Source organism: Xanthomonas sp. NCPPB 2250 (genome assembly GCF_056725265.1).
In genome coordinates, this window is the sequence record NZ_CM161520.1 from 292206 (window position 1) to 347977 (window position 55772).

Annotated in this window: 50 protein-coding genes and 1 pseudogene (2 of these 51 cut by a window edge); 33 read left to right on the top strand and 18 right to left on the bottom strand. The window is 69.2% G+C overall.

Going from position 1 to position 55772, the window contains the following annotated elements; translation table 11 throughout:
* Together arfB and AC1PMG_RS01275 are read left to right on the top strand one after the other, a co-directional pair.
* Positions 1-33: the 3' end of an alternative ribosome rescue aminoacyl-tRNA hydrolase ArfB gene (arfB, locus tag AC1PMG_RS01270; RefSeq protein WP_017907723.1), read on the top strand. The gene continues 399 nt to the left of window position 1, outside the view; 33 of the gene's 432 nt are visible here — the last part of the coding sequence; its start codon lies off the left edge, out of view; it ends in the stop codon at positions 31-33.
* A 51-nt stretch (positions 34-84) separates the two neighbouring features.
* Complete coding sequence (locus AC1PMG_RS01275) at positions 85-639, top strand: lysophospholipid acyltransferase family protein (protein ID WP_481111588.1); 555 nt, start codon at positions 85-87, stop codon at positions 637-639.
* A 474-nt stretch (positions 640-1113) separates the two neighbouring features.
* Here AC1PMG_RS01275 and AC1PMG_RS01280 read toward each other — a convergent pair whose 3' ends face one another.
* The 3 genes from AC1PMG_RS01280 to AC1PMG_RS01290 form a co-directional block, all read right to left on the bottom strand.
* Positions 1114-4149 carry a TonB-dependent receptor domain-containing protein gene (locus AC1PMG_RS01280; protein WP_481110363.1) on the bottom strand — a complete coding sequence of 1012 codons (3036 nt, stop codon included), beginning with the start codon at positions 4147-4149 and terminating at the stop codon, positions 1114-1116.
* 114 nt (positions 4150-4263) lie between these two features.
* Positions 4264-5322: a FecR family protein gene (locus AC1PMG_RS01285; RefSeq protein ID WP_481110364.1), complete on the bottom strand. Its 1059-nt coding sequence runs from the start codon at positions 5320-5322 to the stop codon at positions 4264-4266.
* Entirely contained in the window at positions 5303-5875 is a 573-nt protein-coding gene (locus AC1PMG_RS01290; protein WP_481110365.1) for an RNA polymerase sigma factor, read from the bottom strand. The genes AC1PMG_RS01285 and AC1PMG_RS01290 overlap by 20 nt, the downstream gene beginning before the upstream one ends.
* Positions 5876-6226: 351 nt before the next feature.
* On the opposite strand from AC1PMG_RS01290, the pseudogene AC1PMG_RS01295 reads away from it, so the two are divergent.
* The 5 genes and pseudogenes from AC1PMG_RS01295 to lepB form a co-directional block, all read left to right on the top strand.
* Positions 6227-6751, top strand: a pseudogene (locus AC1PMG_RS01295) (cyanophycinase); the annotation flags it as partial.
* Positions 6752-7012: 261 nt separating this feature from the next.
* Positions 7013-7978: an isoaspartyl peptidase/L-asparaginase family protein gene (locus AC1PMG_RS01300; RefSeq protein WP_232764268.1), complete on the top strand. Its 966-nt coding sequence runs from the start codon at positions 7013-7015 to the stop codon at positions 7976-7978.
* A gap of 215 nt (positions 7979-8193) precedes the next feature.
* Positions 8194-10353 (top strand): peptidyl-dipeptidase Dcp, encoded by a 2160-nt coding sequence (dcp, locus tag AC1PMG_RS01305; protein WP_481110366.1) that lies wholly within the window; start codon positions 8194-8196, stop codon positions 10351-10353.
* Between the two features lie 188 nt (positions 10354-10541).
* Complete coding sequence (locus AC1PMG_RS01310; protein ID WP_481110367.1) at positions 10542-12062, top strand: right-handed parallel beta-helix repeat-containing protein; 1521 nt, start codon at positions 10542-10544, stop codon at positions 12060-12062.
* 398 nt (positions 12063-12460) lie between these two features.
* A complete protein-coding gene (gene lepB, locus AC1PMG_RS01315) occupies positions 12461-13090 on the top strand; it encodes a signal peptidase I (RefSeq protein ID WP_481110368.1) in 630 nt (209 codons plus the stop codon).
* A 125-nt stretch (positions 13091-13215) separates the two neighbouring features.
* Here the strand turns inward: lepB and AC1PMG_RS01320 are convergent, their stop codons facing one another.
* Together AC1PMG_RS01320 and AC1PMG_RS01325 are read right to left on the bottom strand one after the other, a co-directional pair.
* Entirely contained in the window at positions 13216-14145 is a 930-nt protein-coding gene (locus AC1PMG_RS01320; RefSeq protein WP_481110369.1) for an oxidoreductase, read from the bottom strand.
* On the bottom strand, positions 14142-15194 hold the full coding sequence (locus tag AC1PMG_RS01325) for an MBL fold metallo-hydrolase (RefSeq protein ID WP_481110370.1): 1053 nt from the start codon (positions 15192-15194) through the stop codon (positions 14142-14144). Before AC1PMG_RS01325 ends, AC1PMG_RS01320 begins: the two co-directional genes overlap by 4 nt.
* Before the next feature lie 95 nt (positions 15195-15289).
* Here AC1PMG_RS01325 and AC1PMG_RS01330 point away from each other — a divergent pair, with 95 nt between their 5' ends.
* A complete protein-coding gene (locus tag AC1PMG_RS01330; RefSeq protein WP_481110371.1) occupies positions 15290-15922 on the top strand; it encodes a TetR/AcrR family transcriptional regulator in 633 nt (210 codons plus the stop codon).
* A 33-nt stretch (positions 15923-15955) separates the two neighbouring features.
* Here AC1PMG_RS01330 and AC1PMG_RS01335 read toward each other — a convergent pair whose 3' ends face one another.
* The 4 genes from AC1PMG_RS01335 to AC1PMG_RS01350 all read right to left on the bottom strand — a co-directional run bounded on the left by AC1PMG_RS01335 (position 15956) and on the right by AC1PMG_RS01350 (position 18969).
* On the bottom strand, positions 15956-16306 hold the full coding sequence (locus AC1PMG_RS01335; RefSeq protein WP_481110372.1) for a VOC family protein: 351 nt from the start codon (positions 16304-16306) through the stop codon (positions 15956-15958).
* Positions 16307-16687: 381 nt separating this feature from the next.
* Positions 16688-16912 (bottom strand): hypothetical protein, encoded by a 225-nt coding sequence (locus tag AC1PMG_RS01340; protein ID WP_481110373.1) that lies wholly within the window; start codon positions 16910-16912, stop codon positions 16688-16690.
* Between the two features lie 310 nt (positions 16913-17222).
* Complete coding sequence (locus AC1PMG_RS01345; protein ID WP_481110374.1) at positions 17223-17945, bottom strand: DUF6597 domain-containing transcriptional factor; 723 nt, start codon at positions 17943-17945, stop codon at positions 17223-17225.
* A 55-nt stretch (positions 17946-18000) separates the two neighbouring features.
* Positions 18001-18969, bottom strand: a complete 969-nt coding sequence (locus AC1PMG_RS01350) for a LysR family transcriptional regulator (RefSeq protein WP_481110375.1) — start codon at positions 18967-18969, stop codon at positions 18001-18003.
* A 108-nt stretch (positions 18970-19077) separates the two neighbouring features.
* Here AC1PMG_RS01350 and aceB point away from each other — a divergent pair, with 108 nt between their 5' ends.
* From aceB to AC1PMG_RS01370, 4 genes are all read left to right on the top strand, one after another.
* Complete coding sequence (gene aceB, locus AC1PMG_RS01355; protein WP_481110376.1) at positions 19078-20721, top strand: malate synthase A; 1644 nt, start codon at positions 19078-19080, stop codon at positions 20719-20721.
* 145 nt (positions 20722-20866) lie between these two features.
* Complete coding sequence (gene aceA / locus AC1PMG_RS01360) at positions 20867-22162, top strand: isocitrate lyase (RefSeq protein WP_481110377.1); 1296 nt, start codon at positions 20867-20869, stop codon at positions 22160-22162.
* 246 nt (positions 22163-22408) lie between these two features.
* Positions 22409-23452, top strand: a complete 1044-nt coding sequence (locus AC1PMG_RS01365; RefSeq protein WP_017908068.1) for a GGDEF domain-containing protein — start codon at positions 22409-22411, stop codon at positions 23450-23452.
* Positions 23453-23480: 28 nt separating this feature from the next.
* On the top strand, positions 23481-25991 hold the full coding sequence (locus AC1PMG_RS01370; protein WP_481110378.1) for a putative peptide modification system cyclase: 2511 nt from the start codon (positions 23481-23483) through the stop codon (positions 25989-25991).
* A gap of 9 nt (positions 25992-26000) precedes the next feature.
* Here the strand turns inward: AC1PMG_RS01370 and AC1PMG_RS01375 are convergent, their stop codons facing one another.
* Positions 26001-26306: an NHLP-related RiPP peptide gene (locus AC1PMG_RS01375; protein ID WP_153751633.1), complete on the bottom strand. Its 306-nt coding sequence runs from the start codon at positions 26304-26306 to the stop codon at positions 26001-26003.
* 218 nt (positions 26307-26524) lie between these two features.
* On the opposite strand from AC1PMG_RS01375, the gene AC1PMG_RS01380 reads away from it, so the two are divergent.
* Positions 26525-27697 carry a putative peptide maturation dehydrogenase gene (locus AC1PMG_RS01380; RefSeq protein ID WP_481110379.1) on the top strand — a complete coding sequence of 391 codons (1173 nt, stop codon included), beginning with the start codon at positions 26525-26527 and terminating at the stop codon, positions 27695-27697.
* A gap of 23 nt (positions 27698-27720) precedes the next feature.
* Here AC1PMG_RS01380 and AC1PMG_RS01385 read toward each other — a convergent pair whose 3' ends face one another.
* Both AC1PMG_RS01385 and AC1PMG_RS01390 read right to left on the bottom strand, forming a co-directional pair.
* Positions 27721-28227, bottom strand: a complete 507-nt coding sequence (locus AC1PMG_RS01385; RefSeq protein WP_481110380.1) for a cupin — start codon at positions 28225-28227, stop codon at positions 27721-27723.
* A 166-nt stretch (positions 28228-28393) separates the two neighbouring features.
* Positions 28394-30016, bottom strand: coding sequence for a SulP family inorganic anion transporter (locus tag AC1PMG_RS01390; RefSeq protein WP_481110381.1), 1623 nt, complete (start codon positions 30014-30016; stop codon positions 28394-28396).
* Positions 30017-30315: 299 nt separating this feature from the next.
* Here AC1PMG_RS01390 and AC1PMG_RS01395 point away from each other — a divergent pair, with 299 nt between their 5' ends.
* The 4 genes from AC1PMG_RS01395 (at position 30316) to AC1PMG_RS01410 (ending at position 33223) form a co-directional block, all read left to right on the top strand.
* Entirely contained in the window at positions 30316-30747 is a 432-nt protein-coding gene (locus AC1PMG_RS01395; protein WP_342073216.1) for a hypothetical protein, read from the top strand.
* A gap of 304 nt (positions 30748-31051) precedes the next feature.
* Positions 31052-31192 carry a hypothetical protein gene (locus AC1PMG_RS01400; protein ID WP_481110382.1) on the top strand — a complete coding sequence of 47 codons (141 nt, stop codon included), beginning with the start codon at positions 31052-31054 and terminating at the stop codon, positions 31190-31192.
* Between the two features lie 37 nt (positions 31193-31229).
* Entirely contained in the window at positions 31230-32330 is a 1101-nt protein-coding gene (locus AC1PMG_RS01405) for a DUF3182 family protein (protein WP_481110383.1), read from the top strand.
* Between the two features lie 2 nt (positions 32331-32332).
* Entirely contained in the window at positions 32333-33223 is an 891-nt protein-coding gene (locus AC1PMG_RS01410) for an alpha/beta hydrolase family protein (RefSeq protein ID WP_342073219.1), read from the top strand.
* Positions 33224-33480: 257 nt separating this feature from the next.
* Here the strand turns inward: AC1PMG_RS01410 and AC1PMG_RS01415 are convergent, their stop codons facing one another.
* Positions 33481-33798 carry a hypothetical protein gene (locus AC1PMG_RS01415; RefSeq protein ID WP_481110384.1) on the bottom strand — a complete coding sequence of 106 codons (318 nt, stop codon included), beginning with the start codon at positions 33796-33798 and terminating at the stop codon, positions 33481-33483.
* A 325-nt stretch (positions 33799-34123) separates the two neighbouring features.
* On the opposite strand from AC1PMG_RS01415, the gene AC1PMG_RS01420 reads away from it, so the two are divergent.
* The 8 genes from AC1PMG_RS01420 (at position 34124) to AC1PMG_RS01455 (ending at position 43839) form a co-directional block, all read left to right on the top strand.
* Positions 34124-34954 (top strand): p-hydroxycinnamoyl CoA hydratase/lyase, encoded by an 831-nt coding sequence (locus tag AC1PMG_RS01420; protein WP_481110385.1) that lies wholly within the window; start codon positions 34124-34126, stop codon positions 34952-34954.
* Positions 34955-35036: 82 nt separating this feature from the next.
* On the top strand, positions 35037-36902 hold the full coding sequence (locus tag AC1PMG_RS01425) for a feruloyl-CoA synthase (RefSeq protein WP_481110386.1): 1866 nt from the start codon (positions 35037-35039) through the stop codon (positions 36900-36902).
* A gap of 79 nt (positions 36903-36981) precedes the next feature.
* Positions 36982-38388 (top strand): alginate export family protein, encoded by a 1407-nt coding sequence (locus AC1PMG_RS01430; RefSeq protein ID WP_481110387.1) that lies wholly within the window; start codon positions 36982-36984, stop codon positions 38386-38388.
* 14 nt (positions 38389-38402) lie between these two features.
* On the top strand, positions 38403-39725 hold the full coding sequence (locus AC1PMG_RS01435) for a spinster family MFS transporter (protein WP_481110388.1): 1323 nt from the start codon (positions 38403-38405) through the stop codon (positions 39723-39725).
* A gap of 138 nt (positions 39726-39863) precedes the next feature.
* Positions 39864-40340, top strand: a complete 477-nt coding sequence (locus AC1PMG_RS01440) for a MarR family winged helix-turn-helix transcriptional regulator (RefSeq protein ID WP_342073294.1) — start codon at positions 39864-39866, stop codon at positions 40338-40340.
* 183 nt (positions 40341-40523) lie between these two features.
* Positions 40524-41537 (top strand): SphA family protein, encoded by a 1014-nt coding sequence (locus AC1PMG_RS01445; RefSeq protein WP_481110389.1) that lies wholly within the window; start codon positions 40524-40526, stop codon positions 41535-41537.
* Positions 41538-41564: 27 nt separating this feature from the next.
* Positions 41565-42332: a coniferyl-alcohol dehydrogenase gene (locus AC1PMG_RS01450; protein ID WP_481110390.1), complete on the top strand. Its 768-nt coding sequence runs from the start codon at positions 41565-41567 to the stop codon at positions 42330-42332.
* A 37-nt stretch (positions 42333-42369) separates the two neighbouring features.
* Positions 42370-43839: a benzaldehyde dehydrogenase gene (locus AC1PMG_RS01455; RefSeq protein ID WP_481110391.1), complete on the top strand. Its 1470-nt coding sequence runs from the start codon at positions 42370-42372 to the stop codon at positions 43837-43839.
* Positions 43840-44209: 370 nt separating this feature from the next.
* Here AC1PMG_RS01455 and AC1PMG_RS01460 read toward each other — a convergent pair whose 3' ends face one another.
* Positions 44210-45109, bottom strand: coding sequence for a helix-turn-helix domain-containing protein (locus tag AC1PMG_RS01460; protein WP_481110392.1), 900 nt, complete (start codon positions 45107-45109; stop codon positions 44210-44212).
* A 93-nt stretch (positions 45110-45202) separates the two neighbouring features.
* Between AC1PMG_RS01460 and pobA the strand changes: the two genes are divergently transcribed.
* Positions 45203-46381 carry a 4-hydroxybenzoate 3-monooxygenase gene (gene pobA, locus AC1PMG_RS01465; protein ID WP_481110393.1) on the top strand — a complete coding sequence of 393 codons (1179 nt, stop codon included), beginning with the start codon at positions 45203-45205 and terminating at the stop codon, positions 46379-46381.
* Between the two features lie 117 nt (positions 46382-46498).
* Here pobA and AC1PMG_RS01470 read toward each other — a convergent pair whose 3' ends face one another.
* Positions 46499-46825 (bottom strand): hypothetical protein, encoded by a 327-nt coding sequence (locus tag AC1PMG_RS01470; RefSeq protein WP_481110394.1) that lies wholly within the window; start codon positions 46823-46825, stop codon positions 46499-46501.
* A 29-nt stretch (positions 46826-46854) separates the two neighbouring features.
* Between AC1PMG_RS01470 and AC1PMG_RS01475 the strand changes: the two genes are divergently transcribed.
* Positions 46855-47343, top strand: coding sequence for a nuclear transport factor 2 family protein (locus AC1PMG_RS01475; protein WP_017911713.1), 489 nt, complete (start codon positions 46855-46857; stop codon positions 47341-47343).
* A 90-nt stretch (positions 47344-47433) separates the two neighbouring features.
* On the opposite strand, the gene AC1PMG_RS01480 is transcribed toward AC1PMG_RS01475, so the two are convergent.
* Genes AC1PMG_RS01480 through AC1PMG_RS01490 form a run of 3 tightly spaced genes read right to left on the bottom strand, consistent with a single transcriptional unit; the run spans position 47434 to position 50320 of the window.
* The gene (locus tag AC1PMG_RS01480; RefSeq protein WP_317844363.1) at positions 47434-48417 is read right to left on the bottom strand and encodes a PDR/VanB family oxidoreductase; all 984 of its coding nucleotides are present in this window, start codon (positions 48415-48417) and stop codon (positions 47434-47436) included.
* Between the two features lie 49 nt (positions 48418-48466).
* Positions 48467-49216, bottom strand: a complete 750-nt coding sequence (locus tag AC1PMG_RS01485; protein ID WP_481110395.1) for a GntR family transcriptional regulator — start codon at positions 49214-49216, stop codon at positions 48467-48469.
* A gap of 27 nt (positions 49217-49243) precedes the next feature.
* The gene (locus AC1PMG_RS01490) at positions 49244-50320 is read right to left on the bottom strand and encodes an aromatic ring-hydroxylating dioxygenase subunit alpha (RefSeq protein WP_017916012.1); all 1077 of its coding nucleotides are present in this window, start codon (positions 50318-50320) and stop codon (positions 49244-49246) included.
* Positions 50321-50646: 326 nt separating this feature from the next.
* Between AC1PMG_RS01490 and AC1PMG_RS01495 the strand changes: the two genes are divergently transcribed.
* The 6 genes from AC1PMG_RS01495 to AC1PMG_RS01520 all read left to right on the top strand — a co-directional run.
* Complete coding sequence (locus tag AC1PMG_RS01495; protein ID WP_017908144.1) at positions 50647-51336, top strand: 3-oxoacid CoA-transferase subunit A; 690 nt, start codon at positions 50647-50649, stop codon at positions 51334-51336.
* Positions 51324-51995, top strand: coding sequence for a 3-oxoacid CoA-transferase subunit B (locus tag AC1PMG_RS01500; protein ID WP_043094161.1), 672 nt, complete (start codon positions 51324-51326; stop codon positions 51993-51995). Before AC1PMG_RS01495 ends, AC1PMG_RS01500 begins: the two co-directional genes overlap by 13 nt.
* Positions 51992-53200 (top strand): 3-oxoadipyl-CoA thiolase, encoded by a 1209-nt coding sequence (gene pcaF / locus AC1PMG_RS01505; protein WP_481110396.1) that lies wholly within the window; start codon positions 51992-51994, stop codon positions 53198-53200. Before AC1PMG_RS01500 ends, pcaF begins: the two co-directional genes overlap by 4 nt.
* Before the next feature lie 86 nt (positions 53201-53286).
* A complete protein-coding gene (gene pcaH / locus AC1PMG_RS01510) occupies positions 53287-54006 on the top strand; it encodes a protocatechuate 3,4-dioxygenase subunit beta (RefSeq protein WP_481110397.1) in 720 nt (239 codons plus the stop codon).
* A gap of 4 nt (positions 54007-54010) precedes the next feature.
* Positions 54011-54568 (top strand): protocatechuate 3,4-dioxygenase subunit alpha, encoded by a 558-nt coding sequence (gene pcaG / locus AC1PMG_RS01515; protein WP_481110398.1) that lies wholly within the window; start codon positions 54011-54013, stop codon positions 54566-54568.
* A 67-nt stretch (positions 54569-54635) separates the two neighbouring features.
* Positions 54636-55772, top strand: partial view of a 3-carboxy-cis,cis-muconate cycloisomerase gene (locus AC1PMG_RS01520; RefSeq protein ID WP_481110399.1) — the 5' portion only. 216 nt of this gene lie beyond the right edge of the window; only the first 1137 of its 1353 coding nucleotides appear in the window; the start codon lies at positions 54636-54638; the stop codon falls past the right edge of the window.

Here is a 55772-nt window from a genome sequence, read left to right on the forward strand (position 1 = left end):
AAACGCGGCCGCTCGCCCGGCCGCTGGGAGTGACTTTTGACCGAACGCGATTACCGCCTGCCCGCAGCGCCCCCGAACATCCCGATGGTCAAGCCCAGCCGCTTCATGCGCTGGCTCGGCCGCACCGCCTTGCGGCTGACCGGCTGGCGGGTCGTGGGCGAGTTTCCCAACGTGCCCAAGCTGGTGATGATCGTGGCCCCGCATTCGTCCAACTGGGACGGGTTCCTGGGCTTCGCGGTCAAGTTCGCGGTCGGCTTCGAGGTGCGCGTGCTGGGCAAGACCCAGTTGTTCTGGTGGCCGCTGGGACCGCTGCTGCGCAGGCTCGGCGGCATCCCGCTGGACCGCAACTCGCCGCGCGGCGTGGTCGAACAGGCGGTGGCGCTGATCCGCGGCGCCGAACGCATGTGGTACGTGATTACCCCAGAGGGCACGCGCAAGCGCGTGGAGAAGTGGAAGACCGGGTTCTGGAAGATCGCCCACGGCGCCCAGGTGCCGATTTTCCCGGTGTACTTCGACTACCCCAGCCGCACCGTCGGCCTCGGCGAGGTGGTGTGGACCAGCGAGGACATGCAGGCGGACATCGCCGCGATCCGCGAATGGTACCGGCCGTGGCGCGGCAAGCATCGCGATACGTTGTGATGGGCTGCGGCGGCTGACGGCGCCGCCCATCCGCCGTTTTATCCAACGGCACAAACCGATGCCGTAGGAGCGGCGTCAGCCGCGACCGGACCATCGGGAAAGCGCCTGTCGCGGCTCAAGCCGCTCCTACGGTGCATGGGTCGGATGTTGTTGTGGGAGGGACTTCAGTCCCGACGCAGGAACGTACCAGCTGGCTTTGGGCTTCACTCGTCGCGGCTGAAGCCGCTCCCACAAGTGTGGCGCCAGGATCGCCGAAAGATTGCACTGTGTGAGGGACTCAGTCCGACGCAGGAAGGTGCCGGGTGGCTTTGAGCTTCTCTCGTCGCGGCTGAAGCCGCTCCCACAAATGCGGCGCCCGCATCGTCGGAGGGCTGCACTGTGGGAGGGACTTCAGTCCCGACGACGGACGGCATCAGCCGACCTTTCGCTCGTCGCGGCTGACGCCGCTCCCACATGCAGGCCTTGCCCCCCGCCCTACAGCGCGCTGCCGCCGAACTTCTGCGTGTACTGCAGGTACACGCTGCGGCCCACGGTGTCGAACCAGGACACGTCGTAGTACGGGTACGACGTATAGGTGCGGTCGTGCGGCGGCATCTTGTCGAACAGGTTGGTCACCGTCAGCGACAGCTGCGCGTGGTCGGTGAAGCGATACTGCAGCGAGGCGTTGTAGCGGTAGGTGGCGCCGATCCAGGGGCTGTCGCCGCTCTCCGGGTCGTAGACCTGGTCGTAGGAATCGGAGGTCGGCAGGCGGCCCAGGCGTTCGCCGTGCAGCGTCGCGGTCCAGGCGTTGCGCTCCCAGGACACACTGGCGCTGGCCTTGGTGCGCGGGATGTCGTAGCCGCTGTTGACCGCGAACTCGTCCACCATCGCTTCGCTGGCGTACACCTGGATGTCGTGGCGGCGCACCCAGGTGTAGTTGCCGCTCAGGCGGAAGGTGCCGATGCCGGTGTCGAGGCGGTACTGCGCACTCAGGTCGATGCCGTTGGTGCGTTCGCGGGCGATGTTGATCGGGTTGACGTAGACCCCGTACAGGCGCCCGTCGGCGCTGCGGGTGACCCGTGCCAGCGCCTGCTGGCAGGTGGTGGAGGTGGCCTGCAGCACGCCGAGGCGGCAGTCGGCTTCGTCGCGCAGCACCTGGTCCACGCGCAGGTCCTGCACCTGGTCGCGCATGTCGATGTTGAAGTAGTCCACCGACAGGTCCAGGTCGGCCATTGGCGACCACACCAGGCCGGCGGTCCACGAGGTGCTGTTCTCCGGGTTCAGCGCGCGGTTGCCGCTGCGGCCGCGGATCACCGCCTCTTCGTTGTAGCTGCAGTCCTGGATCGCCACGCCCGGTTCCTCGCTGGCGCAGCGGTAGTAGTCCACGCCGGTGGTCTCGTCGTTGCCGGGGCCGGCATACACGTAGTGCAGGTCCGGGGCGCGGAACGCGGTGCCGTAGGAGGCGCGCACCAGCAGCGTGTCCACCGGCCGCCACTCCAGCCCGCCGCTGTAGGTGAACTTGCCCAGCGAGCGCCCGGCGAAGCGGTACTGGTCGTAGCGCCCGGCCAGGCTCAGCGACACCGTCGACAGCACCGGCAAACGCAGCTCGCTGGCCAGCGCCCAGCGGTTGCGGCTGCCGTGGCCGTCGGAGTCCTTCCAGCTGTAGTAGTAGTACTGCGTGGCCAGCGGGTCCGGGCGCAGGTTGTAGCTCTGGTTGCCGAATTCGGCGGTCGCGGCCATGCCGGCATCGCCGCCGGGCAGCGAGAACAGCGCGGTGTTGGTGGCGGTGAAGGCGAGGGTGTCGGTGCGCGAGCGCGGCTGGTACACCGTGCGCTGGGCGATGCTGTCGTACTCGGCACGGCTCAGCGGCGTGTACAGGCGCTGCGGGTCGGCGTTGAAGATCGGCAGCCCCGAGTCTTCGTCCACGCCCAGCTGCGGGCCGAGGAACAACGCGTTGGCGCGCGCGGCGACGATCTGCGGCCAGCTGATCGTGGCCTGGTATTGCGAGTGGCTGAGGCTGGCTTCGTAGTCCCAGTCCGCGCCGAGGTGGCCCTTGAAACCGGTGGTGACGCTGAAGGTCTTCTGCCGGGTGCGGATGGTGCCGGCGTTGAGGCCGCCCATTTCCTCCGGGCTGAACTGGCGCCCCCAGGCTTCCACCTGGTCGGTGGCCTGGTTGTAGAAATAGCCCTGCTCGTTGCCGTCCGGGGCCATGTAGCCCCACTGGGTCACGTCGCGGAACAGCGACAGCTCGTGGTAGCCCATCTGCACGTCGGCGAACCATTCGCTGCCGTTGTCGAAGGCGTAGCGCAGCGAGGCGTAGCCGTTGAGGCCGCGGCGCTTGTTGGTGATGGTGCCGTAGCCGATCGAGGCGCTGCTGCCGCAGAACGCGCCGTAGCCGGGGCGGGTGGCGTAGCCGGTGCTGCCGCCGTTGAGGCCGGACACCGCCGCGCAGGTGTCCGCGCCCGGGTCCAGGTAGTCGTCGTTGCCGTCGGTGCGCAGGAAGGTGCGGCGCGGTACCTGCGAGCGTGCGGTGGGGCCGTCCAGGGTGCTGTCCTGACGGCTGCGCTCGTAGGCCCACAGCGGCGTCTGCGAGACCAGTTCGGCGCCGAACACCGCGTCGAAGTTGCCGCGCGACCAGCCGCTGCTGAGGCTGAGGTTGAAGCTCTCGCCGCCGCCGCGGGTGGTGTCGCCGAAACGGTAGTCCAGCGTGGTGCCGTCGGCGTGCTTCTTGAGGATGAAGTTGACCACGCCGGAGATCGCGTCCGAGCCGTAGATCGCCGAGGCGCTGCCGGTCAGGATCTCGATGCGGTCGATCATGCCCAGCGGGATGTTGGAGATGTCGGTGAAGTTGCTGCGGCCCTTGAACGGCATCGGGAAGTCGGCGATGCGGCGGCCGTTGACCAGCACCAGGGTGTGGTTGGGGCCGAGCCCGCGCAGGTCCACCTGCTGCGCGCCGGGCGAGAAGTCCGCGCCGCTGGCCGACTGCGGGCTCTGCGTCTCGCCGCCGTTCTGGGTCATCGCGCGCAGCACGTCCGGCACCGAGGTGAAGCCGTTGGCCTTGATCTGCTCGGCGCTGATCACGCTGATCGGCGCGGGGCCTTCCACCTGCGTGCGTGGGATGCGCGAGCCGGTCACGCGCAGGGTGTCCAGTTGCGCCACCGGCGCCTCGGCCGCTGCGGCCGGCGCCGGCGCGGTGGCACGGACCGGCTGCGCGCGGGCCGGGGTCGGCTCCTGGCGCCGCACCAGCCAGGCGCCGGAGGGGTCGCGCTGGGCGACGAAGCCGCTGCCGCGCAGCACCTGCTGCAGCGCCTGTGCGGTATCCAGTTGGCCGTGCGCGCCGCCGCTGCGGGCCTGGCCGAGTTGGTCGGCGCGGTAGATCAGTTGCGCGCCGGATTGCCGCGCCAAGGTGTCCAGCGCCGCGCGCAGCGGGCCGGCGGGGACGTCCACCGTGCCGGTGGCGGCAACGGCAGCGGGTTGCGCCTGCGCCGCACAGGCGCTCGCACAGGCCATGCTCAGCAGCAGGGCACGCATCGGATACCGCATCGAGTTTTCTCCCCAAACGGGCGCGGAGCGCGCCTCAGTAGCTCCAGGACGAACGAGACCGACAAATCCCCCCGCCGCCGCGCCGGCCCGGCGCGGGACGGCCTACCGGCTGTGCAACAGCACCGTGTCGCCGTGGCGCTCGGCGCGGATCGGGAACCCCTGTTCGAGCAGGCGCACGAAGGCGTCGACGTTGGACCAGCGCACGTTGCCGCCGACCCGCAGCGCCGCGGCACCGGCATCGGCGACCTGCAGCTTGACCGTGTTGTAGCGGTTGAACTCGGCCACCGCCGCCTGCAGCGGGGTGTCGTCGAAACTCAGGTAGCCGCTGCGCCAGTCCAGCACGCGCTCGGCCTCGGCCAGCGCGACCCGGCGTACCAGCACCCCGTGCGGCCCGGCCTGGGCGATGCTGCCGGCGTGCAGCAGCAGCGGCGGCGCCTGCGGCGCGCTCGCCGATTCCAGCCGCACCGTGCCTTCGGTGACCACCACGCGCAGCGCGTCGGCCTCGCGGCGTACCGCGAAGCGCGTGCCCACCGCCACCACCCGGCGCGCGCCGCTGTCGACCACGAACGGCCGGCCCGGGTCCTTGCTCACCGCGAAGAACGCCTCGCCGCGCTGCAGGTCGATGCGCCGCTGCGCGCGCGACAGCGCCACCGCGATGCGGCTGTCGCTGCTCAGCGTGGCCTGCGAGCCGTCGGCCAGGGCCACCGGGCGCAGCTGGCCGGTGACGCTGGCGTAGGCGGTCGGCACCGGTTCGATGGCATGCCGCCAGACCAGGGACAGCACCGCGGCACCGAGCAGCGCGGCCGCCAGTGCGGCCGGCCAGCGCCGTCGCCGCGGCGCACGCGGGCGCGGGGCGAAGCGCAGGCCGCGCAGGTCCGGCGCGGCGGTGGCGGCGCTGGCGGCCGGCGCCAGCGTGCTGCGGCCGCCCAGGCCCTGCCAGCGGCCGCGTTCGGGCACCTGCCCATCGCGCTGGCCGGCGCCGAGCGCCTGCAGGCGCCCACTCTCCTGCCAGGCGGCCTGCAGGCGCAGGAACGCCACCCGGTGCGCGGTGGCCGCGGCCAGCCAGGCGTCCAGGCGCGCCTGCCGTGCGTCGGACCAGTCGTCGCGGTCGCGCCGCGCCAGCCAGGCCGCCGCACGCGCCTCAATCCACCTGCTGTCCATCGCGTGCCCGCGCCTGCATCGGCTTCGCCGGCGCCGCCGCGCCCTCGTCGCCATGGAAATGATCGGCCAGCAGGCGCATGCCCCGGGCCACCTGCTTCTCCACGCTCTTCTCGCTGATTCCCAGGCGCACGGCCACCTCCTTCTGCGGCAGTTCCTCGACCCGCCGCAGCCAGACCACGCTGCGGCAGCGGTCCGGCAACCGGTCGAAGGCCGCCGCCAGCCGGCCCAGCACCTGCCGTCCGCCGCACCAGCGTTCCGGCGACAGCTCGTCTATCAGGACGTGCATCGACTCCAGATCCCCCACCGCCTCGATCGACACCACCCGGCTGCGGCGCAACCGGTCGGTCATCAGGTGCCGCGCGGTGGCGAACAGGAACGACTTGGGCAGGCTCGGCCGGGCCTTGCCGGCGGCCTCGTAGACGCGCACGTAGATCTCCTGGCGCAGGTCGTGCCACTCCTCGCGATGCGGCCAGCAGCGCCGCAGGTAGCCGCTGAGCGCCTGCTCGTGGACGAGGATTTCTTGGACGAACCAATCGTCGAGGGAAGCGGACATGGATCCCACATTAGCCGATCGCCGGTGCGTGCGGGCAAGTGCCGCGCGCGCCGACGTGGGAGGGTGAGGCGGCGGGGGGAAACCGTGCCGCCGTTCGTCCCCTCTCAGCAACGAGCCGCACGCTCGCCTGCCCGCCCCGTTCCCGAGGAGATCCGCATGACCCGTTCCGTCGGCATGTTCCGGCCCTGGATGTCGCTGCTGCTGGGCCTGTGCCTGGCCACGCCCGCCGTCGCGCGCGATTACCGCCAGTACCTGGTCGGCGATCCGGCCGCGCCCACACCCGGCCCGGTGTCGCCCGGCCTGCTGCTGATGGGTGGCGGCGACCGCAACTACGACGCGCTGCGCTGGTTCATGGCCAAGGCCGGGCACGGCCACGTGGTGGTGCTGCGCGCCTCGCAGGCCAACGAGGTGGGCGAGGAGTTCTACCGCAAGGTCGGGGGCGTGGCCTCGGTCGAGACGTTCGTGTTCAGCGGCCGCGGCGCCTCCAGCGATCCGGCGCTGCTGCGCGCGCTGGCCCGCGCCGACGGCATCTTCATCGCCGGCGGCGACCAGTCGCGCTACGTGCGCTACTGGAAGAACACGCCGGTGGCCGACGCGCTGGACGCGCACGTGCGCGCCGGCAAGCCGCTGGGCGGCACCAGCGCCGGCCTGGCGATGCTGGGCGAGTACCTGTACGGCTCGATGGATGGCGGCAGCATCACCAGCCCGGCGGCGCTGGCCGATCCGCTGGGGCCGGCGGTCACCATCGAGACCGACTTCCTGCACCTGGACCTGCTCAAGCGGGTCATCACCGACACCCACTTCCGCGAGCGCGACCGCCTCGGCCGCCTGTTCGCGTTCCGCGCCAAGGCCGCCACGCTGGCGCCGCAAGGCGAACCGCTGATCGGCCTGGGCGTGGACGAGAGCGCCGCGCTGGCGGTGGAAGGCGACGGCACCGCCCGCGTGTATGCCACCGATCCGCAGGCCGTGGCCACCGTGGTCGCCGGGCCGCTGCAACCGTCCACCCCGGCCGGGCAGCCGCTGCAGGCCGCCCGCATCGAGACCGTCGGGGTCGGCCCCGGTTCCACCCTGCACTTGCCCGACGGCCGCGTCGAGGCGCCGGTGTTCCACCGCTACTACGCGGTGCAGGACGGGCGCATGCGCGAGATTCCCGCCACCACCCTGGTGATCCATGGCGGCGCCGGCGTCGAGCGTGCCAGCAGCAGCCCGGCCGACCTGGCCGAGGCGCGTGCGGCCATGGAGAAGGCGCTGCGTACCGGGCAGGCGCTGCTGGCGCAGGGCAAGCCGGCGGTGGATGCGGTCGCCGCGGCGATCACCGTGCTGGAGGACTCGCCGCAGTTCAATGCCGGCAAGGGCGCGGTGTTCACCCACGACGGCCGAAACGAACTGGACGCGGCGATCATGGACGGGCGCACCGGCAAGGCCGGCGCGGTGGCCGGCGTGCACCGGGTCAAGAACCCGATCGAACTGGCGCGCGCGGTGATGGACCAGTCCGAGCACGTGATGCTGGTCGGCGATGGCGCCGAGGTCTTCGCAAAGCAGCACGGCATCACGCTGGTCGCGCCCTCCTACTTCCGCACCGAGAAGCGCTGGCAGCAACTGCAGCAGGCGCTCAAGGAAGAAGCCAACAAGCAGGCGCACGCCGACCTGGAAACCGCCAAGCACTTCGGCACGGTCGGTGCGCTGGCGCTGGACCTGCAGGGCAACCTGGCCGCCGGCACCTCCACCGGCGGCATGACCAACAAGCGCTATGGCCGCGTCGGCGACTCGCCGATCATCGGCGCCGGCACCTTCGCCGACAGCCGCTGCGCGGTGTCCGGCACCGGCTGGGGCGAGTTCTACATCCGCGCGGTGGCCGCCTACGACATCTGCGCGCGGGTGAAGTACGCCGGGCAGAGCCTGGCCCAGGCCGCCGACGCGGTGATCGACAAGCAGATCCCCAAGGCCGGCGGCGACGGCGGTGCGATCGCGCTGGGCGCCGACGGCAGCGTGGCCTTCCCGTTCAACACCGAGGGCATGTACCGCGGCTGGATCGGCGCCGATGGCGTGCCGCACGTGGCCATCTTCAAGGACGAGGCGTTGCCGCTGCCCGGCGGGCAGTGAGCCCGGCGCGCCGGCGCTCCCTGCGGGGCGCCGGCCGTGCAACGCGTCGGCGGCCGGCGCCGTGAGTGGGACGCCGGCGCCATGCCCGCGCCCGGCCATCTGTACGCCGGCTGGCTGCCGCGCCGGGCCGAGCCAATGGCACATGCCGCTGCCATGCAAACCCGGTAACGTGGGCGGCTGTCTTGGCCCCAAGGTCCTCCCAGGAGTTCCACCTCATGTCGCGTAACGTCGTTCTGGCCGCCGCCATCAGCCTGGCGCTGGCTGCCTGTTCCGGTAAGGAGTCCACCCCCGTGCCCGCCGCTCCCGCTGCTCCGGCCGCCGCGCAGCCCGCCGCCGCCGCCAACCCGCTGCTGACCCCCAGCACGCTGCCGTTCCAGGCGCCGCCGTTCGACAAGATCAAGGACAGCGACTACCTGCCTGCCTTCGAAGAGGGCATGAAGCAGCACCTGGCCGAGATCCGCAAGATCGCCGACAACCCGGAGCCGGCCACCTTCGCCAACACCCTGGAAGCGATGGAGCGCAGCGGCGAGACCCTGACCCGCGTGTCGCGCATCTTCTTCGGCCTGGTCCAGGCCGACACCAACGATGCCCGCCAGAAGATCCAGGAAGAGATCGCGCCCAAGCTGGCCGCGCACCAGGACGAGATCAGCCTGGACCCGAAGCTGTTCGCGCGCATCAAGAGCCTGTACGACCAGCGCGACACGCTGACCCTGGACCCGGAGCAGAAGCGCCTGGTCGAGTACGAATACCAGGAGTTCGTGCGTGCCGGCGCGCAGCTGTCCGACGCCGACAAGGCCACCCTGCGCAAGCTCAACGTCGAAGAGACCACCCTGGCCACGCAGTTCCACACCAAGCTGGTCGCGGCCACTGCCGCCGGTGCGGTGGTGGTGGACGACAAGGCCAAGCTCGACGGCCTGTCCGACGGCGACATCGCCTCGGCCGCGCAGGACGCCACCGCGCGCAAGCTCGACGGCAAGTACCTGCTGGCCCTGCAGAACACCACCCAGCAGCCGGTGCTGGCCTCGCTGAAGGACCGCGACCTGCGCCAGCAGGTGATGGCCGCCTCGCAGTCGCGCGCCGAGAAGGGCGACGCCAACGACACCCGCCAGACCGTGCAGCGCCTGGCGCAGCTGCGCGCGCAGAAGGCCAAGCTGCTCGGCTTCGACAGCTACGCCGCCTACAGCCTCAGCGACCAGATGGCCAAGACCCCGGACGCGGCGCTGAAGCTGCTCACCGACACCGTGCCCGCCGCCACCGCCAAGGCGCGCAGCGAGGCCGCGGAAATGCAGAAGGTGATCGACGCGCAGAAGGGCGGCTTCAAGCTCACCGCCGCCGATTGGGACTTCTACGCCGAGCAGGTGCGCAAGGCCAAGTACGACCTCGACGAGTCGCAGATCAAGCCGTACTTCGAACTGGACAACGTGCTGCAGAACGGCGTCTTCTACGCCGCCAACCAGCTGTACGGCCTCACCTTCAAGGAACGCACCGACATCCCCACCTACCACGACGGGATGAAGGTCTATGAAGTGTTCGACAAGGACGGCAAGTCGCTGGCGCTGTTCTACACCGACTACTTCAAGCGCGACAGCAAGTCCGGCGGCGCCTGGATGGACGAGTTCGTCGGCCAGAACGGCCTGACCGGCACCAAGCCCGTGGTCTACAACGTCTGCAACTTCACCAAGCCCGCTCCGGGCCAGCCGGCGCTGCTGAGCTTCGACGACGTCACCACCATGTTCCACGAGTTCGGCCATGCGCTGCACGGCATGTTCTCCAACGTGAAGTACCCGACCCTGGCCGGCACCGCCACCTCGCGCGACTTCGTCGAGTTCCCCTCGCAGTTCAACGAGCACTGGGCGTCGGATCCGAAGGTGTTCGCGCACTACGCCAAGCACTACCGGACCGGCGAAGCGATGCCGGCCGACCTGGTGGAGAAGATCAAGAAATCGCGCACCTTCAACCAGGGCTACGCCACCACCGAGTACCTGTCGGCGGCGCTGCTCGACCTGTCCTGGCACACCCTGCCGGCCGACGCGCCGCTGCAGGACGTGGACAAGTACGAGGCCGACTCGCTGAAGAAGTACAAGGTGGACCTGGCCGAAGTGCCGCCGCGCTACCGCACCACCTATTTCGACCATATCTGGGGCGGCGGCTACTCGGCCGGCTACTACGCCTACTTCTGGTCGGAAGTGCTCGACGACGACGCGTTCCAGTGGTTCAAGGAGCACGGCGGCCTGACCCGCGCCAACGGCGACATCTTCCGCGCCAAGATCCTCTCGCGCGGCAACACCGTCGACCTGGCCACCCTGTACCGCGACTTCCGCGGCAAGGACCCCAGCGTCGAGCCGCTGCTGGAAAATCGCGGTTTGAAGAACTGATCGGCGCTACGCCGACCGGGTGTGTCGAGAACGGGATGGCCTTGCGGCCATCCCGTTTTTTGGTACTGGGTGGCGCCTGTTTGCTGCGGAATCGGTGAGCCAACCCGCATAGCGACGAACGTGCCGAAGCATCGGACTTGGCGGGCGAAGAAGAACGCAATGTAACCCACGCGAGACGAGAAGCCGACATGAACCTTCCAGAACACGACCAAGCGAAAGCTGCGGAGCAAACGAATGCGCCTGCAGCGCAACAGGACCTGGCGGGTACCGCGAGTCTTCGCGACTTCTACGAACAAGGCGACGGGCAGGATTGGCTTCCCGCCTTCAATCGCGCCATCGCTTACTTCTCCGATCTTGGCGGCGGCAAGCTGTACGTGCCTAGCGGCGAGTACGACGTCAGCGGTCCCATCGACATCTCCGGTGTTGATAACCTCTGGATCGAGGGTTTCGGGCAGGACAACACGCTCGTGCGAACGACATCGGCTACGGCAGATCTGTTCTATTCGAATGCCGATCGCAAGTACAGGAAGTTCTCCAACTTCACGGTTGGTTCGACGGTGTCCAAGACCGCGGGAGCGATGTTCCGATTTTCGATGGAGCGCCGCTCGATCATCATGGATGTGAAAGTTGCGAACTGGTTCAATGGCGTGAACTTCCTGGGGTTCGAGGAAGTCGAACTGCAACGGGTCAAGATCGTGAACCCCTCCGGCGCTGGCGCCGCCCTGCTGCTTGGCACGAAGGGAACCTCCGGATCCGGCGCGAATATGCACGTGACCGGGTGTTTCCTCCGCGGCAACGACGACATCGCCCAGTCTGCTCCCGTCGCCCTGTGGGGCATACAGGCGCACGACATCGATGCGCTCTACATGCTGGACACCGATGTGGGTGGGTTCGTCAATGGCGACCTGCTGGCGGATGCCGAGGTGCGGGCGGCGAATTTCTACCTGACCAGTTGCTTTTTCGATGCAACGCGAAACTCCAATTGCGTCACGCTCACCGGCGCTGGCACGAAGCAGCAATGGAGCTTCGTGGGGTGTTGGTTCGCGTCGGCAGGAAAGCTGCAGGGCGGCAGCCAGGATGCGTGCGGCCTGTTCATGGACGACATGGGATCGTATTCGGGCATCCAGTTCACCGGTTGCCGATTCTTTTCCAATGCGGCCGCCGGTGTCTACCAGGCGCGCACCGGCAGCGTGCAGTTCGTGGGTTGCAGCTTCCAGAGCAACGGCGCGCCAACCGCAAACTACCGCTATGGCTACATGTACTCGCCTTCCGCCGCCGCATCTCCAGGCCCGCTGCTGACCGGCTGCCGCTTCGATGGCAATTCCCCCAAGGCAGTTTTTCTGGGTGGACTTGCACGCGAAGTGTCGATGAGCGGAAACGTGATCGACAACGGCATGGATTTCACTTCTGGCGCGCTGTCCTACGCACACGGATTCGATGCGACGTCGCATACCGTCGCATCGGCGACGACCATCACGGTCCAACCGTTTCACTGCTACGTAGTGGTGACCGGGACGAGCAATATCGGCGGCATCACCGCGACCTTCGCCGGGCATCAGCTGACACTGAAGTTCAACGACGTCCTTACCGTCATCGATAACAGTCAGAACCTCAGGCTGGCATCCAATTTCACCGTCGCGGCCAATTCTACGCTGACGCTAGTGTGCGACGGCGCGGAATGGCAGGAGGTTTCGCGCTCGAACAATTGACGATGCGGCCTACAGGGCAATTAAAGTACTGCGCAGTGTCAATGCACACTCCGATCATTTCTGAGCTACTTATACGGCATTGAATCGGGGTGCTGTTCGGCCTGCGGCTGCGCTGCGTTTCTGAGCCTCCGTGTTGGAAGCTCAGAAAAATGTGAGGGTTTCCTTTCCGCCGAGGCGTTCGTGCCTCACGCAACAATGTCTGGCTCAATGCAGTTGACCGCTTTTTCTCGGGTGGCATGACTCTCACCACTGGGTCTTCGCCTGCACATAGCCTCTCTCGGCGCGCGGCGCCCCCAGCGCACTATCGCCATGCCTTTCGTCACTGGTCTCCCGCGCCGCCGAGCGCGCACTGTCGCGATGGCACGACCCGTGCCGCCCTCGCTCGCCACAGGTGTCCCATGACCCACGCCGATCCGCATGCCACCCGCCTGCAGCGCGCCGCGCGCTGGAGCCGCAAGGAACTGCTGCCGATGGTGGTGATGCTGTTGCTGCTCACCGCGGCGCGGTCGTCCTTCGCCAATCATTACGTGGTGCCGTCCGGCTCGATGCAGCCGACGCTGCAGCCCGGCGATCGTGTCGCCGTGGACATGAGCGCCTACGGGCTGCGCGTGCCGTTCACCGAGTACCGCGTGTTCGAACGCGGCCGGCCGCAGCGCGGCGACGTGGCGGTGTTCGATTCGCCGCACGACGGCACCCGCCTGATCAAGCGCGTAGTGGCGGTTGCGGGCGATCGTGTCGATGTGCGCGCTGGCCATCTCTCCATCAATGGCCAGCCGCTGCAGGTGGACGCCGCAGGCGATGCTGAGCGGTTCGGCGCGCGCATCGCGCGGCTCGACCTGGACGCGGGTGGCGGCCCGGACCTGCACGGCGTGCGCGTGCCGCCCGGCAAGCTGCTGGTCATGGGCGACCATCGCGGCGACAGTTTCGACGGGCGTTATTTCGGCTTCGTCGATGCCGACAGCGTCTATGGCAAGGCGCTGGCGGTGTTCTATAGCCGTGGCGAGGGGTTGGAGTGGGCGCGGTTGTAAGGCACCTCTAGCGACGCGGGGACGTGCTCCGTAGGAGCGGCTTCAGCCGCGACGGGCGTTCCCGATAGAGCCCGTCGCGGCTGAAGCCGCTCCTACGGATGCAACGTGCTGCTGGCGCTATGCAATCAGAACGCCACACCAGCCAGCGTGCACGCCACCTCCCACAGCCGCGCGGCCACCTGCGGATCGCGCGCCTGCCGGGCGATCCTGGCCAGAGCTGGATCGCCTTTCAGCTCGAACAGGCCGTCGGGCCCGTAGTACGCGCCACCCCGCACCTGGGGCGAGGTCGCGGCATAGAGCGTGGGGAGTGCGCCGGCCGCAGCGGAATGGCTGATCAACGGGGCCAGCCATTTGGTCGCCGTGCCCACCACGCTGCGGCGGCCGTCTGCGTCCGGGCCATTGGCGACCAACGCGGTCTGCGCGATGCCGGGATGCGCGGCGACTGCGCACAGTCCCCACCCGTGCGCGTCGCTGCGCCGCTGCAGTTCCAGCGAGAACATCAGCATCGCCAGCTTGGATTGCCCATAGGCCTTCCAGGGGCGGTACGGGCGTTCGCTCTGCAGGTCGTCGAAGTCGATGCGGCCCTGGCGGTGCGCCAGGCTCGACAGGTTCACCACGCGTGCGCCCGGCGCGGCGCGCAGCAGCGGCAGCAACCGCGCAGTCAGCGCGAAGTGGCCGATGTAGTTGCTGCCGAACTGCAGTTCCAGGCCGTCGGCGGTGGTCTGCCGCTGCGGCGGCGCCATCACGCCGGCGTTGTTGATCAGCAGATCCAGCCGCGGGTAGCGCGCCGCGATGCGCTCGGCGAAGGCGGACACCGACGCGAGCTGCGCCAGGTCCAGGGCTTCCACGCGCACGTCGGCCGCCGGATGCGCGGCAAGGATCGCCTGCCGCGCGGTCTCGCCCTTGCCCGGGTTGCGTGCGGCCAGCACCACGCCGGCGCCCGCGCCGGCCAGCGCCAGCGCGGTTTCGTAACCGAGGCCGCCGGGGCTGGCACCGGTAACGATGGCGATCTTGTCGCGCTGCGACGGCAGGTCGGCCAGGGTCCAGCGGCTCATGGCGCCACCTCCTGCGCCAGCGCGCGCCACCAACGCGCGCCGGTTGCCGGCTGCATGAGGTCGACGTGCTCGCCCATCCGCGGGGTGGCCAGCGCCACGCCGGCGGCCTCTGCCAGTGCGGCGAGGCGTTCGAAGGGTTCGTGCCAGGCGTGCATGGCCAGGTCGAACGTGCCGTTGTGGATCGGCAGCAGCGTGCGTCCGCGGATGTCCAGATGCGCCTGCAGGGTCTGCTCCGGCTGCATGTGCACGTGCGGCCAGTCCACGTCGTAGGCGCCGTTCTCGATCAGGCTCACATCGAAGGGCCCCAGCCGCTCGCCGATCGCCTTGAAGCCATCGGAGTAGCCGCCGTCGCCGCTGAAGAACAGCTTCAGTTCGGGTGACTGGATCGCCCACGAACACCACAGGCGGCGCCCGCGATCGAACATGCCGCGCCCGGAGAAATGCTGAGCCGGGGTGGCGGTCAACGTCACCCCGTCCACCGTGGTCGATTGCCACCAGTCCAGTTGCCGCACCTTGTCCGCGGCCACGCCCCAGCGCAGCAGCAGGTCGCCCACGCCCAGCGGGGTCACGAAGGTCCCGACGCGCTCGGCCAGGCGGCGGATGCTGGCGCGGTCCAGGTGATCGTAGTGATCGTGCGACAGGATCACCCCGGCGATCGGCGGCAACGCGTCCAGCGCGATCGGCGGTGCGTGGAAGCGCCGCGGGCCGGCGAACGGAAACGGCGAGACGCGTTCGGAGAACACCGGGTCGGTCAGCCACAAGCGTTCGCGCAGCTTGAGCAGCACGGTGGAATGGCCCAGCCGGTACAGGCTGCGGTCGGGCGCGGCCAGCAGCTGTGCGGCGGTCAGCGGCAGCACCGGCAGCGGCTGCGCAGGCACCGCCTCGGGCGACTTGCGGGTCAGCAGATGCCACAGGATCCGCAGGGTCCCGGCAAGACCGGGCATGCCGCTGGTGCCTGGGGTGGCGTTGCGGAAGCGGCCGTGGCGGTACTGCGGCGAGGCCAGATGCGAGGGCGGGACAGGGGACAACAGGGAAGCGGATGCGGACATGGCAGCAATCCTTGGAGGGCATCTTGCGGGGAAGTTACACTGCACAGTGTAGTTTCCTTTTCGCGAAAGTAAACCGGTCGGTGTAACATCCGTTCATGGCTTCTCTTTCCACGCCCGCTCCGACACGGCTGACCGATCGCAAGCGCCAGGCGATCCTGGAGGCGGCGATCGCCGAGTTCCGTGGCCATGGCTTCGAGGCCACCAGCATGGACCGCATCGCGGCCAGCGCCGGCGTGTCCAAGCGCACCGTCTACAACCATTTCCCCAGCAAGGACGCGCTGTTCGACGAGATCCTGGTGCAGCTCTGGCAGCGCAGCCTGGACACGGTCGGCGTGCCTTACGACCCGCAGCAGCCGCTGCGCGCACAGCTGCTGCAGTTGCTGCGGCAGAAGCTGCGGCTGTTCGACGATCCCGCCTTCGTCGACCTGTCGCGGATGGCGATGGTCGAGGGCATGCGTGCGCCCGAGCGTGCGCGTGATCTGGTCGCGCGCCTGGGCAGCAAGGAGGAGGGCACTCTGGTGTGGTTGCGCGCGGCGCTGGCCGACGGCCGGCTCAAGCCTCTGCAGCCCGAGTTCGCCGCGCAGCAGTTGCAGGCGCTGATCAAGGGCCTGGCGTTCTGGCCGCAGGTGAGCATGGGCCAGCCACCGCTCAGCGCGGCGCAGCAGGCCGAGGTCGCCGCGTCTGCGGCCGACATGTTCCTGGGGCATTACGCGCGGGATCCGGGCTAGCGCCGCCGCATCGCCGCGCGTGCGCAGCGGCCATCAGCCCTCGCACCACACCGCCAACTCATAGCCGTCGCGGTCGGCGAAGTGGAAGCGGCGCCCGCCCGGGAAGTCGAACAGCGGGCGCACGATGCGGCCGCCGGCGGCTTCGATGCGGGCCTGGGTGGCGGCGAGGTCGTTGGAGTACAGCACCACCAGGGCGCCGCCGGGCTGCGGCGTGCCGTGGAAGAAGCCGCCGCTCAGGCGGCCGTCGCGGAATTCGCAGTAGTCCGGGCCATAGTCCTGGAAGGTCCAGTCGAAGGCCTGGCCGTAGAAGGCCTTGGCCGCATCGATCGAGGCGACGGCAAATTCCAGATAGTCGATGCGGTGGTGTTGCTCGGCGCGGGACATGGGCGGCTCCTGTGGACGAGCCGGCAGTATCCATCGCCCGGGCGGCGCCGGCTTGGCGAAAACGGCCAGCGGGTTGGCCGTCGCGTTCGACGGTTCCGCAGCGGCGGTGTCTGCGCTTCGGTTGCACGCCAGGCCTGTCTTCGGCCGTGCGGTTCTTGCCGACTTCTCGAAGGGCGTGGCTTGGAATCCTTGCGTTGGGGGCGGTGGAACTCGATGCACAGCCCGTCGGCGATCCGATCGGTGCGAGGTCGAACTGGATCGACGCTGCGCTGGCGGAGCGCGCGGTCGACCTGTGCAGCCGCTTTACTTCGCCGGGAGCGTGCGGACGAAGGCGATGGCTTCGCGCAGCAGGCGTGCGGCGAGCGCGTCGTCGGCGAAGGTCTACGGCGCGACCCGGACCCAACCGGCCATCGCCCGGCCGCGCGACAGCATCGGCACGATTTCGGGCAGGGCCAACGCCCACGCGTCGTTGCCCTTACCGAGTCGCACCAGCACGCCGTCGTCGCGCGCGCCGCACAGCAGATGGCCGTGCAGCAGCCAGGCCCAGCCACCGAACATCGGTTTCTCGGTCAGACCGCGCTGCGCACCGAGCGTGTCGCGCAGCATGTGCTCCAAGCCTGCATCTCTGGCCATATGTGTCACCCGGGCGTTCGCACCTGGCGGCACGGTAGCAAACGGCGACACACCACAGCCTGTGCTCCATGCAGCGCGGCGTCGGCGTGCCCCAGCGAGGGGCCGGATAAACCGTTTTTGCTGCAATCCAGGTAGATGCAGGTGCAGTGCCTTGTAGGAGCGGCTTCAGCCGCGACAGGCGTTATCGTGACCGCCTGTCGCGCCTGAAGCCGCTCCTACGACGCGAACGCCCGATAGCGCGCGTTTCGTCGCTCTCAGCGGCGCACTGCCGTCGCAGACCCTGTCAACGTGCATGCCGCTGCACCAGCGCGCGTGGGCTGAGCCCGGTCAGTTGCCGGCTGTCGCGCACCAGATGCGGTGCATCGCCGTAGCCGGCCTCGAGGGCGGCCGCGGTCAGGCTGGGATGCTGGTGCACCAGGCCCAGGAAGCGTTGCAGGCGCAGGATGCGCTCCAGGGTCTTGGCACCGTAGCCGAAGGCCTCGTGGCTGCGCCGCCGCAGCGTGCGTTCGCTGACGCCCAGCGCGGCGGTCAACGCTGCCAGTCGCGGCGGTGCGTCGCCGGCGAGTTGTGCGAACAGCCAGGCCATGGCGGGGTCGGCCTGCAGCGGGCGGCTGGCGCATAGTGCGTGCAGGGCCGCCAGCGGGTCGGCGGCATCTTCCAACTGCGCCTGCCAGTGACGGCCTTGCCCATCCCACAGCGCCTCCAGCGGCACACGCTGGTCTGCGATAGCGTGTAGCGGCACGCCGAGCAGGCTGGCGCCGGCCCCGGCGGCCAGGCGCACGCCGGTGAGCACGCTGCCTGGTGCCAGCGTGGCCTCGCTGGCGCGGCGATCCGGCCCGGCCACGAACAGGGCGCGGCCGTCCCAGATCAGGTCGACGCAGCCATCCGGCAGCACCTGCGTCGCGGCGGTCTCGGCTTCGCCCTGTCGGAACCGCCAACTGCAACGCAGGCGGTCGCGCAGCGCCGCTGGCGCGTCGGCTTCGGCGTAGCGGGAGGGCAGGGACACGGGCAGTGGGTGTGCAGCGGGCGTGCCGCCACGGTAGCAGAGCCCAAGGGCGCGGCTACCGCTCCGACGGCCCGCTCTCGTCGTAGCCGCGCGGGGTGAACAGGTCCGGCTGGATCAGCTCGATGAAGGCGCGCGCCTGCGGCGACAGATACTTGCCCTTGCGCACTACCACGCCGTAGCTGCGCGCCGGGAAGTAGTCGCCCAGGGCGCGGGTGGCCAGGCGCGCGCGGTCGGCGTCGGTGAGGCAGATCGAACTGACGATGGACACGCCCATGCCCATCGCCACGTACTGCTTGATCACCTCCCAGCCGCCGACCTCCAGCGCCACGGTGTAGGGCACGCGCGCCTGCTGGAATACCAGGTCCACCAGGCGATAGGTGACCTGGCGCCGCGGCGGCAGGATCAGCGGGTAGGGCGACAGGTCTTCCAGGGTCAGCTTGGGCTTGCGGGCCAGTGCGTGGTCGCGCGGGGTGATCAGCAACTGTTCGAACCGGTATACCGGGGCGTAGCTGAGGTCGGCCGGCACGTCGAGCATCGAGCCGACCGCCAGGTCCACCGCGTCCTCGCGCAGCAGGTCGGTACCGTCGGCGCTGATCGCGTTGTGCAGGGTCAGCCGCACCTGCGGGTGGCGGGCGCGGAAGGCCTCCACGATCTTGGGCAGCAGATAGAGGATGGTGGAACTGTTGGCGGCGACGTTGAGCTCGCCGGCGTCCAGCCCGCGCGCCTTCTCGCGGAAATCCGCCTCCAGCCGGTCCAGGCTCTCCACCAGCGGCTGCGCCATCTCGTACAGCAACTGGCCCTCGCGGCTGGGCACCAGGCGGCGGCCGCTGCGTTCGAACAGCACCACGCCCAGTTCGCGTTCCAGCGCCTGCAACTGCAGGGTCACCGCCGGCTGGCTGACGAACAAGGCCTCCGCGGCCCGCGATACCGCGCCCAGTCGCACCGTCTGGCAGAACGCGCGCAGCGGCTTGAGCCGGTCGGATTTGTAGGGAAATCGCGGGGTTGCGGGGTTGCCCGTGGCCATGACGTGATGGATATAAGGCTTGCTTATATAAAGCATTGACAAAACTGCTTTGTCAAATACATGCGCCGGCAGCACGGTGGAGACCCGGAAACATCGAGGAATCCCCACATGTCCGCCCCCGCTTTCGCCACCGCCCCCGACCCGTCCACGCGCTCCACGCCGGGTATCGCGCTCACTGCTTCGCTGGCCGGCCAGGACGCCCTGCTGCCGCCGCCGCTGCTGGCCCTGCTGGTGTCGCTGCACCGGGCGATCGAGCCGGAGCGCCAGGCGCGGCTGGCCGCGCGGCGCGAGCGCCAGGCGTTCTTCGACGCCGGCGGCCTGCCGGACTTCCGCGACGACACCCGCGCGATCCGCGACGGCGACTGGCAGGTGGCACCGCTGCCCGAGGCGCTGCAGGACCGCCGGGTCGAGATCACCGGGCCGACCGATCCGAAGATGGTCATCAACGCGCTGAACTCCGGCGCCAAGGTGTACATGGCCGACTTCGAGGACTCGACCGCGCCGACCTGGCGCAATCTGGTCGCCGGCCAGCGCGCGCTGGCCGAGGCGGTCGCCGGCACCCTGACCTTCACCGCGCCGGCCGCGCGCGACGGCAGCCCGGGCAAGCGCTATGCGCTGCGCCCGTACGAGGAGCAGGCGGTGCTGATCGTGCGCCCGCGCGGCTGGCACCTGGACGAGAAGCACGTGCTGGTCGACGGCCAGCCGCTGGCCGGCGGCCTGTTCGACGCCGCCCTGTTCGCCTTCCACAACGGCCGCACGCTGCAGGCCAAGGACCGCGGCCCGTACCTGTACCTGCCCAAGCTGCAGTCGATGGAGGAAGCGGCGCTGTGGGAGGCCGCGCTGGCCCACATCGAGGACATGCTCGGCCTGCCGCAGGGCCAGATCAAGGTCACCGTGCTGATCGAGACGCTGCCAGCAGTGTTCGAGATGGACGAGATCCTGCACGCGCTGCGCGGCCGCATCGTCGGCCTGAACTGCGGCCGCTGGGACTACATCTTTTCCTACCTGAAGACCTTCCGCCGGCATCCGGACCGGGTGCTGCCCGAGCGCGGCCAGGTGACCATGACCCAGCCGTTCCTGAAGGCTTACTCGGAACTGCTGATCCGCACCTGCCACCGCCGCGGCGCGCATGCGATGGGCGGCATGGCCGCGCAGATCCCGATCGGCCACGACGAGGCGGCCAACGAGCAGGCGATGGCGCGGGTGCGCGCGGACAAGCTGCGTGAAGTCACCGCTGGCCACGACGGCACCTGGGTCGCGCACCCGGCGCTGATCCCGATCGCCCGCGCCGTGTTCGACGAGCACATGCGCACGCCGAACCAGCATGCGGTGCGCCGCGAGGACGTGCAGGCCGACCGCGACACGCTGATCGCCCCGTCCGCCGGCACCATCACCCGCGCCGGCTTCGAGGGCAACATCGAAGTGTGCGTGCGCTACCTGGCGGCGTGGCTGGACGGCAACGGCTGCGTGCCGATCCACCACCTGATGGAAGACGCCGCCACCGCCGAGATCAGCCGCAGCCAGCTGTGGCAGTGGCTGCACGTGGGCGGCCTGCACCTGGACGACGGCACCGCCATCGACTTCGCCCTGTTCGACGCCTGCCTGCGGCAGTTGCCGGCACGGCTGGGCGAGCGCGCGCTGCTGCCGGGCGGGGCGCGCGTGGACGAGGCCATCGGCTTGCTCGACCGCCTGACCCGCGACGAAGAGTTGGCCGACTTTCTGACCTTGCCGGCCTATCAGTTGATTGATTGATGTGAGGCCGGGAGTGGGGATTCGGGAATGGGGAATCGTGAAGGCGGTGTCCCCGCATCTGGTCCCTTCCGTGTCTGCCAACGCTGTCTATCCGACCACACCCCCACCGTTTCATCGCTGCATCCATTTTCGAGGAGAACGCCAGATGAGCACCACGCTGCAGACCGCCGAACAGATCCAGCGCGACTGGGACACCGATCCGCGCTGGGCCGGGATCACCCGCAACTACACCGCCGCCGACGTGGTGCGCCTGCGCGGCACGGTGCACGTGGAGCATTCGCTGGCCCGGCTCGGCGCCGAGAAGCTGTGGAAGTACCTGCACGAAAAGGATTTCGTCAACGCGCTGGGCGCGCTGACCGGCAACCAGGCGATGCAGCAGGTCAAGGCCGGGCTCAACGCCATCTACCTGTCCGGCTGGCAGGTCGCCGCCGACGCCAACCTGGCCGGGCAGATGTATCCGGACCAGTCGCTGTACCCGGCCGACTCGGTGCCGGCGGTGGTCAAGCGCATCAACAACACCCTGCTGCGCGCCGACCAGTTGCACCACGCCGAGGGCAAGGACGAGATCGACTTCCTGCAGCCGATCGTGGCTGATGCCGAGGCCGGCTTCGGCGGCGTGCTCAACGCCTTCGAGCTGATGAAGGCGATGATCGAGGCAGGCGCGGCCGGCGTGCACTTCGAGGACCAGCTGGCCTCGGTGAAGAAGTGCGGACACATGGGCGGCAAGGTGCTGGTGCCGACCCGCGAGGCGATCGAGAAGTTGAACGCCGCGCGCCTGGCTGCCGACGTGATGGGCGTGCCGACCCTGCTGGTGGCGCGCACCGATGCCGAGGCCGCCGACCTGGTGACCAGCGACATCGACCCCAACGATCGCCCGTTCACCACCGGCGAGCGCACGGTCGAGGGCTTCTTCCGCACCCACAAGGGCTTGGGCCAGGCGATCAGCCGCGGCCTGGCGTACGCGCCCTACGCCGACCTGATCTGGTGCGAGACCGGCAAGCCGGACCTGGAGTTCGCGCGCAAGTTCGCCGAGGCCATCCACGCCAAGTTCCCCGGCAAGCTGCTGGCCTACAACTGTTCGCCCAGCTTCAACTGGAAGAAGAACCTGGACGACGCCACCATCGCCAAGTTCCAGCGCGAGATCGCCAGCTACGGCTACAAGTTCCAGTTCATCACCCTGGCCGGCTTCCATGCGCTGAACTACTCGATGTTCAACCTGGCGCACGGCTACGCGCGCCGGCAGATGAGCGCCTTCGTCGAACTGCAGGAGGCCGAGTTCGCCGCCGCCGACCGTGGCTTCACCGCGGTCAAGCACCAGCGCGAGGTCGGCACCGGCTACTTCGATGCGGTGACCCAGGCGATTCAGCAGGGCCAGTCCTCGACCACCGCGCTGAAGGGCTCGACCGAGGAAGAACAGTTCCATGGCGAGAAAGCGGCCTGACCTGCAGCCAGGCGCGCCGATCGATCGCCCCTCCCTGGCAGGAGGTGGGAAGCCCGGGTTCGCCCGGGCTTTTTTTCGTGGCTGCCGTCGGCGGAACGACGCTGTCTACCGCGTGCGACAGATCGCCGCAGCGGCGGCTGCGACGTCTCTCGCAGGAGCGAGATTGCCTGTGAAACGTATCGTGAGGGCGGCGTGTAGGTGCTATGCTCCGCGGACAGGGCCAGCGACGTCACATTAGGGGGCCGGATGAGCTGCGACAGCGCCGCATCCACCGCACGCGGCACAATTTCCAACGCTGCGGTCGCTCCGAAGCCGAACGAGCTGGCGGTGCTGACCGCCGCAGAATTGCGCCTGTTTTCCGAGTTCGGTCGCGCCCGTACGGTGCGCGCCGGCGATGTGCTGTTCCGTCGCGGCGACGGCGGCAGCGCCATGTTCGTGATCACCAGCGGCGTGATCGATCTGGATTTCGGCGAGGACCTGGTGGTCAAGCACCTGGGCCATGGCGAGTTCTTCGGCGAGCTGGGCCTGCTGATCGGCAACCACATGCGCAGCGCCGACGCGCTCGCCGCCAGCGACGGCGCCCTGGTGGAACTGGACCACGACGATTTCCAGCGCCTGGTCGAACGCGACCCGGGCGTGGTCGCCTACTTCCTGCGCCGCACGATCATGCGCGTGGTGATGAACGAGCAGACCCTGATCCGCCAGCTGCGCCGGCGCAACCGCGACCTGGAAGCCGCGCTGGACAACCTCTACGCCACCACCCACCAGCTCAGCCAGACCGAGGAGCTGGTGCGGACCGACGAACTGACCGGTCTGCACAACCGCCGCGGACTGATCCTGCGCCTGCAGGAGTGTCGCCGCGATGGCCGCTCGCCCGGCCCGGGCCTGCTGCTGATCGACTGCGACCGCTTCAAGCACATCAACGATGCCCACGGCCACCTGGTCGGCGATCGCGTGCTGCAGAACGTCGCCAACATCCTGCGTTCGGTGGCCGGGCCGGACGACACGGCGTGCCGCCTGGGTGGCGACGAATTCTGCCTGCTGGTGGCCGCCGGCACGGTCGAGGACCTGCGCCGCATCGGCGAGTTCGTGCTCGCCACCGTGCAGAACCTGCTGGGCGTGCCGCACCCGGCGCCGCACATCTGCCCGGTCAGCATCGGCATCAGCCGGGTCGATCCGCATTCGGACTGGAACGACTGGTACGCCAACGCCGATGCGGCGCTGTACGAAGCCAAGCGCCAGGGCGGCAACCGGCTGTACTGGCACGACCTCGCCTCTGCCCCCTGCTGAGCTACCGCGTCCCTGCCGAGCCGCCGCCATGACCGATGCCACCGCACCGCAGCCCGAGGTCCCGCAGCTTCGTACCCTGCTGCTGACCGACTTGTGCGATTCGGTGGCGCTGGTGGAAAAGCTCGGCGACGCCAATGCGGCCGACCTGTTCAAGCGGCACGACTCGCTGGTGCTGGAACTGCAGCAGCGCTGGCGCGGCCGCCTGATCGACCGCTCCGATGGCCTGCTGCTGTTGTTCGAACGGCCGATCGACGGCCTTGGGTTCGCCCTGGACTACAGCCGCGGCCTGCACGCGCTGGGCGCGTCGCGCGCGCTGGACCTGAAGGTGCGCGCCGGCCTGCACGTGGGCGAAGTGCTGACCTGGCGCAACAGCGACGCGGCCGTGCAGGTGGGTGCCAAGCCGTTGGAAGTGGAAGGCCTGGCCAAGCCGACCGCGGCGCGGCTGATGACCCTGGCCCGGCCCGGGCAGATCCTGCTCTCGGCGGTGGCCGAGTCGCTGACCCACCGCGCCGCGCGCGAACTGGGCGAGCGCGGTGAGCGCCTGCTGTGGAAATCGCACGGCCGCTGGCGCTTCAAGGGCGTGCCCACCCCGCTGGAAATCTACGAAGTCGGCGAGATCGGCCACACCCCGCTGCGCGCGCCCAAGCCCACGCCCAAGGCCTGGCGCGACATCCCGCTGTGGCGGCGGCCGGCGGCGCTGGCGGCGGAAGCGGCGCTGATCGCCGCGTTCGCGGTCGGCGCCTGGTTCGTCACCCGCCCGCAGCCGGCCATCGCCTTCGCCGAACGCGACTGGGTGGTGGTGGGGGATTTGCGCAATCTGACCGGCGATGTCGCCCTGGACGACTCCCTGCAGCAGGCCTTCCGCATCAGTCTGGAACAGTCGCGCTACGTCAATGTGCTCAGTGATCTGAAGGTGCGCGAAACCCTGGGCGGAATGCGGCGCGATCCGGAAAGCACGGTCCTGAACCGGGAAACCGCCTCCGAAGTCGCCTTGAGAAGCGGGGCGCGTGCGGTGATTCTTCCCACCGTTTCCGAGTTTGGCGGCAGGTTGCGGATCAGCGCGGAGGTGGTGGATCCCAGGACCCAATCCACCGTCTACGCACAGGTCGCCGATGGGAGGGGGATGGGCTCTGCGCTGGCCTCCGTCGACACGATCACCCATGAGTTGAGACAGAACCTCGGCGAAGCATTGGCGAATGTGGAGAAGGAGTCCATTCCACTCCCTCAGGTGGCGACCGCCAACCTGGATGCATTGAGGGCCTATGCGCTCGGCGTGGACGCTTACGGACGATCCAAGCGCGACCAGGCTCTGGCGTTGTATCGCCGTGCAGTCGAGCTTGATCCGGAGTTCGCGCTCGCCTACCTGGGAATCCTGAGGGTGTACGTCAGCGCCAGCGACAACGCCAATGCCGAGAAATACCTGCGGTTGGCCATGAAGCTTCGGGACCGATTGCCGCCGCGCGACAGGTTGTATCTGGATGCGTGGAGCGCCGAGTTTTCGGACAAGCCTGCGATGAACTCTCCGGAGCGCTGGAAGACGTTGGCCGACATCTACCCCGACTACTACGCGGGAACGGCGAACTATGCGTGGAGCGCCTTCGTTGCCGGCGACTACGAAGGTGCGTACAAAACCGCGCAGCGCGCCGCGGTGCAGCAAAATCCCTTGCGCGGTTTCGCGATCGATACGATGGCGCGGGCGCGGCTGGCGGAGAACAACTTCGCTTCAGCGCTGGAACTGTTTCGCGAAAGCGAAGCGTCGCGTGGCCTGAGCGCGACGCGGCAGCGCGCCGCAACACTTGCCGCAATGGGCCGTCTGGACGATGCGGAGACGCTCTTGAAGTCTCTCGCCAAGCAGGATGCCTTGTCCGAGGCGACACAGTCCGCAGGCTTCGAGACGATCAGCATCGCGGTCGACCGCAGGAAATGGCGGGATGCCCGCCGCACCGCTGCAACCTACGCCGACCACTTCAAGTCCCGTAACGAACAGGTCTATCAGCAATTTCTGTTCATGCTGCACTGCGTCGACTTCCTCACCACTGGAGCACTGAAGACGTCGGAGCTGGAGGCCGGCTATGCCCAGGCCGTCGCGGCGGCGGCGCGGGCCAATCCTGCGGATCGATCGGATCTGGCCTTCATCGCCCTGGGCTATGCGTATCTAGCGCAACGCTCTGGTAATGCGAAGTTCTACACGGAGCGTGCGTCCCAGATGGACGCCGTGGCGCATGCAACAGGCGACAGCAACGTCTCTCAACTGCTGGCCATCCTGAAGGCAGGCGACCTGCGATTGAAAGGTAACTGCGCTGGATCGATCGGGTCGCTTAACGAACTGCTCTCCGGACGGGAGATATTCCAGGCCCATGTTGCACTGCGTGATGCGGCACAGGCGTGTCGCGAAAGTGGCTTGGTCGCGCGGCAGGACGCATGGCTGGAGAAAAACCGCGGTCTGGCCTACATCCAGGCCGCGGGGAGTATCGTCATGCAACCGTTGAACGTGAGCGATACCCGGCCGAGGCAGGGAGACCGCGTCGCGCTCAACTGATGGCGCACCTCACTTCTTTCCGATTGTTCCCAGGATCTTGCCCGCTTCGAAGCAGTGGGGATTGGTTTGAGACGCATGCGAGGTCAGATAGGCGCGAAGCTCCTGCAATGCCCGGACGATTTCCTCCTTCGGCGCGATCTTGTGCACGATCAGGCATGGGGGAACCGGACATCCTTCCGGCGGCTTGCACCCAATGCTGATCAGCGCATCCAGCGGCGACTTCTTGAACAATTTGCGGAACGCATTGTCCGTGCTCAACTTGTCCAACAACTTTTCTACGCAAGCAAGGTCCAGCTGTATCGTTTGTGCGCTCATGTCATTCCCCTGTAGTTAATGGTGCTGTTGTGCGCGTCGGGCACGGCAGTATCCGGTCGCGAACTTAGCTTAGCATGTGCATCGCCGCGAACGCATGGCAATTTTTCGCACAAATCTAACAAAATCATATGGATGCGAATTATCCTTGTGTTCTGATGTTGACATGGTTATGCGATCCGTTGCCATCGCGCACTAAAACAATTTAAATAAGAATCTTCATGAAAATACGACGCTGCGCCATATTATTTTTTGAAAGTACGGAGGAGGCGGATTTCAGTCTGGAATCCATTCTGCAGGGTGGGGACGGTCTGGTGCGCTCCCAGAGTTGGCTCGCCTACGCTGCGCATCTGGACGCGGAAGTCGACGTCAGTGACTCTGAAATCGCGCTGCTCGGAACGATTAGCCCTCATCAATGGATGACGAGCGAACAGGCGAAATCGCATCCCAGGGCGCTGTTGCTCGGTCTTCTGCAAAAAGGGTTGCTGATAGGTGACGGGAGGAAGTATCTGGTTCACCGGCAGCGCGACGAATCGCTACGTTCCATGCATTGGTGGCCCGCCGCAGCGCTGATGCAGCGCCTCAGCCGTTGGGGTGGTCTGGACAGCGCTGCCGCGATGGAGACGGGAGGAATGGCGACCGCTGCCGATCTTCGGGAGAAGATGGGGCCGCCACCGGCGGAGAGCCATGCGCTGACCGAGCCAAGCAATCGCGTTCCACTGGCAAGGCAGCCGGGAAACGACTTCGATGCCCTGCTGGCCAGGCGCGCGACCTGCCGGAACTTCGATCAGACGCGGTCGGTGCCCGCCGCATTGCTGTCCCGCATGTTGCAACGTGTATTGATGGCGCAGGCGGTGGTCCGGGTCGCGGATGACGCACGCTTCCTCAAGAAGAACGTGCCGTCGGGTGGTGGCCTGCACCCGACGGAGGCCTACCTGATCGTGCAGAACGTGGACGGAATCGCGCCGGGAATCTACCACTATCATGCTGTCGACCATGCGCTGGAACCCATGGCGATCGACGATGTGCCGTTAGCGGAACTGGCGAGGCAAGCACTGGCTGGACAGCACTGGTTCTCCGACGCTCCGGTGATGCTCGTGCTGACGACGCGCTTCGCGCGTAGCTTCTGGAAGTACAGGCGGCATGCAAAGGCATACCGCGCTACGATTCTCGACATCGGACATATTTCGCAGACGCTCTATCTCAGCGCCACGGAGCTGGGCATGGGCGCATTCGTCACCTCTGCGATCAACGAAATGGACATCGAAACCTGGCTTGGGCTGGATCCGATGGAAGAAGGCGTCATGGCGATCTGTGGATTTGGCTGGCGTGCGGATCAGATGCTGACGAGCGAGTTCGACCCGCTGGATGAGGTGTGGATCACCAAGTCCTGACGTTCGGGGCGATGTGAATGCCGCTATCGCAGCGGGTTCGGCATTCGCCAATACTCCAGCAATGGCCCACCCGCCCCGAGCAGCGGGTCGCTCTGCGGAACCGGCACCCGCACGATCCGTTGCAGCATCGCAGCGTCGGGCGCCTGGCGGCAGATGTCCCAGTCCTGGCCGTCCGGATAGGCGCCGACGACCATGAAGTCGGCGCTGGCCGACAGCCGGCAATGGCCGGTGCCGGCCGGCAGCAGCAGGGCGTCGCCGGCCGCGAGCGTGACCTCGATACCGCCCGGGCCGCCGAGCAGCACATGGGCGTTGCCGCGGGCGACGCCCAGCACCTCGTGCGCGGTGGAGTGGTAGTGGTGGTAGTCGTAGATGCCGTCGCGCCATTGCGGCGGCCAGCCGTGCGCGGCGAAGCGCCGCTCGAAGCCGTCGGCGTCGATGGCGCCGGCGCACTGCCGGTAGTGCAGCACCGGCAGGAACGGATGGTTGGGCACCCAGGCGTGCGGCGGCAATTGCCAGTGGTCCAGCGGCATCGCGGGTCTCCTGCGCAGTCGGTCGGCAGGCCGATGCTAATCGTGCGACGTCGTCGCCATGTCAGCGCATGAGCGGAACGCGATGCTTGTCGCGCGGCGCCCGTCGGATGACGTGTTCGCCGCACTACGCGTCCACTCGCTGCCGTGTGGACGCTGCTCGGCGGCCTCAATGCAGGGGAATGCGCTCTGCGTCCTCGCGATGGTGCGTCCCCAGCCGTCCGACCATGGCCGCGCTGCCCGGGTTCAACCCCACGACGTGGACTTGCGCGCCGTGGCGGCGAAATTTCAGCACCACCTGGTCGAGCGCGCCGATCGCGCTGATGTCCCAGACATGCGCGTCGCTCAGGTCCAGGGTGACCCGCGCCGGCGCGTGGGCGAAGTCGAAGGCACCGGCGAAGCCGCCGGCCGAGGCGAAGAACAGTTGGCCGCGGATGCGGTAGGTGTGGCCGCCATCGGCGTCCTCGCTGCGCGCGATGTGCAGCATGCGCCCGACCTTGCGCGCGAAGAACAGCGCCGACAGCAGCACGCCGGTGAGCACGCCGCGCGCCAAGTCGTGGGTGGCCACGGTCACCGCGACGGTGCCGAGCATCACCACGCTGGAACTGGCCGGGTGGGTGCGCAACTGCGCCAGCGAACGCCAGCTGAATGTGCCGACCGAGACCATGATCATCACCGCCACCAGCGCGGCCATGGGGATCTGCCGCACCCAGGCGCCGGCGAACACCACCAGCAGCAACAGCACGCTGCCGGCGACCAGCGCGGACAGGCGGCCGCGCCCGCCGGACTTCACGTTGATCACCGATTGCCCGATCATCGCGCAGCCGGCCATGCCGCCGAACAGGCCGCTGACGATGTTGGCCACGCCCTGGCCCACGCATTCGCGGTTCTTGTCGCTGGGCGTGTCGGTCATGTCGTCGACGATCTGCGCGGTCATCATCGACTCGAGCAGGCCGACCACCGCCATCGTCGCCGCGACCGGGAACACGATCCGCAGCGTGTCCAGCGTCCACGGTACGACCGGGAGCAGCAGGCTGGGGAGGCGATCGGGCAGTTGTCCCTTGTCGCCGACGGTGGGCACGTGGATGCCGAAGTACAGCGCCATCCCGGTCAGCAGCACGATCGCCACCAACGGCGGCGGCACGGCCAGGCCGCACGTCCAGCGGTGCCCGAGCAGTAGCGCCGTCGCGCCGCCCGCCGCGACCGGCAGCAGGGTCCACGGCGCCATGCTGCCTGCGGTCAAGGCCGCGCCCAGCACCAGCAGCCACAGGCCGATGCCGGGGAAGCTGCGCTGCGACAGCCAGGGAAGGCCATATATCATCAGCAGGCCCAGCGCCACCAGCGGATACACCGGCGCGGGCACGCCGATCAGCTCGGGCAGCTGCGCCATGAAGATCAGGATCGCCAGCGCGTTGACGAAGCCCGTGATCACCGAGCGCGAGACGAAGCGCATCAGCGCACCGAGCTTGAACAACCCGGCCAGGATCTGCAGCACGCCGGTCAGCAGCGTGGCCGCCAGCAGGTAGGGCACGCCGTGCTGTTTGACCAGGCCGATCATCAGCAGCGCCATCGCGCCGGTGGCGGCGGAGATCATGCCGGGGCGTCCACCGGCGAAGGCGATGGTCACGCAGATGCAGAAGGCCGCGTACAGGCCGATCTTGGGGTCGACCCCGGCGATGATCGAGAACGCGATCGCCTCGGGAATCAGCGCCAGTGCGACGACCAGGCCGGCGAGCACGTCGCCACGGAGATTGCCGCACCACGATTGGCGCAGGGAAGAGGAAAATTTCAAGGTAAACGCTCCCGACACTGCCCCTGTCGCAGGGCAGCGCTCGCTGTATGCAATGGAAAACCAGCAACCTGTGGCCTGCCGTCGAGGCGGGCCGATGCAAGCTGCGGGTGTCAGGGTGGCGTCATGGGAAGCGCGTAGTGAGAGAGCGGCGCGAGCGGGCGCGCGCTGCCAGTATACGCGATGGCTGTCGCCGCGCCCGCTGTGGCCGCGTGCACGCTGCCGCCGCCGCACGACTCACGTTGCGCTCACTTTCGCCGCGCAGAATGTGCGGATCGCAACGCCGTATCGTGGAGTCGGCCATGCAGGATCTTCGCATCGATCATGTGGATGGCGCCTTGTCCGCCCTGGACCAGGCCGACCCGCAGTACAAGGCCGCGCTGTGGCAATGGGCGTGCCTGGAAATGTTGCACGAGACGCTCACTGCCATGCACCAGCTCTCGCACCGCGCCGGCGTGGCCGAGCTGGTCGCCGACGCCTGGCTGGCCCCGGTCGACGTCATCGCCCCGGAGCAGCCTTTTCTGGAGCGCGCCGCCTTGGCCGATCCACGCGTGCCGGCCTTCGCGCTGGCGCTGAATGCGGCGGCGTCGCGGCAGTCGCGCGCCGACTTGTGGCGCAGCGGCTATGCCAGTGCGGTGCAGGCCACCTTGCAGGGCATGCAGGCGCTGGCCGGCAAGCACCGGATCGATGCCCGCTTGCCCGCCCACCATGCCGCAGCGACGGCTGCGGCATGAGCGCCGTGCCGAGCGCAGCGCTCGTGCGCTGCTGCCCCGCCGAGCGACCGTGATGGGGCACTACGCGTTCTGCTCGCACTGACTGTCTGCTAGCACTGCATCGTCTTTGCTGCAAGACGGGGCGCATTACCGAAGCGATGATGCGGTTGACCGGACGCAGCCGGCCCTCGTTTGCGCGCGATGACACGCGCACCACATCGCGTTCACCCCCATGCGACAGCCTGCGCGACAGCCTTGCGCCATGCGTCACGACGACCGCCAGTCTGCGGCCCCTCCTTCCGCGTCCGCGCCACAGCGTCGACGCGTGCGCGATGCCAGCGGCACGTCCGAAGCCGCTGCCTGGTGGCGGCAATTGCGCGCCAGCCGCTGGCTGCGCGTGGTTGCCGCGCTGCTGGCGTTGGCCGTGGCCGCAATGTTGCTGCTGCAGTGGTACGACCATGGCTGAGGCAGCGCGTCTTCCCGATCCGCACGGAGCGTTCCGCATGGCCCGATCCACCGTGCATGCCAACGTCCGCGCCTGTCAGGTGCGGGAGGCCGTGTCCGGGGGCCACGAGGCAGCCACGCATGCCTGGGTGGTCACCGAAGTGGGGCGGCTGATGCACCTGCCGGTGCACGACGAGCGCTGTGCCGCCGGTGCGGGCGCGTTCTGCGTGCCCGACGACACCCTGACCATCGCGCAGGCCGAGCAGATCGGCGTGCACACGGCGGCCGATCTGCTGGGCGGTGTGGTGCCGCACGCCTTCGTCGCCACCAAGGCGATCAGCCATCCGCTGATCGAGATCGGTGCGCAGTCACCTGACGGATGGCAGCCTGACCTGGGCGCGGCGCTGGCGTCCGCCACGCTGCCGGGCTACGCCGCCTTCAGCGCTGCCGATGCCCGGCGCGCGTATGCGCGCTTGTGCGACGGCGGCCCGGTGCGGCTGAAGCTGCCGCACGGCGTCGGTGGGCTCGGTCAGGTGCTGCTCGGCGACGCGCAGGCGCTGGATGCGGCGCTGGCGACACTGCCCGCGCACGAACTGCGCGAGCATGGCGTGGTGCTGGAACGGCACCTGCAGCAGCCGACCACCTTCAGCGTCGGCGAAACCCACTGCGCCGGCGTGACCATCGCCTACTGCGGAACGCAGTCGGTCACCCGCGACGGCAGCGGCCGCGAGGCGTACGGCGGCTCGGAACTGCAGGTGATCCGCGGCACCCTCGACACACTGCTGGAGCAGCCGTTGCCGCCTCGCGAGCGCACCGCGGTGATGAAGGCACGCGATTACGACCAGCTGGTGGCTGCGGCCTATCCGGGCTTCTATGCGTCGCGCCGCAACTACGACGTGATCGAGGGGTTGCTTCCCGACGGCAGCACCGCCTGCGGCGTCCTCGAGCAGTCCTGGCGCGTCGGTGGTGCCACGCCGGCGGAACTGGCCGCGGTCGCTGCGTTCCAGCAGTCGCCGACGCTGCAACGCGTGGTCGCCGCCACCGTCGAGCGCTATGGCGCGCATCCGCCGCCGCCGGCCGGGGCGCAGGTGTACTACGTGGGCGAAGAGCCGCGCACCGGCCTGCTGACCAAATATCGCTACATGCGCAGCGCCGCCTGATCATGGAAGCCGAACTTTCCAGCATCGACATCCCGGTCGACGGCGCGGCGCTCAGCGGCACCTTGCTGACCCCGACCAGCCGCCTGCCCGGCGTACTGTTCGTGCACGGCTGGGGCGGCAACCAGCATCACAACCTGGTGCGCGCGCGCGAAGCGGCCGGCCTGGGCTGCGTGTGCCTGACCTTCGACCTGCGCGGCCACGAAGGCCTGGCCGCGATGCGCGAGACGGTGACGCGCGCGCAGAACCTGGACGATATCAAGGCCGCCTACGACCGCCTGGCGGCGTCGCCGCAGGTGGATCCGGACGCGATCGCGGTGGTGGGGCTGAGCTACGGCGGCTACCTGGCCGCGTTGCTCACCCTGGAGCGGCCGGTGGAGTGGTTGGCGCTGCGCTCGCCGGCGCTGTACAAGGACGCGCACTGGGACGGTCCGAAAGTCGCGCTGAACCGCGATCCCGATCTGATGCCCTACCGCAACCGCGTGGTGACGCCGGCAGACAACCGCGCCCTGGCGGCGTGCCAGCGCTACCGCGGCGATGTGCTGCTGGTGGAGGCCGAACGCGACACCATCGTGCCGAGCCAGGTACTGCACAACTACGCGGCAGCGTTCTCCCACGCGCGCTCGCTGACCACGCGCATGATCGCCGGCGCCGATCACGCGCTGACCGAGAAGGCGCACCAGGCCGCCTATACGCGCCACCTGATCGACTGGCTGACCGACATGGTGATCGGGCGGCGCGTGGCATTGGCCAGCCGCGTGGTCGAACAGCGCAAGCAGCGCCTCAAGCGCAGCGAGGGCGAGGCGGCGACGGCGCCCGGCAAGGGATCGAACGCGTTCCATGGGCGCCTGGAGGCGAAGGAGCACAGCGCCTCGCCACCCGCTTCGTCGCGTTGAGACGCGTGCAGGGCGGGAGGCGTGCGAAAGCGACCCGCTCCGCGGTGCAGGCCGCGGATGTGGCGCGCACGCGACGGTGTGCTGTCCCATTGTCGCCTTTACGTTGGCAGGCGGCACCTCGGGGTACCTTCAGTAACGACCGAAGACTCGTCGTAGGAGCGGCTTCAGCCGCGACAGCTGTTCCCAGTAACGCCCGTCGCGGCTGAAGCCGCTCCTACCCGGGCAACGACGATATGCCTCGCTGCGCTAGGCGCTGTTCAGTGCCGCCGCCCCGAATGCGCCAGGTGCTGCCAGGCATGCCGCACCAGCCAGCGCGCCTCGTCCCACGGCACCGACAGCATCGGCGCGCACTGGTGATAAGCGTCCTGCAGCACGCGGTACAGCTGCGCCTCGTTGGCGCGCGGGTAGGCCATGTACACGTCATAGCCGACCTTCAGCAGCTGCGCGTAGTCGGCGAAGCCCTGATGGCCGAGTCGGCCCTCGGCGTGGGCCTGGCGCCAGTACGCCATCTCGGCGTCCAGATCGATGCTGCCGCGAGCGTGGGTCGGTTGGTCAAGCGCGGAGACGGTGTGCATCACATCACCCCGGTGTCGACGAAACCCCTGTGGCCTGGATGCTAACCCGGGACTGAACGTCCCCTGTGAGCATTGCGTTCGCTGGGCGTGAAGCCTCGCGGTGACGCGGCGGTGGATCTAAGGTCCTGGGATGGCCTGCTCCCTTCGCGAGCCCAGGGAATCCGTATCGCGGTTGCTGTCACGCCGTCCATGGGCGTGCCGCCATGCTCCCGCCACAGCGCCGCCCGCCATGCTGCACTGCAGCTTGCGCCGAAATAATGATGATTTATAACTATTATCAGTCCTAAGTGATCCCGCTCCTCCCCCTCCCCATGCAGGCCTATCCATGAGCAGCTACCAAGACCGCTGGCAGACCGTCCAGGTCGAGATCGACGCAGGCATCGCCTGGGTCACCCTGAACCGGCCGGACAAGCGCAACGCGATGAGTCCCACCCTCAATCGGGAAATGATCGACGTGCTGGAGACGCTGGAACTGGACAGCAGCGCCGAGGTGCTGGTGCTGACCGGCGCCGGCGAATCCTGGTCGGCCGGCATGGACCTGAAGGAATACTTCCGCGAGACCGACGGCAAGGAAGAGATCGTGCAGGAGCGCATGCGCCGCGACTGCTCGCAGTGGCAGTGGCGCCTGCTGCGCTTCTACAGCAAGCCGACCATCGCCGCGGTCAACGGCTGGTGCTTCGGCGGCGCGTTCTCGCCGCTGGTCGCCTGCGACCTGGCCATCGCCGCGGAAGAAGCGGTGTTCGGGCTGTCGGAGATCAACTGGGGCATTCCCCCGGGCAACCTGGTCAGCAAGGCCGTCGCCGACACCATGGGCCACCGCAACGCCATGCTCTACATCATGACCGGGCGCACCTTCACCGGCATCGAGGCGGCGCAGATGGGGCTGGTCAACGCCAGCGTGCCGCGCGCACAGCTGCGTGAGGAAGTGACCAAGCTGGCGCAGGAACTGCAGCAGAAGAACCCGGTGGTGCTGCGCTTCGCCAAGCACGGCTTCAAGCGCTGCCGCGAGCTGACCTGGGAGCAGAACGAGGACTACCTGTACGCCAAGGTCGACCAGTCCAATCACCGCGATCCCGAGAAGGGCCGGCAACAGGGCCTGAAGCAATTCCTGGACGACAAAACCATCAAGCCCGGTCTGCAGACCTACAAGCGCTGACCCGTCGCGTCGCCTGCGGCCCCGCGGGGGCCGCGGCGGCGTTGCCGCACGCCGTGCCGTCTCTCTCCCCCGGATGGTTCCGATGAATGCCGCTGAGTCCGTTGCCACCGCCGCGCGCTACCGTCCTGTCGGACTGAGCCACGCGGATACCGAGGTCCACCGCGATGCCGACGGCGTGCTGCGCCTGCGTGCGCGCGAACCGCTGGCGCCGCTGCCCAGGCACCTGCTGCAGCGCCTGCAGCACTGGGCGCTGCACACCCCCGATGCCACCTTCGTGGCGCAGCGCGACGACGCCGGGCAGTGGCGGCGCCTGAGCTACGCGCAGATGCTCGAGCGCACCCGCCGCATCGCCGCGCATTTGCTGGACATGGGCCTGTCGGCGCAACGGCCGCTGGCGATCCTGTCCGGCAACGATCTGGAGCACCTGCAGCTCGCGTTCGCGGCGATGTACGCCGGCATCCCGTACTGCCCGGTGTCGCCGGGCTATGCGTTGCTGTCGCGCGATTTCGCCAAGCTGCGGCATGTGGCCGAGGTGCTGCGCCCGGGCCTGCTGTTCGCCAGCGACGGCGCTGCGTTCGCCCCGGCGATCGCGGCGGTGTTCCCCACCGATGTCCCGGCGGTGTGCCTGCGTGGCACCGTCGGCGACCGCGCCTGCCTGCGTTTCGAGGATCTGCTGGCGCCGCGTGCGCTGGAGGCCGCCGATGCCGCCTTCGCCGCCTGCGGCCCGGACAGCATCGCCAAGTTCCTGTTCACCTCCGGCTCCACCCTGCTGCCCAAGGCGGTGATCACCACACAGCGCATGCTGTGCGCGAACCAGCAGATGCTGCTGCAGACCTTCCCGGTGCTCGGCGAGACGCCGGTGCTGGTCGACTGGTTGCCGTGGAACCACACGTTCGGCGGCAGCCACAACATCGGCATCGCCCTGTACAACGGCGGCAGCTTCTATCTCGACGACGGCAAGCCCACCCCGGCGCTGTTCGAGCAGACCTTGCGCAACCTGCGCGAGATCGCGCCCACCGTGTATCTGAGCGTGCCGCGTGGCTGGGAACAACTGGCGCAGGCGCTGGAACAGGATGCGGCGCTGCGCGAGACATTCCTGTCGCGCATGCGCATGTTCTTCTTCGCCGCCGCGGCGCTGTCGCAGGAAGTCTGGGACCGCCTGGAACGCATCGCCGAGGCGCACTGCGGCGAGCGCATCCGCATGCTCGCCGGCCTCGGCATGACCGAGTGCGCGCCCTCGTGCACCTTCACTCACGGCACCAGCAATACGCCCGGCGACGTCGGCGTGCCGGCGCCGGGCTGCGAAGTCAAGCTGGTGCCGGTCGGCGACAAGCTGGAAGCGCGCTTCCGCGGGCCGCACGTGATGCCGGGCTACTGGAACGCGCCGCAGCAGACGGCCGAGGCGTTCGACGAAGAAGGGTTCTATCGCTCCGGCGATGCGCTCAAGCCGATCGATCCGCAGCATCCCGAGCGCGGCCTACTGTTCGACGGGCGCCTGGCCGAGGATTTCAAGCTGTCTTCCGGTGTGTTCGTCAGCGTCGGCCCGTTGCGCACGCGCGTGCTGATGGAAGGCGCCGCGTACGTGCAGGACGTAGTGGTCACCGGCGCCGACCGCGATGCCATCGGTCTGCTGCTGTTCCCGCGGCTGGACGCGCTGCAGGCGCTGTCCGGGCTGCCGGCGCAGGCCGAGACGGCGCAGGTGCTGCAGGCGCCGCCGGTGCGCGCCTGGCTGCAGCGCCTGCTCGACACGCTCAACCGCAGCGCCACCGGCAGCGCCAGCCATGTCGCGCGCGCGGCGTGGCTGGAGCAGCCGCCGAACCTGGAGGCGGGCGAGATCACCGACAAGGGTTCGATCAACCAGCGCAACGTGCTGCGCGCGCGCGCGGCGTTGGTCGAGCAGCTGTATGCCGGTACCGCGCCGGGCGCGGTCGCGGCGCCGCCGTCATGACCGGACCGCCCGACCGCGCCACCGGATAGCCGGATCGCGCTTCTTCGCACCACTGGCTTCGAGACTTGGGAGGGAATCGATGACTGTGCCTCTTGCGCGCGCACGCCGTGCGCCCCGTACCGTGTGCCTGGCCATTCTGTGCAGCGTCGGCTGTGGCCAGGCCGATGCCGAAACCAACGGCCCGCAGGGCAAGCTGCTGGCCGATCAGGAAGACTATTCGGCGCTGGCCGAGCGCCCGCGCCAGGGCTGGGAGAAGTGGAAGTACCTCCCGCTCGGCGACGGCTGGCTCAGCCTCGGCGGCGAGAGCCGCACGCTCTACGACTACCGCGAGCACGCCGGCTTCGGCCGCTTCGCCACCGATCCGCACGGCTACGCGCAGCAGCGCCTGCGGCTGTGGGCCGACTACCGGCCCTCGGCCCATGTGCGCCTGTTCGGCGAACTGGCCGACAGCCGCGTCGCCGGCCTGCAGACGCGGCCGGTGCAGGCCACCGACCGTAACCCGCTGGACCTGGCGCAGGGCTTCGTCGAACTGTCCGACGGGCAGAAGGAGCCGGCCTGGCGCCTGCGCGCCGGCCGCCAGCAGATCGCCTACGCCTGGCAGCGCCTGCTCGACCCGCGCGATCCGGCCAATTCGCGCATGCCGTTCGATGCGGTGCGGCTGCTGACCCGGCAGCCGCGCTGGAGCGGCGGCCTGCTGTGGGGGCGCCCGGTGCTGACCCGCACCGGCAGTTTCGACGACCGTGCCAACCGCGATCAGCGCCTGTGGGGCGCGCATGCCGAAGTGCCGCTGTCGCCCAGCCAGCCGAAGGCGGCGCTGCTGGAGACGCTGTACCTGGACACTGTGCAGGACGGGCGCCGCTATGGCGGCGTGGTCGGCGAGGAGCATCGGCACACCTTGTCCACGCGCCTGAGCGGCGCGTTGCAGGGCTGGGACTACGACCTGGAACTGATCGGCCAGCGCGGCCATTTCGCCGGCCAGCGCGTGCGCGCCTGGCAGGGCACGCTGTTCGGCGGCTACACCTTCGCCACGACGACGTGGACGCCGCGCCTGGGCTGGCGCATGGAGGCGTCCTCCGGCGACCGCGATCCGCGCGACGGCGAACTGAACACCTTCAACGGCCTGTACGCGCGCGCCTCGGTGTTCGACGGCAGCATGATCAGCAGCAACGTGCGCGCCATCGGTCCGGAACTGGTGCTGCGTCCCAGCGAGCGGCTGTGGATCGACATGTACGTGCTCAAGCTGCAGCGGCAGAGCCTGCACGACGGCGTGTACGCGGCCGGCTGGCGGGTGCTGCAGCCGGGCGACGCCAACGATGCGCGCGACATCGGCACGCGCTCGGTGCTGTGGGTGAAGTACCGCTTCAACGCCTTCGCCAGCCTGGACGTGTACGCCCACTACACCCAGGCCGGGCCGTTCCTGCGCGAGGGCGCGGTGCGCGGCCGCGACTACTTCTACATCGCCCCCTTCCTGACCCTGCGCTTCTGAGCCGGAGCCCTTCCATGCGCGATCCGCTGCCATCGTCCGCGCCGTACCGCCCGCTGTATGCGTGGTACGTCACCATCGTGCTGTTGCTGGCCTACACGCTGTCCTTCGTCGACCGGCAGATCCTCGGATTGCTGGTGCAGCCGATCAAGCGCGACCTGCAGTTGTCCGACTCGGCCTTCAGCCTGGTCCACGGCTTCGCCTTCGCGGTGTTCTATACGCTGATCGGGGTGATGCTCGGCCGCGTCGCCGACCGCCGCAACCGACGCAACCTGATCGTGCTCGGCGTGGTGGTGTGGATCGCGGCGACCGCGGCCGGCGCCTACGTCACCAGCTTCTTCACCCTGTTCCTGGCGCGGGTGTTCGTCGGCGTCGGCGAGGCCTCGCTGTCGCCGGCGGCGTACTCGATGCTGGCCGACTATTTCCCGCCGGAAAAGCGCGCGCGGGCGATGAGCGTGTACACCTCCGGCGTCTACATCGGCTCGGCAGCGGCGTTCATCGTCGGCGGCCTGGTGATCGCGGCCACCAGCAAGGAGAGCACGGTGGTGCTGCCGCTGCTGGGCAGCTTCCGGCCCTGGCAGGCGGCCTTCATCCTGGTCGCGCTGCCCGGGCTGGCGGTGATCGCGCTGATGGCCACGGTGCGCGAGCCGGCGCGGCGCGAGCAGGCCGCCGCCGCGCCGAGCGTGCGCCCGGACCTGAGCCACCTGCGCGACAACGCGCGGGTGTACGTGGCGCTGTTCCTGGCCAACGGCGTGATCGCGATGATCACCTTCGGCATCACCGCCTGGCTGCCGGCCACCTTCATCCGCCGCTGGCAGTGGACACCGGGCGAGATCGGCCCGGCCTACGGCATCATCATCCTCACCTTCGGCATCGCCGGCATGCTGTTCAGCGGCTTTCTCGCCGACCGCCTGGCCGCGCGCGGCAGCCGCGACGCGGCACTGAAGATCTCGCTGGTCGGGGCCGTGCTGCTGGTGATCAGCAGTGCGCTGTTCGCGGTCGCGCCGGGGCCGTGGCCGGCGCTGGCGGCGATCGCGCTGACCACGTTCGTGCTGGGCATGCCGGTGGCGCTGGCGCCGGCGATCCTGCAGGCAGTCACCCCCAATCGCCTGCGCGGCCAGGTCACCTCGATCTACCTGCTGCTGGTCAACCTGATCGGGCTGGGTCTGGGGCCGTACCTGGTGGCGCTGGGTACCGACCACGTACTTGCCGACGAGCGCCAGGTCGGCCTGTCGCTGGGCGTGGTGTGCATGGGCGCAGCCCTCCTTGGCGCGCTCTGCCTGTGGACGGCGGCCGCGCCGTACCGGGCGCTGCTGCGCCGCGTGGACCCGGCGTTGTGACCATGCGCGGCCATGCCCCTACAATGCAGCTGCGACGGCGCTGCCGGCCGGCGCCGATGGATGCGTGCGCATCCGCCGTGACCTGGTCGCAGGATGCCCCATGCAGGAAGCGCAGTGAGTTCGAAACCGAGTCCCGAGATGTCCAGCAGCGCGTTGCCCGCCGATCCGCACACGGCGGACAGCGTGGATCAGCGGCGCCTGACCAGCCTGATCGGCTACCGCATCACCCGCACCGAACTGCAGGTGCGGCGCCTGTTCCAGGACTGCGTGCGCGCCTTCGAGCTGAAGCCGGTGGAGTATTCGCTGCTGGTGCTGGTGGACGCCAATCCGGGCATCAACCAGCGCCAGCTGGGCGAGGTGCTGAGCGTGTCGCCGCCGAACCTGGCGATCGTGGTCGCGCGCCTGGTCAAGCGCAAACTGCTGCGGCAGGTGCGCGGGCGCCAGGACCGGCGCATGCAGCACCTGCATCTGACCGCCGCCGGCACGGCGCTGCTGGCCCAGGCCGAAGCCGAAGTGGTGCGCATGGAGCAGCAGCTCGGCACCGCGCTCGGCGCGACGTCGGCGCGCGCGCTGCTGCAGGCGCTGGACCGGCTGGACGCGCTCGACCGCCTGTAGCGGCCCGCGGCGGCGCGGCTGGTTCTTGCCGTCCGCCCCTCTTTCCCGCTGATTCCCGACCCGCCGCCAGCGTCCCGCTGACGGCGTGCGTCGCCGCGTGGTCGCGCCCTGCGCGCGACGCGTGTTCGCGTTCCTGTCCCCCCCCGCACCCCGCCGTTCCCCTTTCGCTTGGAGTGCCTGCCCGTGAAGCGTGTTCGCCCCCGTGTCCCCTCGTCGCCGCGTGCCCGTGCGCGCCTGTCTCTGCTCGCCGTGCTGGCCATCGCCTGGGTCGCCCCGGCGGCCGCGCAATCGGTGCCGCAGAGCGCCACCCTGCCGACCGGCATCAATACCGGCGGCACCAGTTTCTTCGACGGCTTCAGCAAACCCGATCCGGGCTGGACCGCGATCCAGTACCTGCGCCGCTACGACTTCGACGCGATCAAGGACGCGCACGGCGACGATGTGCCCGTCTTCCGCGATCCGCACATCGGCTCCTCGGTGTGGGTCACCCAGGTCGCCTACCTCAGCGACTACAAGCTGTTCGGCGGCTCCCTCGGCATCACCGCGCTGGCGGCGCTGGTCGACCTGGATACGTCGTTCGCGTACGACAGCCCGGTGGCGCTGCGCGACAACGGCGCCGGCCTGGGCGACCTGACCATCGGCCCCTACCTGCAGATGGCGCCGGTGATCCGCAATGGCCGCCCGGTGTTCTCGCAGCGCTTCGAACTGGATGTGCTGGCGCCGATCGGCAAGTTCGACCGCAACCGCGACGTCAACCAGGGCGCGGGCTACTGGTCGGTGCTGCCGAGCTGGGCCTTCAGCATCCTGCCGACGCCGCGCTGGGAAATCAGCGGACGGCTTAACTACATTTACAACTTCCGCGCCGACAAGGCCTCCAACGTGCCGCAGGGCGACGGTTTCGTGTTCCGCAACGGCCAGGCCGGCGACGCGGCGTGGCTCAACTTCGCCAGCTCGCTGGAAGTGGTCAAGGACCTGCACCTGGGCATCAACGGTTACTACCTCAAGCAACTGCGCGACAACCGCACCAATGGCGAACGCGTCGCCGACAGCAAGCAGACCCAGTTCTACCTGGGCCCCGGCCTGTCGTGGCGGATCGACCAGAAGAACATCTTCAACGCCAACTTCTACCTGCCGGTGGAGGTCAAGAACGCGCCCTCCGGCCACAACGTCAACCTGCAATACATCCACGTCTTCTGACCAACTCCGCAACGGATACGCGCTGCCATGAACCTGCACAACAAGACCATCCTCGTCACCGGCGTGGCCTCCGGCATCGGTGCCGAGGTCGCGCGCCTGGCGCGCTTCCACGGCGCCACCGTGATCGGCATCGACCGCCAGCCGGTCAACATGACCCTGCACGGCTTCCACCAGGCCGATCTGGGCGACCCGGCCTCGATCGACGCGCTGGTGGCGCAGCTGCCCGAGCGCATCGATGCGCTGGCCAACATCGCCGGCGTGCCCGGCACCGCGCCGGTGGACGTGGTGGCCAAGGTCAACTACCTGGGCCTGCGCCACCTCAGCCAGGCGTTGCTGCCGCGCATCGTGCCCGGCGGCAGCATCATCAACATCGCCTCCATCCTCGGCGCCGAATGGCCGCAGCGGCTGGACCTGCACAAGCAGCTGGCCGCCGCCGACAGCTACGCCGCCGGCAGCGACTGGCTGGCGGCGCATCCGGTGCCGCAGGCGACCTGCTACCAGTACTTCAAGGAAGCGCTGATCGTGTGGACGCTGCTGCGTTCGCGCGACTGGTTCGCCAACCATTCGGTGCGCGTCAACAGCGTCGCGCCGGGTCCGGTGTTCACGCCGATCCTGGGCGATTTCGTCACCATGCTCGGGCCCGAGCGGGTCCAGGCCGATGCCGGCAAGATGAAGCGCCCGGCCTATGCCGACGAGGTCGCCGAGGCGGTGGTGTTCCTCGCCTCCGATGCGGCGCGCTGGATCAACGGCGTCAACCTGCCGGTGGACGGCGGCCTGGCCGCCACCGCCCTCTGAGCACCTCTTTCTTCCTCTTTCCACGAGAGCACACAGCATGCACAGCACCGAACCCCTGGCCGCCGCATCCACCTGGAGCGAGCGCATCTTCAACGGCGACTGGGTCGCCGCCCAGGGCGGCGTCCTCGAGGTGATCGAACCGGGCAGCGGCGCGCCGCTGCACCGCGTCGGCCAGGCCAATGCCGCCGACGTGACCGCGGCGGTGGCGCAGGCGCGCGACGCGCAACGCGCCTGGGCGGCCACGCCGCCGCGCGAGCGCGCGGCCGTGTTCCATCGCGCCGCGCAGGTCTTGCAGCAGCATGCGGCGGCGGCCGCGGCGCTGATCGCGCGCGAGACCGGCGGCATCCTGCCCAAGGGCGAGCACGAGGTGCGCGAGGCCATCGTGCTGCTGCAGCAGGCCGCGGCGATGCCGCTGCAGGCGCAGGGCCAGGTGCTGCCGACCGCGCCGGGCCGGCTCAGCCTGGCACGGCGCTTGCCGCTGGGCGTGGTCGGGGTGATCTCGCCGTTCAATTTCCCGCTGGTGCTGTCGCTGCGCTCGGTGGCGCCGGCGCTGGCGGTCGGCAATGCGGTGGTGCTCAAGCCGGATCCGCGTACGCCCTACGCCGGCGGCTTCGTCATCGCCGAGGTGCTGCAGCAGGCCGGGCTGCCGAAGGGCCTGCTGCACGTGCTGCCGGGCGGCGCGGACGCCGGCCAGGCGCTGGTCGAAGCGCCGGGCGTGCCGATGATCGCGTTCACCGGTTCCACTGCCGCCGGCCGCCGTATCGGCGAGCTGGCCGGCAAGCACCTGAAGAAGACCGCGCTGGAACTGGGCGGCAAGAACTCGCTGATCGTGCTCGACGATGCCGACCTGGACAAGGCGGTGTCGGCGATCGCCTTCGGCGCGTACTTCCACCAGGGCCAGATCTGCATGGCCACCGGCCGCGTGCTGGTCCAGCGCAGCATCGCCGCGGAGCTGACCCGGCGCCTGGCCGAAAAGGCGCGGCACCTGCCGGTCGGCGACCCGGCCACCGCACACGTGGCGCTCGGCCCGATCATCGACAAGCGCCAGCTGCAGCACGTCAAGGAGGTGGTCGATGCGTCGGTGGCGGCGGGCGCCGTGATCGAGGCCGGCGGCACCCACGACGGCCTGTTCTATGCGGCCACCGTGCTGTCGAACGTGCAGCCGGGCATGCCTGCGTTCGAGGAGGAAGTGTTCGGCCCGGTCGCCAACGTGATCGCGTTCGACAGCGACGACGAGGCGGTGGCGCTGGCCAACCAGACCGAATACGGCCTGTCGGCCGGCATCCTGTCGGCGTCGGTCGGTCGCGCGATGGCGCTGGGCGAGCGCCTGCACACCGGCCTGCTGCACATCAACGACCAGACCGTGGCCGACGAAGTCACCAACCCGTTCGGCGGCACCGGTGCCTCCGGCAACGGCACCAGCATGGGCGGCCCGGCCGACTGGGGCCAGTACACGCACTGGCAGTGGGTGACGATCCAGGACAGCGCACCGCAGTATCCGTTCTGAGTGTGGGTCGCCGGGCGCCGATGTGGCGCCCGGTTGTGCTCGTGGATGCATTGATTGCGGGAGAGATGATTGTTCCATTGCGTGCGTGTTGAGCTACGCGCGGCCAATACGGCGTCGGCCCTGGCACCGGCGCCGACACTGCATTGTGGGAGGGACTTCAGTCCCGACGCCTTTGCGATGGTTCACCATTGCCGCTGCCTTCGTCGCGGCTGAAGCCGCTCCTACGACGTACGAGCCGGCCAGTCGTAGGAGCGGCTTCAGCCGCGACGAACGAAGCGGGACTGGTCGATCATCGATCCCGCGTCGGGACTGAAGTCCCTCCCACAGTAGAGCGACCGCACCGCGATCTCCGTACTGGCTGCGGGTCGTGTCACCCCTGCGCCCGCTGCCGGAACTGGATCGGCGAACACCCCGCATGCCGGCGGAAGCAGCGGCTGAAATACGCCGCATCCGCATAACCCAGGACCTCGGCCAGCTGCTGCACGGTCAAGGTGGTGTAGACCAGGCTGCGCCGTGCCTCGAGCATGATCCGGCGTTGCAACAGTTCCAGCGCCGACGCGCCGGCCAGGCGCCGGCACAGCGCGTTGAGATGGCTGCGGCTCAGCCCGAGCCGATCGGCATAGCGGGCCAGCGGCCAATGCTCGCGGTAATGCGCGTCGATCAGCGCGGTGTAGGCGCGCACGTGGCGCGCGCCGCGGTCGGCATCGTGCGGATCGCGATGGGCATCCGCCAGCGCGCCGCGCGCCGCCCACAGCAAGGCCTGGGTGACCAGTGCCTGCAGCATCGGCTCGCGGCCGGGGCGGTGCTGGGTGTGTTCGGCGGCGATGGCGGCGAAGCAGGCGTCCAGCATCGCTTGCTGGTCGCCGGCGGGCAGGCACAGCGGCCGTGCCAGCGCTTCGTCCAGATTCGGCCATTGCGCCGCCAGGCGCTGCCGCAGCGGCGCCGACACCGTCACGACATGGCCGCGCACGTTGCGCTGGAAACGGAACCCGTGCACGCACAGCGGCGGCAACAGCAGCAGGCATGGCCCGCGCAGACGCTGCTGCGTTCCGTCCAAGTGCAGACCGGCGCTGCCGCGTTGCAGATACAGCAATTGCAGCAGATCGCCGTGGCGGTGCGGGCGGATATGCCAGTCGTGCAGGCGGCTGCGCGCAGCGATGGATTCCCAGTGCAACAGGTCCGATGTCCCGCGGTCGCCGGTCTCGCCGTACAGGCGAAAGGCCGGGACCGTGGTGGGCGATGCGACAGCGGCGGAGGCAGTGCGGGGCATCGGCGAAAAGTACCGGAATCGGTCGCGATGATCCATGTCCTCCGCACACCGCAACCGGAACACTGTGGGTCTGTCCCATTCTTCGGAGGACGTATGCGTACCCAGGTCGCCATCGTCGGCGCCGGTCCGGCCGGACTGCTGCTCGGGCAGTTGCTGCACGGCCACGGCATCGACACCGTCATCGTCGAGCGGCAGACGCCGGAACACGTGCTGTCGCGGATCCGTGCAGGCGTGCTGGAGCAGGGCACCGCCGACCTGCTGTGCGCCGCCGGTGCGGGCGCGCGCATGCAGCGCGAAGGCATCGTCCACCACGGCTTCGAACTGGCGCTGGAGCAGCGCCGCGAACGCATCGAACTGAGTGCGGCGACCGGTGGCCGTGCGGTCACCGTCTACGGCCAGACCGAAGTGACCCGCGACCTGATGGACGCACGCCGCGCCGCCGGCGCCGCCACCCTCTATTCCGTCGAGGATGTGCAGTTGCACGACCTCGCCGGGCTGCAGCCGTGGCTGAGCTTCGTGCAGGATGGCGTCACGCAGCGCCTGGACTGCGACTACGTGGTGGGCTGCGACGGCTTCCACGGGGTCAGCCGCCGCGCGATCCCGGCCGAGGTGCTGCGCGTATACGAGCGGATCTATCCGTTCGGCTGGCTGGGCGTGCTGGCCGACACCCCGCCGGTGGCTGACGAACTGATCTATGCGCGCAATGCGCGTGGTTTCGCGCTGTGCAGCATGCGTTCTCCCACCCGCACCCGCTACTACGTGCAGGTGCCGGCGGACGAGCGGGTGGAGGACTGGTCGGACGATCGCTTCTGGGACGAGCTGCGTCGGCGCCTGCCCGACGACGTGGCGCAGGCGCTGGTCACCGGCCCGTCGCTGGAGAAGAGCATCGCGCCGCTGCGCAGCTACGTCGCCGAGCCCATGCAGTACGGCCGCCTGTTCCTGGCCGGCGATGCCGCACACATCGTGCCGCCGACCGGGGCCAAGGGCCTGAACCTCGCCGCCGGCGACGTCGGCCTGCTCGCGCACCTGTTCGCGCAGGCGCAGCAGGAGCGCAGCGATGCGCCGCTGCAGCGTTACTCGGAACTGGCCCTGCAGCGCGTGTGGAAGGCCGAGCGCTTCTCCTGGTGGATGACCACGATGCTGCATCGCTTCCCGGACGAGGACGCGTTCAGCCGGCGCCTGCACGATGCGGAACTGGACTATCTGCTCGGCAGCGCTGCCGGCCGCGCGACCATCGCTGAGAATTACGCGGGGTTGCCGTTGGCGGTTTAGGGATGGGATTTGGGAGTCGGGATTGGGGATTCGTCGAGCCGCGTCTTCGTTCTCACGTACGTCGTGGTGATCGCTGGTTCCGCTTTGGCCAATCCCGAATCCCGACTCTCCGGCGTTTCAGCAGCCGAATGGCTGATCATCCCGGTTGAAGCGCCATCGATCGTCGCTGCCGATGACATCGATAGGATGCGCCGATGAATGATCATGCAGGCCGCCAACGCATCGCTGCGCCATGCCATGCATACGCACATTTAGGTGCGTGGTGACCGCGCCATTTCTGAGGTCGAGGTAACTGTGGCGATTCTCCCAGACCAGGAAAAAAGCCGCTGAATCCGCGTGTTTTTCGCGGTTTCCTGCGTCGCGCAGGCACGGCGCGTTGCTACGCTGCAGCCGCGCTGGTGCCGACGTTGCCGCGCATCGCGGCAGTGCAGCGTCTTGGCGCATTTCCCTGTTCCCCCATCGGAGAGTCTTCCATGAAGATCCGTTTTCAGGCCTGTCTGCTGGCGCTGCTGCTTGCGCTCCCGGTTGCGTCCGCGTTCGCGCAGACCGCGGTCACCGCCAATCCCAACCACGCGCAACTGCTGCATGGCGAGGACTGGCGCACCACCGCCAACAAGCGCCTGGTCTACGATTTTTGGCGCATTGTGTTCGAAGCCGGGCACACCGAATATGCGCCGATGTACATGGCCAAGGACTACATCCAGCACAACCCGAACGTGGCCAACGGTCGCGATGCGTTCCTGGCGTTCCTGACCTCCTTCGTCAAGCCGACGCCGATCCAGCCGCGGGTGCAGTTGCCGCTGGTGGCGATCCTGGCCGAGGGCGACTACGTGACCCTGGTGTCGGTGCGCACGCTGCCCGATCCCAAGGACGCCAGCAAGACCTACACGACCACCTGGTTCGACATGTTCCGCATCCAGAACGGCAAGATCCAGGAGCACTGGGACGCGGCGACGAAGTGATGCCGCACCGATGATGTTGAACACCCGCAGGCGCCGCCCACTGCGGTGGACGGCGCCTGCGGTGCGCGCGGGTGGCGCCGCGCGTGCGCGTCAGAACGCGTCGGCGCGGTAGCCGGTGTCGATGCTGAGGCTGCCGCCGAGCGCGCGCGAGACGCAGGCGCACAGTTTGCGGTTGCTGTGTCGCTGCTCGTCGCTGAGGAACACGTCGCGGTGGTCCAGCGGCGCGGCGGCCTCCAGCACCTCGACCACGCACAGGCCGCATTCGCCGCGGCGGCAGTCGGCCATGACTTCCACGCCGGCCGCGCTCAGCGCATCCAGCAGCGACTCGTTCTCGGCGACCTGCACCGTCTTGCCCAGCGCCGGCACCTGCACCACGAACGGCTGTGCCGGTGCGTTGCCGCTGTTGCCGAAGGTTTCGAAATGCAGGCGTGCGCGGGCGCGGCCATCGTCGCGCCAGCGCTGCCGCAGTTCGTCCAGCAGCGGCAGCGGGCCGCAGGCATAGACGTCGGCGTTGCGCGGCCACTGCGCGATCTGTGCGGCCAGCTCGAGCTGGCCCAGATGCTCCGGGCAGAACAACTGCAGACGCTCGCCAAGCAGATCCTGCAGATGCTCCAGGTAGGCCATGCTGGCGCGGCTGCGGCCGGCGTAGAGCAACTGGAACGGGATACGCCCGCGCGCCAGCCGTTGCGCCATGCCCAGGATCGGGGTGATGCCGATGCCGCCGGCGACCAGCACGATGTGCTCGGCGGTCTCGTCCAGGGCGAAGTGGTTGTTGGGCGAGGAAATGTCCAGTTGGTCACCCGGCGCCAGCGTCCACATCGCGCGCGAGCCGCCGCGGCTGTCGGGCACCGCGCGCACCGCGATGCGGTAGTGGCCGTCGGCGGCGGGCTCGCCGACCAGCGAGTAGGAGCGCTCGTGCCAGGCCTCGCCGATGCGCACGCGCACGTCGAGGTGGCTGCCCACGCTGAAGGGGCGGCTGGCGCGACCGGGATCGAGCACGATCTCGCGCACGTCCTGGCACGGCGTGGCGACGGCGACGACGCGGGCGGTGGTCCACTGGGTGTCTTTGCGCATGGCGGGGTCCGGCAGGCGGGAAGGGGAGACGGGCGTCTGTGCGCCGCGATCAGGCGGGTGGGCGGCGCCGCAGCAGGCGGCTGCCGGGGATCTGGCCCAGCGCGTTTTGGTCGTGCAAGGCGTGGTGGGCGTTGCGCTGCGCCAGCCGCGCGTGCTCGCGCATCAGCGCTTCGGCGCGCGCGCCTTCGCGGCGCACGATCGCGTCCAGCACCTGGCGGTGCTGGTCCTGGGCGATCGACAGCACCGTGGCGGCTTGGCCGCGTTCGAGCACGAAGCTGCTCGGCGAGGCGAACGGCAACTGCGCCACCCGCGCGAACTCGCGCGACAGCAGCGCGCTGCCGGCCATCTCGAACAGCAGCGCGTGCAGTTGCGCGTTGCAGTCGACGTAGTGGGCGAAGGCCTCCTCGCTCAACGGTCGCGTCGCCAGCACCGCGTCGATGCGCGCCAGCAGCGCCTGCGCCTGTTCCAGCAATGCCGGATCGGCGCCGCGTTCGGCGGCGCGGCGCGCGGCCAGGCCTTCCAGGGTGCCGCGCAGTTCGATGGCGTCGTCCACGTCGCGCTCGTCGAACGCCTGCACCGCGTAGCCGCCGCCACGCAGCGGCTGCACCAGGCCTTCTTCGGCGAGCCGCTGCAGGGCGGCGCGCACCGGCGTGCGCGAGGCGCCCAGGCGCTCCACCAGCGCGACTTCGGACAGGCGTTCGCCGGCGGCCAGTTCGCCCGCCAGGATCAGCTCGCGCAATTCGAGCAGGGCGCGGGTGGTCTGTGCGGCGCTGGAGCGGAATGGATGTGCGGCCGGCATGGCGGGCTCCTGTGCGGTGCGGCGGGCTCAGCCGACCATGCGCAGCTGCAGGTCCTGGTTGCGCTGCTCGGCGGCGACCATGCGCTCGATCAGGCGCCGCGCCCACATGCCGCCGGCATCGACGTTGAGGTTGTAGAACACGTGGTCCGGGTGCGCGTCGATGGCGCGCTGCTGCGCTTCCAGGATCAGCTCGTCCTCGCCGAACACGCCGCTGACGCCATCGCGCAGGCGCGTGGTGATCGACTGCTCGTGCAGCGAATGGTTACGCGCGAATGCCCAGAAGTAATGGCAGGTGCGATCGGTTTCCGGGGTGATGGTGTTGAGCACGTAGCCGTTGACCCCGCGCGAGCGATCGCCCTGCGGCGCGCCGCTGCCGGCCACCGCCACGCCGACGTCGATGGCGATGGTGCAGGGCGCCTCGAAGCGGATGATCTGCCAGCGGTCGACCTTGCCGCGGTAGCCGTGCGCGTGTTCGATCTGCCAGGCCCAGAACGGCGGCGGGTCGATGTCGAGCATCCAGCGCGAGACCACCGTGCTGCGTTCGCCGTGGACCACGTCGAACGGCGCCTCGGCGACCTCGTCCTGGCCGATGCTGGAGCCGTGCACGAAGGTCTCGTGGGTCAGGTCCATCAGGTTGTCCAGCACCAGCCGGTAATCGCACTTGACGTGGATGGTGCGGCCGTCGCCGGCCCAGGCCGGGTCGTCGTTCCAGTGCAGGTCCGGCACCAGCGCCGGGTCGGCCAGCGCCGCGTCGCCTGGCCACACCCAGACGTAGCGGTGCCGCTCCACGGTGGGGAAGCGGCGCACGCAGGCGGACGGATTGATGGTGTCCTGCGAGGGCATGTGCACGCAGCGCCCGTTCGCGTCGTAGACCAGGCCGTGGTAGCCGCAGACCACGTCGTCGCCGCGCAGCCGGCCCATCGACAGCGGCACCAGGCGGTGCCAGCAGGCGTCCTCGAGCGCGGCGACGCGGCCGCTGCTGGTGCGGTACAGCACGATGTCCAGATTGCACACCTTGCGCGGCAGCAGCGCGTGCTTGACCTCGTGATCCCAGGCGATGGCGTACCAGGCATTGAGCGGAAATGCCGGAGTGGACGACTGCATGGCGGCGACCTCGATTGTGTATACAACAGGCTGGGGAATATCCTTGCGTGTTGCGGGCCGGTAGCGCATTCGCGCTGCCACCGCGCCCTCGCCCGATGCGGGCGACGGTGGAATGTATACAACAGGGCGAGATGGGCGCGCCGTTGTCATGGCGTTAAATTGTTCGTTTATCGAACTAAGCATCCGATAATCGGATTGACCGCCCGCCAGTGCCGGCCTAACGTGGCCTCCCGGAGCGACCTGGAGGAGGATGTCGTGGCAGACCCCGTAATGCGCCTGCGCCGCCGCGCGCTGCGCCCCCGGCCGGCGACGGTGGAGCGGCGCCGATGATCGACAAGACCCTGGCTTCGTGCGCCGACGCAGTGGCCGACATCCACGATGGCGCCACGGTGATGATCGGCGGCTTCGGCACTGCGGGCATGCCCGATGCGCTGATCGATGCGCTGATCGCGCAGGGCGCGCGCGAGCTGACCATCGTCAACAACAACGCCGGCAACGGCGAGACCGGGCTGGCCGCGCTGATCAAGCACAAGCGCGTGCGCAAGATCGTGTGCTCGTTCCCGCGGCAGAGCGACTCGCAGCACTTCGACGCGGCCTACCGCGCCGGCGAGCTGGAACTGGAACTGGTGCCGCAGGGCAACCTGGCCGCGCGCATCCACGCCGCCGGCAACGGCCTGGGTGCGATCTTCACCCCCACCGGCTACGGCACCGAACTGGCCGCCGGCAAGGAGACCCGCGAGATCGACGGCCGCCACTACGTGCTGGAATATCCGATCCGCGCCGATTTCGCGCTGATCAAGGCGCACCACGGCGACCGCTGGGGCAACCTGGTGTACCGCAAGACCGCACGCAACTTCGGCCCGCTGATGGCGATGGCCGCGACCTGCGCGATCGTGCAGGTGGAGCAAGTGGTGGAACTCGGCGCGCTGGACCCGGAAGCGGTGGTGACGCCGGGCATCTTCGTGCAACGCGTGGTGGCGGTGGCCACCGCACAGGAGGGCGCATGCACGCACTGACCGGGCGCGGCATCGACCGCAACGCGCTGGCCGCACGGGTGGCGCGCGACATCCCCGAGGGCGCCTACGTCAACCTCGGCATCGGCCTGCCGACCGCGGTGGCCAACTTCCTGCCGGCGGACAAGGAGATCTTCCTGCACAGCGAGAACGGCCTGCTCGGGATGGGGCCGGCGCCGCCGCCGGGGCAGGAGGACCTGGACCTGATCAACGCCGGCAAGCAGCCGGTGACGCTGCTGACCGGCGGCTGCTATTTCCACCACGCCGACTCGTTCGCGATGATGCGCAGCGGGCGCCTGGACGTGTGCGTGCTCGGCGCGTTCCAGGTGTCGGTGCATGGCGACCTGGCCAACTGGAGCACCGGCGCGGCCGATGCCATCCCCGCGGTCGGCGGCGCGATGGATCTGGCGATCGGCGCCAAGCAGGTCTACGTGATGATGGAACTGCTGACCAAGCGCGGCGAGCCCAAGCTGGTGAACGCCTGCAGCTATCCGTTGACCGGACTGCGCTGCGTGTCGCGGGTGTACACCGACCTGGGCGTGTTCGCGCTGGGGCCGGACGGCGCGCGCGTGCTCGAACTGGTCGAGGGCGTGAGCCTGGACGACCTGCGCCAGGCCACCGGGCTGGCGCTGACCCTCGCCGATTCCACGGAGGCGGCATGAACGAGGCCTACATCATCGACGGCATCCGCACGCCGATCGGCCGCTACGGCGGCGCCCTGGCCGGGGTGCGTGCGGACGATCTCGGTGCGGTGCCGCTGCAGGCGCTGCTGGCGCGGCATCCGCAACTGGATCCTGCACAGATCGACGACGTCTACCTGGGCTGCGCCAACCAGGCCGGCGAGGACAACCGCAACGTCGCGCGCATGAGCCTGCTGCTGGCCGGGCTGCCGAGCAGCGTGCCGGGCAGCACGCTCAACCGCCTGTGCGGGTCGGGCCTGGATGCGGTCGGCACGGTGGCGCGTGCGCTGCGCGCCGGCGAACTCGGCCTGGCCATCGCCGGCGGCGTGGAGTCGATGTCGCGCGCGCCATGGGTGATGGGCAAGGCGGAGAGCGCCTTCGCCCGCAACCAGCAGCTCGAGGACACCACCATGGGCTGGCGCTTCGTCAATCCGAAGATGCAGCAGCTGTATGGCGTGGACCTGATGGGCGAGACCGCCGAGAACGTGGCCGCGCGCCACGGCATCTCGCGCGAGGACCAGGACGCCTTCGCGCTGCGCAGCCAGCAGCGCACCGCGGCAGCGCAGGCGGCCGGTTTCTTCGACGGCGAGATCGTGCCGGTGGCCGCGCCGGGCAAGAAGCGTGGCGAGACCATCGAGGTCGGCGTCGACGAACATCCGCGCGCCGATACCACGCCCGAGGCGCTGGCCAGGCTCAAGCCGATCTTCCGCCAGCCGGGCACGGTCACCGCCGGCAATGCCTCGGGCATCAACGACGGCGCCGCGGCGCTGCTGCTGGCCAGCGCCGCGCAGGTGCAGGCGCTGGGCCTGACCCCGCGCGCCCGCGTGCTGGGCTTCGCCAGCGCGGGCGTGGAGCCGGCCTACATGGGCATCGGCCCGGTGCCGGCCACGCGCAAGCTGCTGGCGCGGCTGGGGCTGTCCATCGGCGATTTCGATGCGATCGAACTCAACGAAGCCTTCGCCGCGCAGGGCCTGGCTTGCCTGCGCGAACTGGGCGTCGCCGACGATGCCGCGCACGTCAACGCCAATGGCGGTGCGATCGCGCTCGGCCATCCGCTGGGCATGAGCGGCGCGCGCCTCGTCCTGACCCTGCTGCGCCAACTCGAGGCCACGGGTGGCCGCCGCGGGCTCGCGACCATGTGCGTGGGCGTCGGCCAGGGCGTGGCGCTGGCGATCGAGCGGCTGTAGCCGCTCGCCCCATCGACGCTGCGCCCCGCACGCCTGCATCATTCCTCCAGCCAACCGGCTCCACGCGGAGCCAGCGAGACCGCACGATGCGCGACGACACCCCCATCGATCCCCTGCTCGGCTATCGGCGCCCGTACCCCGGGACGCAGCCGGCCTACCTGCACCCGCCCTACGCCTCCACCGGCGCCCGCGGCCCGACCCGCGATCCGATCGCGATCCCGCTGACCCTGTCCGAGGCCACCGGCCCGACCCTGGACCGCACCACCCTCGGCGAACACGCCGCCGATCTCACCGCCGGCTTCCCCGGTGCGCCGCTGGGCGAGCGCATCATCGTCAGCGGACGCCTGCTCGACGAGAACGGCAAGCCGGTGCGCAACAGCGTGGTCGAGGTCTGGCAGTGCAATGCCGCCGGCCGCTATCTGCATGCCGGCGACCAGCACGACGCGCCGCTGGATCCCAACTTCACCGGCACCGGACAGGTGCTGACCGACGATCACGGCCGTTACCGCTTCACCACCATCAAGCCGGGCGCGTATCCGTGGCGCAACCACTACAACGCATGGCGCCCGGCGCACATCCACTTCTCGCTGCACGGCGACGGCATCGGCCAGCGCCTGGTCACGCAGATGTACTTCCCCGGCGATCCGCTGCTGGCGTTCGACCCGATCTTCAACTGCGTGGAGGATCCCAAGGCGCGCGAGCGCATGGTCTCCACGTTCGACTGGGAGAACACCGCCAACGAGTTCGCGCTGGGCTACCGGTTCGATATTGTCCTGCGCGGACGCAAGCAGACCCCTTGGGAGTGAGGCGATGAGTTTCCAGGCAACCCCGTCGCAGACGGTCGGCCCCTACTACCGGATCGGGCTGGAGCCGCTGTACCGCACCGAGATCGCGCCGGCGCAGGCGCAGGGCACCCATGTGGAGATCGTGGGCAGCGTGTTCGACGGCCACGGCGCGCCGGTCGGCGATGCGCTGCTGGAGATCTGGCAGGCCGACGCCGCCGGTATCTACGACCATGCCGCCGATCCGCGCCGCGGCGACCACGATCCGGCCTTCCACGGCTGGGGCCGGGTGCCGACCGACGCGCAGGGCCGCTTCGCCTTCCGCACGGTCAAGCCCGGCCGTGTCGCCGGACCCAAGGGGCTGCAGGCGCCGCATTTGGTGGTGCTGGTGTTCATGCGCGGCCTGCTGCGCGCCGCGCCGACCCGGCTGTACTTCGGCGACGACGACCTGGACGGCGACGCGATCCTGGCACAGGTGCCGGCCGAGCGCCGCGCCACCCTGATCGCGCAACCGCAGGCGCCCAACCGCTACCAGTGGGACGTGCGCATGCAGGGCGAGCACGAGACCGTGTTCTTCCGCTACTGAGCACGCCAGACATTCCGGACAGGCCGCAACGGTTACCCTGCCTCACCTCTCCACCGTGTACGAACCGATGAGCGTGTCCGAGTCCCTGTTGCGCCCCTTGTTCGGCGATCCGATCGTCGATGCCGCGTTCGACGATCGCGCCCGCCTGCAGGCCATGCTCGACGTGGAAGCGGCACTGGCGCGCGCGCAGGCGCGCTGCGGGGTGATCCCGGCCAGCGCGGTGGCGCCGATCGCCGCGGCCTGCGATGCCGCACGCTACGACCTGGCCGCGCTCGCCGCCGCCACCGCGCTGGCCGGCAATCCGGCGATCCCGCTGGTCAAGGCGCTGACCGCGCAAGTCGCCGCCGCCGATGAGGAGGCCGCGCGCTGGGTGCACTGGGGCGCGACCAGCCAGGACATCATCGACAGCGGCGCGGTGCTGCAACTGCGCGCCGCGCTCGACCGCGTGGAGGCGCAACTGGACGCGCTGTGCGCGGCGCTGGCGGCGCTGGCGCAGCGCGAGCGCGACACCGGCCTGCCCGGGCGCACGCTGTTGCAGCAGGCGGTGCCGGTGACCTTCGGGCTGAAGGCCGCCGGCTGGCTGGACGCGCTGCAGCGCGGCCGGCGGCGCCTGCAGGCGCTGCGCGAGGACGCGCTGGTGCTGCAGTTCGGCGGTGCCGCCGGCACCCTGGCCGCGCTGCAGTCGCAGGGCCTGGCCGTGGCCGAGGCGCTGGCCGAGGAATTGCGGCTGCCGCTGCCGGCGCTGCCCTGGCACGCGGCGCGCGACCGCATCGGCGAGATCGGCGCGGCGTTCGCGCTGCTGGCCGGCAGCCTCGGCAAGATCGGCCGCGACGTGGCGCTGCTGATGCAGTCGGAGGTGGCCGAGGCGTTCGAACCGGCGGCGGCGGGCAAGGGCGGCTCCTCGGCGATGCCGCACAAGCGCAATCCGGTCGGCTGCGTGGTCGCGATCGCCGCGGCCACGCGCGCGCCGGGCCTGCTGGCGACCCTGTTCGCGGCGCTGCCGCAGGAACACGAGCGCGCGGTCGGCGGCTGGCATGCCGAATGGGAAACCTTGCCGGAACTGGTGCGCCTGAGCGCCGGCAGCCTGGCCCAGGTGCGCGTGCTGATCGAGGGCCTGGAACTGGACCGCGCGCGCATGGCCGCGCATCTGGACAGCCACGGCGGCCTGCTCTACGCCGAGGCGGTGGCGGTGACACTGGCCTCG

Excerpts from the sequence above, each read along its gene's own strand:
- aceB (WP_481110376.1), top strand. The coding sequence starts at position 19,078 with ATGTCCGCCCCCGCTTTCGCCACCGCCCCCGACCCGTCCACGCGCTCC.
- pcaH (WP_481110397.1), top strand. The coding sequence starts at position 53,287 with ATGCGCGACGACACCCCCATCGATCCCCTGCTCGGCTATCGGCGCCCG.
- AC1PMG_RS01375 (WP_153751633.1), bottom strand. The coding sequence starts at position 26,306 with ATGAGCGCACAAACGATACAGCTGGACCTTGCTTGCGTAGAAAAGTTG.
- AC1PMG_RS01405 (WP_481110383.1), top strand. The coding sequence starts at position 31,230 with ATGGCCCGATCCACCGTGCATGCCAACGTCCGCGCCTGTCAGGTGCGG.
- AC1PMG_RS01450 (WP_481110390.1), top strand. The coding sequence starts at position 41,565 with ATGAACCTGCACAACAAGACCATCCTCGTCACCGGCGTGGCCTCCGGC.
- AC1PMG_RS01285 (WP_481110364.1), bottom strand. The coding sequence starts at position 5,322 with ATGGACAGCAGGTGGATTGAGGCGCGTGCGGCGGCCTGGCTGGCGCGG.
- AC1PMG_RS01415 (WP_481110384.1), bottom strand. The coding sequence starts at position 33,798 with ATGCACACCGTCTCCGCGCTTGACCAACCGACCCACGCTCGCGGCAGC.
- AC1PMG_RS01485 (WP_481110395.1), bottom strand. The coding sequence starts at position 49,216 with ATGCCGGCCGCACATCCATTCCGCTCCAGCGCCGCACAGACCACCCGC.
- pobA (WP_481110393.1), top strand. The coding sequence starts at position 45,203 with ATGCGTACCCAGGTCGCCATCGTCGGCGCCGGTCCGGCCGGACTGCTG.
- dcp (WP_481110366.1), top strand. The coding sequence starts at position 8,194 with ATGTCGCGTAACGTCGTTCTGGCCGCCGCCATCAGCCTGGCGCTGGCT.
- AC1PMG_RS01480 (WP_317844363.1), bottom strand. The coding sequence starts at position 48,417 with ATGCGCAAAGACACCCAGTGGACCACCGCCCGCGTCGTCGCCGTCGCC.
- AC1PMG_RS01330 (WP_481110371.1), top strand. The coding sequence starts at position 15,290 with ATGGCTTCTCTTTCCACGCCCGCTCCGACACGGCTGACCGATCGCAAG.
- AC1PMG_RS01460 (WP_481110392.1), bottom strand. The coding sequence starts at position 45,109 with ATGCCCCGCACTGCCTCCGCCGCTGTCGCATCGCCCACCACGGTCCCG.
- AC1PMG_RS01350 (WP_481110375.1), bottom strand. The coding sequence starts at position 18,969 with ATGGCCACGGGCAACCCCGCAACCCCGCGATTTCCCTACAAATCCGAC.
- AC1PMG_RS01380 (WP_481110379.1), top strand. The coding sequence starts at position 26,525 with ATGAAAATACGACGCTGCGCCATATTATTTTTTGAAAGTACGGAGGAG.
- AC1PMG_RS01495 (WP_017908144.1), top strand. The coding sequence starts at position 50,647 with ATGATCGACAAGACCCTGGCTTCGTGCGCCGACGCAGTGGCCGACATC.
- AC1PMG_RS01280 (WP_481110363.1), bottom strand. The coding sequence starts at position 4,149 with ATGCGTGCCCTGCTGCTGAGCATGGCCTGTGCGAGCGCCTGTGCGGCG.
- AC1PMG_RS01430 (WP_481110387.1), top strand. The coding sequence starts at position 36,982 with ATGACTGTGCCTCTTGCGCGCGCACGCCGTGCGCCCCGTACCGTGTGC.
- AC1PMG_RS01385 (WP_481110380.1), bottom strand. The coding sequence starts at position 28,227 with ATGCCGCTGGACCACTGGCAATTGCCGCCGCACGCCTGGGTGCCCAAC.
- pcaG (WP_481110398.1), top strand. The coding sequence starts at position 54,011 with ATGAGTTTCCAGGCAACCCCGTCGCAGACGGTCGGCCCCTACTACCGG.
- AC1PMG_RS01310 (WP_481110367.1), top strand. The coding sequence starts at position 10,542 with ATGAACCTTCCAGAACACGACCAAGCGAAAGCTGCGGAGCAAACGAAT.
- AC1PMG_RS01275 (WP_481111588.1), top strand. The coding sequence starts at position 85 with ATGGTCAAGCCCAGCCGCTTCATGCGCTGGCTCGGCCGCACCGCCTTG.
- AC1PMG_RS01395 (WP_342073216.1), top strand. The coding sequence starts at position 30,316 with ATGCAGGATCTTCGCATCGATCATGTGGATGGCGCCTTGTCCGCCCTG.
- pcaF (WP_481110396.1), top strand. The coding sequence starts at position 51,992 with ATGAACGAGGCCTACATCATCGACGGCATCCGCACGCCGATCGGCCGC.
- lepB (WP_481110368.1), top strand. The coding sequence starts at position 12,461 with ATGACCCACGCCGATCCGCATGCCACCCGCCTGCAGCGCGCCGCGCGC.
- AC1PMG_RS01410 (WP_342073219.1), top strand. The coding sequence starts at position 32,333 with ATGGAAGCCGAACTTTCCAGCATCGACATCCCGGTCGACGGCGCGGCG.
- AC1PMG_RS01420 (WP_481110385.1), top strand. The coding sequence starts at position 34,124 with ATGAGCAGCTACCAAGACCGCTGGCAGACCGTCCAGGTCGAGATCGAC.
- AC1PMG_RS01435 (WP_481110388.1), top strand. The coding sequence starts at position 38,403 with ATGCGCGATCCGCTGCCATCGTCCGCGCCGTACCGCCCGCTGTATGCG.
- AC1PMG_RS01335 (WP_481110372.1), bottom strand. The coding sequence starts at position 16,306 with ATGTCCCGCGCCGAGCAACACCACCGCATCGACTATCTGGAATTTGCC.
- AC1PMG_RS01290 (WP_481110365.1), bottom strand. The coding sequence starts at position 5,875 with ATGTCCGCTTCCCTCGACGATTGGTTCGTCCAAGAAATCCTCGTCCAC.
- AC1PMG_RS01325 (WP_481110370.1), bottom strand. The coding sequence starts at position 15,194 with ATGTCCGCATCCGCTTCCCTGTTGTCCCCTGTCCCGCCCTCGCATCTG.
- AC1PMG_RS01340 (WP_481110373.1), bottom strand. The coding sequence starts at position 16,912 with ATGCTGCGCGACACGCTCGGTGCGCAGCGCGGTCTGACCGAGAAACCG.
- AC1PMG_RS01320 (WP_481110369.1), bottom strand. The coding sequence starts at position 14,145 with ATGAGCCGCTGGACCCTGGCCGACCTGCCGTCGCAGCGCGACAAGATC.
- AC1PMG_RS01455 (WP_481110391.1), top strand. The coding sequence starts at position 42,370 with ATGCACAGCACCGAACCCCTGGCCGCCGCATCCACCTGGAGCGAGCGC.
- AC1PMG_RS01490 (WP_017916012.1), bottom strand. The coding sequence starts at position 50,320 with ATGCAGTCGTCCACTCCGGCATTTCCGCTCAATGCCTGGTACGCCATC.
- aceA (WP_481110377.1), top strand. The coding sequence starts at position 20,867 with ATGAGCACCACGCTGCAGACCGCCGAACAGATCCAGCGCGACTGGGAC.
- AC1PMG_RS01500 (WP_043094161.1), top strand. The coding sequence starts at position 51,324 with ATGCACGCACTGACCGGGCGCGGCATCGACCGCAACGCGCTGGCCGCA.
- AC1PMG_RS01300 (WP_232764268.1), top strand. The coding sequence starts at position 7,013 with ATGCGCGAGATTCCCGCCACCACCCTGGTGATCCATGGCGGCGCCGGC.
- AC1PMG_RS01425 (WP_481110386.1), top strand. The coding sequence starts at position 35,037 with ATGAATGCCGCTGAGTCCGTTGCCACCGCCGCGCGCTACCGTCCTGTC.
- AC1PMG_RS01365 (WP_017908068.1), top strand. The coding sequence starts at position 22,409 with ATGAGCTGCGACAGCGCCGCATCCACCGCACGCGGCACAATTTCCAAC.
- AC1PMG_RS01440 (WP_342073294.1), top strand. The coding sequence starts at position 39,864 with ATGTCCAGCAGCGCGTTGCCCGCCGATCCGCACACGGCGGACAGCGTG.
- AC1PMG_RS01470 (WP_481110394.1), bottom strand. The coding sequence starts at position 46,825 with ATGCGCCAAGACGCTGCACTGCCGCGATGCGCGGCAACGTCGGCACCA.
- AC1PMG_RS01370 (WP_481110378.1), top strand. The coding sequence starts at position 23,481 with ATGACCGATGCCACCGCACCGCAGCCCGAGGTCCCGCAGCTTCGTACC.
- AC1PMG_RS01475 (WP_017911713.1), top strand. The coding sequence starts at position 46,855 with ATGAAGATCCGTTTTCAGGCCTGTCTGCTGGCGCTGCTGCTTGCGCTC.